The sequence below is a fragment of the Hydrobacter penzbergensis genome (assembly GCF_900106985.1).
Lineage (GTDB): Bacteria > Bacteroidota > Bacteroidia > Chitinophagales > Chitinophagaceae > Sediminibacterium > Sediminibacterium magnilacihabitans.
In genome coordinates this window covers 1-57,671 of sequence record NZ_FNNO01000005.1, presented here as the reverse complement: position 1 = coordinate 57,671, position 57,671 = coordinate 1, and the positions used below count along the sequence as shown (strand labels likewise).

General features: G+C 46.4%; 58 protein-coding genes (1 of these 58 running past the window's edge). 17 read left to right on the top strand and 41 right to left on the bottom strand.

All coding sequences use genetic code 11. The features are described from left to right. The 5 genes in view from BLU98_RS07010 to BLU98_RS06990 are tightly spaced (at most 52 nt apart) and all read right to left on the bottom strand, a layout consistent with a single transcriptional unit that may run on beyond the window. On the bottom strand, positions 1 to 42 hold the 5' portion of the coding sequence (locus BLU98_RS07010; RefSeq protein WP_092723330.1) for a GatB/YqeY domain-containing protein. 408 nt of this gene lie to the left of the window's left edge; the window shows 42 of its 450 coding nt (coding positions 1–42); its start codon is at positions 40 to 42; its stop codon lies beyond the left edge, outside the window. A gap of 10 nt (positions 43 to 52) precedes the next feature. Next, positions 53 to 397: a gliding motility protein GldC gene (gene gldC, locus BLU98_RS07005; RefSeq protein WP_026768709.1), complete on the bottom strand. Its 345-nt coding sequence runs from the start codon at positions 395 to 397 to the stop codon at positions 53 to 55. A 52-nt stretch (positions 398 to 449) separates the two neighbouring features. Further along, complete coding sequence (locus BLU98_RS07000) at positions 450 to 1,433, bottom strand: glycosyltransferase (protein ID WP_092723329.1); 984 nt, start codon at positions 1,431 to 1,433, stop codon at positions 450 to 452. 8 nt (positions 1,434 to 1,441) lie between these two features. Then, positions 1,442 to 3,217 (bottom strand): DUF885 domain-containing protein, encoded by a 1,776-nt coding sequence (locus BLU98_RS06995; RefSeq protein ID WP_092723328.1) that lies wholly within the window; start codon positions 3,215 to 3,217, stop codon positions 1,442 to 1,444. A 15-nt stretch (positions 3,218 to 3,232) separates the two neighbouring features. After that, positions 3,233 to 4,084, bottom strand: coding sequence for a 3-hydroxyacyl-CoA dehydrogenase family protein (locus BLU98_RS06990; RefSeq protein WP_092723327.1), 852 nt, complete (start codon positions 4,082 to 4,084; stop codon positions 3,233 to 3,235). Positions 4,085 to 4,181: 97 nt separating this feature from the next. Between BLU98_RS06990 and BLU98_RS06985 the strand changes: the two genes are divergently transcribed. Next, positions 4,182 to 4,811 (top strand): MerR family transcriptional regulator, encoded by a 630-nt coding sequence (locus tag BLU98_RS06985; RefSeq protein ID WP_257574778.1) that lies wholly within the window; start codon positions 4,182 to 4,184, stop codon positions 4,809 to 4,811. Between the two features lie 2 nt (positions 4,812 to 4,813). Here BLU98_RS06985 and BLU98_RS06980 read toward each other — a convergent pair whose 3' ends face one another. From BLU98_RS06980 to rsfS, 7 genes are all read right to left on the bottom strand, one after another. After that, positions 4,814 to 5,917, bottom strand: coding sequence for a mechanosensitive ion channel family protein (locus tag BLU98_RS06980; RefSeq protein ID WP_092723326.1), 1,104 nt, complete (start codon positions 5,915 to 5,917; stop codon positions 4,814 to 4,816). A 25-nt stretch (positions 5,918 to 5,942) separates the two neighbouring features. Further along, positions 5,943 to 6,698 carry a UDP-2,3-diacylglucosamine diphosphatase gene (locus BLU98_RS06975; protein ID WP_092723325.1) on the bottom strand — a complete coding sequence of 252 codons (756 nt, stop codon included), beginning with the start codon at positions 6,696 to 6,698 and terminating at the stop codon, positions 5,943 to 5,945. Next, entirely contained in the window at positions 6,699 to 7,052 is a 354-nt protein-coding gene (locus tag BLU98_RS18065) for a HepT-like ribonuclease domain-containing protein (protein ID WP_092723324.1), read from the bottom strand. It lies immediately after the preceding gene. Beyond that, the gene (locus tag BLU98_RS06965; RefSeq protein ID WP_092723323.1) at positions 7,045 to 7,326 is read right to left on the bottom strand and encodes a nucleotidyltransferase family protein; all 282 of its coding nucleotides are present in this window, start codon (positions 7,324 to 7,326) and stop codon (positions 7,045 to 7,047) included. The genes BLU98_RS18065 and BLU98_RS06965 overlap by 8 nt, the downstream gene beginning before the upstream one ends. Positions 7,327 to 7,353: 27 nt before the next feature. Next, positions 7,354 to 7,986 (bottom strand): LutC/YkgG family protein, encoded by a 633-nt coding sequence (locus BLU98_RS06960; protein ID WP_257574777.1) that lies wholly within the window; start codon positions 7,984 to 7,986, stop codon positions 7,354 to 7,356. After that, the gene (gene ftsH, locus BLU98_RS06955; protein ID WP_092723321.1) at positions 7,986 to 10,031 is read right to left on the bottom strand and encodes an ATP-dependent zinc metalloprotease FtsH; all 2,046 of its coding nucleotides are present in this window, start codon (positions 10,029 to 10,031) and stop codon (positions 7,986 to 7,988) included. The genes BLU98_RS06960 and ftsH overlap by 1 nt, the downstream gene beginning before the upstream one ends. Positions 10,032 to 10,103: 72 nt before the next feature. Beyond that, positions 10,104 to 10,508 (bottom strand): ribosome silencing factor, encoded by a 405-nt coding sequence (rsfS, locus tag BLU98_RS06950; protein ID WP_092723320.1) that lies wholly within the window; start codon positions 10,506 to 10,508, stop codon positions 10,104 to 10,106. 46 nt (positions 10,509 to 10,554) lie between these two features. Between rsfS and BLU98_RS06945 the strand changes: the two genes are divergently transcribed. Then, the gene (locus BLU98_RS06945; protein WP_092723319.1) at positions 10,555 to 11,304 is read left to right on the top strand and encodes a biotin--[acetyl-CoA-carboxylase] ligase; all 750 of its coding nucleotides are present in this window, start codon (positions 10,555 to 10,557) and stop codon (positions 11,302 to 11,304) included. Positions 11,305 to 11,312: 8 nt separating this feature from the next. Here the strand turns inward: BLU98_RS06945 and BLU98_RS06940 are convergent, their stop codons facing one another. From BLU98_RS06940 to BLU98_RS06930, 3 genes are read right to left on the bottom strand one after another with little or no spacing between them, the layout of a single operon-like run. Continuing rightward, the gene (locus BLU98_RS06940) at positions 11,313 to 11,543 is read right to left on the bottom strand and encodes a 4a-hydroxytetrahydrobiopterin dehydratase (RefSeq protein ID WP_026768699.1); all 231 of its coding nucleotides are present in this window, start codon (positions 11,541 to 11,543) and stop codon (positions 11,313 to 11,315) included. A gap of 29 nt (positions 11,544 to 11,572) precedes the next feature. After that, the gene (locus BLU98_RS06935; protein ID WP_026768698.1) at positions 11,573 to 12,007 is read right to left on the bottom strand and encodes an IPExxxVDY family protein; all 435 of its coding nucleotides are present in this window, start codon (positions 12,005 to 12,007) and stop codon (positions 11,573 to 11,575) included. Positions 12,008 to 12,017: 10 nt separating this feature from the next. Then, positions 12,018 to 13,085 carry a hypothetical protein gene (locus BLU98_RS06930; RefSeq protein ID WP_092723318.1) on the bottom strand — a complete coding sequence of 356 codons (1,068 nt, stop codon included), beginning with the start codon at positions 13,083 to 13,085 and terminating at the stop codon, positions 12,018 to 12,020. A 101-nt stretch (positions 13,086 to 13,186) separates the two neighbouring features. On the opposite strand from BLU98_RS06930, the gene feoB reads away from it, so the two are divergent. Continuing rightward, positions 13,187 to 15,298, top strand: coding sequence for a ferrous iron transport protein B (gene feoB, locus BLU98_RS06925; protein ID WP_092723317.1), 2,112 nt, complete (start codon positions 13,187 to 13,189; stop codon positions 15,296 to 15,298). Here feoB and BLU98_RS06920 read toward each other — a convergent pair. Both BLU98_RS06920 and bcp read right to left on the bottom strand, forming a co-directional pair. Beyond that, complete coding sequence (locus BLU98_RS06920; protein ID WP_257574776.1) at positions 15,295 to 16,185, bottom strand: serine hydrolase; 891 nt, start codon at positions 16,183 to 16,185, stop codon at positions 15,295 to 15,297. The two genes, feoB and BLU98_RS06920, sit on opposite strands and share 4 nt — an antisense overlap. Positions 16,186 to 16,349: 164 nt before the next feature. Continuing rightward, positions 16,350 to 16,811, bottom strand: a complete 462-nt coding sequence (gene bcp, locus BLU98_RS06915) for a thioredoxin-dependent thiol peroxidase (RefSeq protein WP_092723315.1) — start codon at positions 16,809 to 16,811, stop codon at positions 16,350 to 16,352. Between the two features lie 255 nt (positions 16,812 to 17,066). Between bcp and BLU98_RS06910 the strand changes: the two genes are divergently transcribed. Continuing rightward, complete coding sequence (locus BLU98_RS06910; RefSeq protein ID WP_092723314.1) at positions 17,067 to 17,531, top strand: GyrI-like domain-containing protein; 465 nt, start codon at positions 17,067 to 17,069, stop codon at positions 17,529 to 17,531. A 12-nt stretch (positions 17,532 to 17,543) separates the two neighbouring features. Here BLU98_RS06910 and BLU98_RS06905 read toward each other — a convergent pair whose 3' ends face one another. After that, a complete protein-coding gene (locus tag BLU98_RS06905) occupies positions 17,544 to 18,905 on the bottom strand; it encodes an ATP-binding protein (protein WP_092723313.1) in 1,362 nt (453 codons plus the stop codon). A 209-nt stretch (positions 18,906 to 19,114) separates the two neighbouring features. Here BLU98_RS06905 and carB point away from each other — a divergent pair, with 209 nt between their 5' ends. From carB to BLU98_RS06890, 3 genes are read left to right on the top strand one after another with little or no spacing between them, the layout of a single operon-like run. Next, positions 19,115 to 20,761 carry a carbamoyl-phosphate synthase large subunit gene (gene carB, locus BLU98_RS06900; RefSeq protein ID WP_037327646.1) on the top strand — a complete coding sequence of 549 codons (1,647 nt, stop codon included), beginning with the start codon at positions 19,115 to 19,117 and terminating at the stop codon, positions 20,759 to 20,761. 29 nt (positions 20,762 to 20,790) lie between these two features. Further along, positions 20,791 to 24,189 carry a trifunctional glycoside hydrolase family 18/polysaccharide deacetylase/glycosyltransferase family 2 protein gene (locus BLU98_RS06895; protein ID WP_092723312.1) on the top strand — a complete coding sequence of 1,133 codons (3,399 nt, stop codon included), beginning with the start codon at positions 20,791 to 20,793 and terminating at the stop codon, positions 24,187 to 24,189. Positions 24,190 to 24,237: 48 nt separating this feature from the next. Continuing rightward, complete coding sequence (locus BLU98_RS06890) at positions 24,238 to 25,200, top strand: transketolase family protein (protein WP_092723311.1); 963 nt, start codon at positions 24,238 to 24,240, stop codon at positions 25,198 to 25,200. Positions 25,201 to 25,207: 7 nt separating this feature from the next. Here the strand turns inward: BLU98_RS06890 and pdxH are convergent, their stop codons facing one another. The 9 genes from pdxH to BLU98_RS06845 all read right to left on the bottom strand — a co-directional run bounded on the left by pdxH (position 25,208) and on the right by BLU98_RS06845 (position 35,057). Beyond that, entirely contained in the window at positions 25,208 to 25,855 is a 648-nt protein-coding gene (pdxH, locus tag BLU98_RS06885; protein WP_092723310.1) for a pyridoxamine 5'-phosphate oxidase, read from the bottom strand. Positions 25,856 to 25,909: 54 nt separating this feature from the next. Then, positions 25,910 to 28,975, bottom strand: a complete 3,066-nt coding sequence (locus BLU98_RS06880; protein WP_092723309.1) for an efflux RND transporter permease subunit — start codon at positions 28,973 to 28,975, stop codon at positions 25,910 to 25,912. 13 nt (positions 28,976 to 28,988) lie between these two features. Beyond that, entirely contained in the window at positions 28,989 to 30,047 is a 1,059-nt protein-coding gene (locus tag BLU98_RS06875) for an efflux RND transporter periplasmic adaptor subunit (protein WP_257574775.1), read from the bottom strand. Between the two features lie 84 nt (positions 30,048 to 30,131). Further along, entirely contained in the window at positions 30,132 to 30,911 is a 780-nt protein-coding gene (locus tag BLU98_RS06870; RefSeq protein WP_139173861.1) for a peptidase associated/transthyretin-like domain-containing protein, read from the bottom strand. Positions 30,912 to 30,985: 74 nt separating this feature from the next. Next, complete coding sequence (locus BLU98_RS06865; protein ID WP_092723306.1) at positions 30,986 to 31,717, bottom strand: esterase family protein; 732 nt, start codon at positions 31,715 to 31,717, stop codon at positions 30,986 to 30,988. An 11-nt stretch (positions 31,718 to 31,728) separates the two neighbouring features. After that, positions 31,729 to 32,472: a ParA family protein gene (locus BLU98_RS06860; RefSeq protein ID WP_092723305.1), complete on the bottom strand. Its 744-nt coding sequence runs from the start codon at positions 32,470 to 32,472 to the stop codon at positions 31,729 to 31,731. 37 nt (positions 32,473 to 32,509) lie between these two features. Continuing rightward, on the bottom strand, positions 32,510 to 33,766 hold the full coding sequence (gene chrA, locus BLU98_RS06855; protein ID WP_257574774.1) for a chromate efflux transporter: 1,257 nt from the start codon (positions 33,764 to 33,766) through the stop codon (positions 32,510 to 32,512). 1 nt (position 33,767) lies between these two features. Next, positions 33,768 to 34,712 (bottom strand): isopenicillin N synthase family dioxygenase, encoded by a 945-nt coding sequence (locus BLU98_RS06850; protein ID WP_092723304.1) that lies wholly within the window; start codon positions 34,710 to 34,712, stop codon positions 33,768 to 33,770. A gap of 90 nt (positions 34,713 to 34,802) precedes the next feature. Next, a complete protein-coding gene (locus BLU98_RS06845) occupies positions 34,803 to 35,057 on the bottom strand; it encodes a T9SS type A sorting domain-containing protein (protein WP_092723303.1) in 255 nt (84 codons plus the stop codon). Between the two features lie 172 nt (positions 35,058 to 35,229). Between BLU98_RS06845 and BLU98_RS06840 the strand changes: the two genes are divergently transcribed. From BLU98_RS06840 to BLU98_RS06825, 4 genes are all read left to right on the top strand, one after another. After that, a complete protein-coding gene (locus BLU98_RS06840; protein ID WP_092723302.1) occupies positions 35,230 to 36,309 on the top strand; it encodes a 3-oxoacyl-ACP synthase III family protein in 1,080 nt (359 codons plus the stop codon). A gap of 167 nt (positions 36,310 to 36,476) precedes the next feature. Then, a complete protein-coding gene (locus BLU98_RS06835) occupies positions 36,477 to 37,850 on the top strand; it encodes an MFS transporter (RefSeq protein WP_092723301.1) in 1,374 nt (457 codons plus the stop codon). 462 nt (positions 37,851 to 38,312) lie between these two features. Beyond that, positions 38,313 to 40,151 carry a CocE/NonD family hydrolase gene (locus tag BLU98_RS06830; protein WP_092723300.1) on the top strand — a complete coding sequence of 613 codons (1,839 nt, stop codon included), beginning with the start codon at positions 38,313 to 38,315 and terminating at the stop codon, positions 40,149 to 40,151. Between the two features lie 13 nt (positions 40,152 to 40,164). Further along, positions 40,165 to 40,593, top strand: coding sequence for a cupin domain-containing protein (locus BLU98_RS06825; protein WP_257574773.1), 429 nt, complete (start codon positions 40,165 to 40,167; stop codon positions 40,591 to 40,593). A gap of 4 nt (positions 40,594 to 40,597) precedes the next feature. On the opposite strand, the gene BLU98_RS17745 is transcribed toward BLU98_RS06825, so the two are convergent. Beyond that, positions 40,598 to 40,747 (bottom strand): hypothetical protein, encoded by a 150-nt coding sequence (locus BLU98_RS17745; protein WP_257574772.1) that lies wholly within the window; start codon positions 40,745 to 40,747, stop codon positions 40,598 to 40,600. A 135-nt stretch (positions 40,748 to 40,882) separates the two neighbouring features. On the opposite strand from BLU98_RS17745, the gene BLU98_RS06820 reads away from it, so the two are divergent. After that, complete coding sequence (locus BLU98_RS06820; RefSeq protein WP_139173860.1) at positions 40,883 to 41,614, top strand: hypothetical protein; 732 nt, start codon at positions 40,883 to 40,885, stop codon at positions 41,612 to 41,614. A gap of 68 nt (positions 41,615 to 41,682) precedes the next feature. Then, on the top strand, positions 41,683 to 42,162 hold the full coding sequence (locus tag BLU98_RS06815; protein WP_092723298.1) for a DUF1203 domain-containing protein: 480 nt from the start codon (positions 41,683 to 41,685) through the stop codon (positions 42,160 to 42,162). A gap of 22 nt (positions 42,163 to 42,184) precedes the next feature. Here BLU98_RS06815 and BLU98_RS06810 read toward each other — a convergent pair whose 3' ends face one another. Then, positions 42,185 to 42,577 carry a hypothetical protein gene (locus BLU98_RS06810; RefSeq protein ID WP_092723297.1) on the bottom strand — a complete coding sequence of 131 codons (393 nt, stop codon included), beginning with the start codon at positions 42,575 to 42,577 and terminating at the stop codon, positions 42,185 to 42,187. Between the two features lie 118 nt (positions 42,578 to 42,695). Between BLU98_RS06810 and BLU98_RS06805 the strand changes: the two genes are divergently transcribed. Further along, a complete protein-coding gene (locus BLU98_RS06805; protein WP_092723296.1) occupies positions 42,696 to 43,640 on the top strand; it encodes a sugar phosphate isomerase/epimerase family protein in 945 nt (314 codons plus the stop codon). A gap of 56 nt (positions 43,641 to 43,696) precedes the next feature. Here the strand turns inward: BLU98_RS06805 and BLU98_RS06800 are convergent, their stop codons facing one another. Next, positions 43,697 to 44,131: a hypothetical protein gene (locus tag BLU98_RS06800; protein ID WP_092723295.1), complete on the bottom strand. Its 435-nt coding sequence runs from the start codon at positions 44,129 to 44,131 to the stop codon at positions 43,697 to 43,699. A gap of 176 nt (positions 44,132 to 44,307) precedes the next feature. Between BLU98_RS06800 and BLU98_RS06795 the strand changes: the two genes are divergently transcribed. Beyond that, positions 44,308 to 45,003 carry a Crp/Fnr family transcriptional regulator gene (locus BLU98_RS06795; protein WP_092723294.1) on the top strand — a complete coding sequence of 232 codons (696 nt, stop codon included), beginning with the start codon at positions 44,308 to 44,310 and terminating at the stop codon, positions 45,001 to 45,003. Here BLU98_RS06795 and BLU98_RS06790 read toward each other — a convergent pair. From BLU98_RS06790 to BLU98_RS06745, 10 genes are all read right to left on the bottom strand, one after another. Continuing rightward, positions 44,992 to 45,813: a ThuA domain-containing protein gene (locus tag BLU98_RS06790; protein WP_257574771.1), complete on the bottom strand. Its 822-nt coding sequence runs from the start codon at positions 45,811 to 45,813 to the stop codon at positions 44,992 to 44,994. The two genes, BLU98_RS06795 and BLU98_RS06790, sit on opposite strands and share 12 nt — an antisense overlap. Positions 45,814 to 45,823: 10 nt before the next feature. Further along, positions 45,824 to 46,150 carry a cupin domain-containing protein gene (locus tag BLU98_RS06785; RefSeq protein ID WP_092723292.1) on the bottom strand — a complete coding sequence of 109 codons (327 nt, stop codon included), beginning with the start codon at positions 46,148 to 46,150 and terminating at the stop codon, positions 45,824 to 45,826. 10 nt (positions 46,151 to 46,160) lie between these two features. After that, positions 46,161 to 47,294, bottom strand: coding sequence for a glycerate kinase (locus BLU98_RS06780; RefSeq protein WP_092723291.1), 1,134 nt, complete (start codon positions 47,292 to 47,294; stop codon positions 46,161 to 46,163). Between the two features lie 8 nt (positions 47,295 to 47,302). Continuing rightward, entirely contained in the window at positions 47,303 to 48,259 is a 957-nt protein-coding gene (locus tag BLU98_RS06775) for a D-2-hydroxyacid dehydrogenase (protein ID WP_092723290.1), read from the bottom strand. A 12-nt stretch (positions 48,260 to 48,271) separates the two neighbouring features. Continuing rightward, positions 48,272 to 49,888 (bottom strand): L-lactate permease, encoded by a 1,617-nt coding sequence (locus tag BLU98_RS06770; protein ID WP_092723289.1) that lies wholly within the window; start codon positions 49,886 to 49,888, stop codon positions 48,272 to 48,274. Between the two features lie 20 nt (positions 49,889 to 49,908). Next, entirely contained in the window at positions 49,909 to 50,412 is a 504-nt protein-coding gene (locus tag BLU98_RS06765; RefSeq protein WP_092723288.1) for a GNAT family N-acetyltransferase, read from the bottom strand. A 187-nt stretch (positions 50,413 to 50,599) separates the two neighbouring features. After that, complete coding sequence (locus BLU98_RS06760; protein ID WP_092723287.1) at positions 50,600 to 51,121, bottom strand: DinB family protein; 522 nt, start codon at positions 51,119 to 51,121, stop codon at positions 50,600 to 50,602. A gap of 58 nt (positions 51,122 to 51,179) precedes the next feature. Beyond that, entirely contained in the window at positions 51,180 to 52,613 is a 1,434-nt protein-coding gene (locus BLU98_RS06755) for a Gfo/Idh/MocA family oxidoreductase (protein ID WP_092723286.1), read from the bottom strand. Between the two features lie 104 nt (positions 52,614 to 52,717). Next, positions 52,718 to 53,986 carry an amidohydrolase family protein gene (locus BLU98_RS06750; protein WP_092723285.1) on the bottom strand — a complete coding sequence of 423 codons (1,269 nt, stop codon included), beginning with the start codon at positions 53,984 to 53,986 and terminating at the stop codon, positions 52,718 to 52,720. A 7-nt stretch (positions 53,987 to 53,993) separates the two neighbouring features. After that, a complete protein-coding gene (locus BLU98_RS06745; protein ID WP_092723284.1) occupies positions 53,994 to 54,992 on the bottom strand; it encodes a hypothetical protein in 999 nt (332 codons plus the stop codon). Positions 54,993 to 55,248: 256 nt separating this feature from the next. Between BLU98_RS06745 and BLU98_RS06740 the strand changes: the two genes are divergently transcribed. Together BLU98_RS06740 and BLU98_RS06735 are read left to right on the top strand one after the other, a co-directional pair. Beyond that, on the top strand, positions 55,249 to 55,686 hold the full coding sequence (locus tag BLU98_RS06740; protein ID WP_092723283.1) for a hypothetical protein: 438 nt from the start codon (positions 55,249 to 55,251) through the stop codon (positions 55,684 to 55,686). A 24-nt stretch (positions 55,687 to 55,710) separates the two neighbouring features. Then, positions 55,711 to 56,346, top strand: a complete 636-nt coding sequence (locus BLU98_RS06735; RefSeq protein ID WP_139173859.1) for a class I SAM-dependent methyltransferase — start codon at positions 55,711 to 55,713, stop codon at positions 56,344 to 56,346. Here the strand turns inward: BLU98_RS06735 and BLU98_RS06730 are convergent. Further along, positions 56,343 to 57,563, bottom strand: a complete 1,221-nt coding sequence (locus tag BLU98_RS06730; RefSeq protein ID WP_092723281.1) for a DEAD/DEAH box helicase — start codon at positions 57,561 to 57,563, stop codon at positions 56,343 to 56,345. The genes BLU98_RS06735 and BLU98_RS06730 overlap by 4 nt on opposite strands. Positions 57,564 to 57,671: the final 108 nt, after the last annotated feature.

The window sequence follows — 57,671 nt, the reverse complement described above, 5'->3', positions numbered from 1 at the left end:
AGCATCTTTCATGCCAGACATCACTTGTTCTTCTAAGCTCATAACGAATGGTTTATTGGTTTTCTTTCAATTGTGTTTCCCTGAATTTCTTATAAAAATCCTGGGCGAATTTTTTCATATCGGCCGCCAGTTCGGTCTGTTGTGTGGACCGCATATAAGAATCGGCCATGCCCATGAGGGTCTGGTAATAAAAATCGGCCATCTCATCTACCATCATGTCTTTGGTCCAGAGATCGATGCGCAATGCGCTTTTATCGGCCGCATCCCAGAAAGCCACCATCATGGCTTTAGCGTGCTGCGCCATATCGGCCGTACTATCGGTGGCCGACCAGCTGATCTCCTGCGGCACTTTGTTTTCATCTAAATGAACGTCTATTGAAATCGTTGAAGTATGCATCTGAATTGATTGAGAACCGCAAAAGTACTAGGAATCCCTGAATCGCCCATTTTCATGAAACCAACAGTTGCCAGAATGCTGCTGCAGTAGTTGCCCAGCTAAATTGTGCAGCCTTTTCTTTTCCTTTTTCGATATATTGTCCGCGCAGGTTTTCATCCTTGTACAGCGCAAGCATTTGTTTGCCGATGGTTTCCGGGTTGGCCGGATCTGCATACAGGACCGCATCGCCACCTGTTTCCGGCAGGTTATTATCTTCTGCTGCAATAACAGGGATACCCGCCTGCATGGCATCCAGCATGATCAGCTCCGATGCACAGGGTGCAGTGGTATGAACCAGCGCATACGCTGCCATTATCAACCGGGTGTTCACTGCTGCCGGAAGCAAGCCGGTCAATACCACATCTTCCCTGTATTTATAAGTAGCAAGCTTTTCTGCAAGACCGGCGTGTTGTTTGGATACCGTACCGGTAATGATCAGCTTCATATTGCTATGTTGCCATTTTTTAAACTGGGAGAAAGCTTTCAGGAGATTTAATAAAAGCGTATCGTGGTACATGCCTCCGCTGACCAGGAAATATTCCCGCCCGTCTGCATAAGCAGCTTTGATGGTTTCTTTCTGCTGCCAGTCGGCCGGCTGCAATAAAGGATCAGGCGCACCGGGCAATACCGCTATCTGTGATGCCGGGATACGGTATTCATTCTCCAGTTTATCTTTTACAAAAGCGGAGAGTGTTATTACCTGTTTTGCTTTGCGCAGTTTCAGCGGCACCAGCCATTTGCGAAAAAAGCTGCCGGGCACCACCCAATCATCGGCAATCAATATTTGTGGTATGGTGGTTCGCATACTGGCATCGGCGGGTTGTTTCACCCACAGACCGGGTTGGAGTTGTGGCGGGTTGTTGTGTTTCTCATCAATAAAAACAAATTCTTCAGCCGGCCGGTCAAGGCTCAACCGCCTGAAGAGTTGTTCAATATAATGATGGTATGTAGCGGGCTGTTGGCCAGCCTGTGAAAAACGGTTAACAGCAATGCGCATACGCAAAATTAGAGCTTCGCAGCCCAGGCATCCATTTTTTTCTCCAGCACATCCAGGGGCATATTACCATCTTTCAGGATATTATCGTGGAAGTCTGAGAGGCTGAATTGATTGCCCAGTTGTTTTTCATACTTTGTACGCAGCTCCCTGATCTTGAGTGCGCCAACCTTATAACCCAATGCCTGCGCCGGTATGGCCATATACCTTTCTATTTCGGCGGTGGCTCCTTCTTCACTGATTGGTTCATTATCCATCATATACTGGATAGCCTGCTCACGTGTCATGCCCTTGGCATGCATGCCTACATCCACCACCAGCCTGATGGCCCGGTGTATCTCATCACCCAGCGCTCCCATGTACTGGTAAGGATCGGTGTACAAGCCCAAGTCTTTTCCCAGGCTCTCGCAGTACAGCGCCCATCCTTCTGCATACGCATTGTTGCCGCCAAAACGCCTGAATTTGGGCAGGCTCTGGTTTTCCTGCTGCAAGCTGATCTGGTAGTGATGCCCCGGAATGGCTTCGTGCAGGAACAGGCTCTCCATACCGCTGGTGGTATTGAATTTGGTAGCGTCGAGAATGGGAATATAAAAGATCCCCGGACGTGTGCCATCGGCACTGCCCTGGTTGTATTCGGCGCTGGCGCTGGCTGCGCGGAAAGCTTCTGTTTGCCTGATCTCGAAAGGTGTTTTGGGCGTATGGCCGAACATCTTTTTCAGGTTCGGCTCCATGGTCTGGTGTATCTTTTCAAATGCAGCCAATATTTCCTGTGGCGTTTTATAGGGCATGAATTTTTTATCGGTCTTCATGTATTCGAAAAAAGCCTTCAGATCACCATTGAACCCAACTTCCATTTTGATCCGCTCCATTTCTGTGCGGATGCGTTTCACTTCAGAAAGTCCTGTTTGATAAATTTCATCGGGTGTTTTATTGGTAGTGGTTTGATCTTTGATACGGTACTGGTAGTATTTCAAGCCGTTGGGTATATCGCTGATACCGGTTGTTTTTCTGGCTTTGGGCAGGTATTCCTGTTTCAGAAAATCGGCCAGCCGCTTATAGGCCGGTGTGATCTGTTCGTTGATGAGCTTTACATAATCGTTGGTGAATCTTTTTTTATCGGCCTCGCTGAAACCGGCAGGCAGGTGGGTGATCGGCCCGTAAAACAGGCTGCTCTTCGCATCAGACACTACCATCGATTCCATCTGGGGAATCATTTTGATGACCAGTTTTTCCGGTAGTACCGTGTTGGCTGCAATGCCCTTCCTGAAATAAACAATGGCGCTGTCGGCATAGCCGCTGAATGCCGTTGCCCGTTTGATCCAGTCTTCATAATCTTTCACTGTTTTGAAAGGTTGAATCACACTGCCGCTGCCGAACTGGCCAAATATCAGGTGCATGCTTTCGAATTGGTCCATGGGCATCAGGTTGTCGTTGAAGCCGAGGCCTTCCAGGTTGATGTCCATTTCACGCTTGAATATATCATAGCTGAGGCGGTCGTTGTCATTGAGGCTCTCCCTGTTGAAATGCGTGATGTACACAAGGTAGTTGCTGTAAAAATCTTTTAGCTTTTTGCGATAGCTGTCGGTAAAATCGGCGTAGAGCTTGTCGTTATACCGGTTATCACCATCAACAGTGGCCTCTATGGGAAACAATTGCATGCGCTCTTCGTAATATTTATCGAGCATGGCGGCCAGTTCTTTATTGTCTGCCCCGTTCTGGTTGTTGTTGCTCAACTTGCAGGAGGCAAAAAGGGAAACGATCCCTAATAAACAGGTTATTGTTTTCATATGACGATTGTATGCTTAAATATATTCATAAAATCCTTTGCCTGTTTTCCGGCCCAGTTCTCCTGCATCTACTTTTGATTTTTGCAAGGGTGAGGGATGGAGCCTTTCGGGTTTGCCCAGCGCTTCCCAAACGATCCGGCTCACGTTGTAATTGATATCCATGCCAATCAGGTCCATCAACCTGAAAGGCCCCATTTTGAAGCCCGATGCCTCCATAATACTATCTACAGTAGCTATATCGGCCTTGCCGGTCTCCACCAGCCGCATGGCTTCGAGGTAATAATGGCGGGCCACCCGGTTCACAATGAACCCCGGTGCGTCTTTGCATACCACCGGTGTTTTATCCATCTGTTTTGATACGGTCAGTAACTGGTTGATGGTCTCTTCACTAGTCTGTTTTCCTCTCACCACTTCCACCAGTTTCATCAGTGGGGCCGGATTAAAAAAATGCATACCTGCAAATCTCGCCGGGACTGGTATGGTTGTTGCTACTTCACTTACAGGTATGGAAGAGGTATTGGTAGCCAGTATGCAATCATACTGGTTGATGGCCGCCAATTGACGGAAAAGTGTTGCTTTGGCTTCTCTTTCTTCAATGATGGCTTCAATAATCAGGTCGGCACGGCAATGGTCAATAGATGCAGTGAACAGCATACGATCCAGTATTTTGTTCACTTCATCAGGCGGCAATTTTCCTCTTTCGGATAGTTTCAGCAGATTCTTTTCAATAGAAGCTTTGCTTTTTTCAAGCATGGTTTCGTTGACATCGAAGAGGATGGTGGAAAAGCCTGCTGCGGCCGAAACCTGGGCGATACCACTGCCCATGGTGCCGGCGCCACATACGCATATCGTTTGGATGGGTGCCATACGGAAGAGATGGATCTTATTGCAAGATACTTAACATTTTTTCCACTTACACGCGGCTGAACAATATGCTGACATTTTGTTGTAGTACTTTTATACCATGCGAAAGAACCTTTTGCAATTAGACATGTTTTCGGCAATGCCGGAAAGTCCTGTGATGGAGGAAAATGTCATGGAAGAACCAGTGATGATAGTACCTATACCGGAAGAGCCAAAAGCCATTCCGAGTGAGCCGGTGATCTTTGCCGATGAGCGGATCGTAGTAAAGCTCAAGCAACAGGCAACCGTTCCCGCTTCACCGTCGCCTGCCGTTGCTGTTAACAGAACCAAAACAGCGGGTAAGAGAGGACGTAAATCTTTCAAGGAGATCGACAGTGAAGTGGATCTCATCAACGTACCGGACGAAGAAGCGCTCAAACAGAAACTCTATTATTCTATCAGCGAAGTAGCTGGCTGGTTCAATGTAAATACATCGCTTTTGCGTTATTGGGAAAACGAGTTCGATATATTGCAACCGCGCAAGACCCGCAAAGGCGATCGTTTATTCCGCGCGGAAGACATCAGGAACCTGCAACTTATTTATTACCTGCTGCGCCAGCGTAAGTTTTCGATTGCCGGTGCGCGTAATTACCTCAAGACCAATAAAAAGAAAGTAGATACCCAAACCCAGTTGGTACAATCACTGACCAAATTCAAATCTTTTTTGCTGGAACTGAAAGCAACCCTTTGATATCAGGCGTTGCTTTTGTTGTTGTGCACCACTACATCGGTTGATGAAGCAGCCAGGCCAATGCCATTCTTTTCCAGCAACCCGATCACTTCCAGGTTCACCTGTTCGCGCATGCGGAAAAAATCTTCTATGGGCTGTTCCATGGTAGAGAAATAATCCACTGCCATGATATGTGCATTCTTGCCCGTATCCATCAGGTACACCACTTTGTTTTCTATTTCGGGCTTTTGCAGGATGTTTTTGATAGCCGGCGTTAGACCTGCCAGTTGATCGGCAGTAGCGCTGAGTTCCAGCTCTAGTCTGAGTTCCACTTTTCTTTGTGTGCGAAGGGTAATATTGTCAATGATGGTGTCTACCATTTGTTTATTAGGCACCGTGATAAAAGTTTTGTCCATGGTGCGGATGCGGGTGCTGCGCAACCCTATTTTCTCAATATTACCGGTAAAGCCGCTCACTTTTACAAGGTCGCCTGTTTTAAAAGGTTTATCAAAGAAGATGATGAAAGAAGCGATCAGGTTCTCCATACTCTCTTTTGTAGCCAGGGCAACCGCGGCACCCACGAGGCTTAAGCCGGTGAGCACGCTGCTGATATTCTGATGAAATGAAGCGCGTACGATGAGTAGTACACCCATGATCACCAGTATGGCTTTCACGAAATCTTTGATAAAACCGATCAGTTGATTATCTGCCTGCCCCGTTGTTTTATGGGTCCTTTCTTTTAATATCAAAGCCAGGAAATCGATGATGCGAAGACATAGCCATATAAAAACACCGATCAGTATCCCGTCGGAAATGGAATCGATCAATTGCCTGGAAGTAACATGAAATATCCTGAAGTCAAGGGCACTTGGAAAGGTTAACTTATCCAATGCAATCATGGAAATGAGTAGTACCAGAAAAGTCTCTAAGGGCCCCACCACCAGGTCGAGGAAGGATTGTGGGCCAACAGCCTTGCCTTCTTTGGCCATTGTCCACCGGTAAATGAGCCTGGCCAGGAATTTGATGATGATCCTTTTGCAAAGCAGCACCAGCAATATCGTACCTGCTACATATAAATAAGCTTCGAGGGTATTGTTCAGGAACTCCTGCTGCAAGAATTTGTTCATACCTGCAAGTTACAAAGAACCGGTCTTAGTGCTTCCATTCGTGCAGTTGCACATCGGTTCCGTCGAAACTGGCATAAGTGAAGGTGCGTATCCAGTCGCCCAGGTTGATGTAACGGCTGGTATCACTCAGCTTAAAATCAATGGGGTAGTGGCGATGCCCGAAGATGAAATAATCAAACTGCTGTTGCCTGAGCACTTCTTTGGAATAAATGATCAGCCATTCGTTGTCTTCACCGAGGAAATGTTGGTCGGCAGAACCCGTCTTCTCACGGCTTTTACGGCTGAAATAATTGGCCAGTCCTATGCCCCAGGTAGGGTGCAGTTGTCCGAATAACCATTGGCACAGCGGACTGCGGAATATTTTTTTGATGAATTTATAGCCTTTGTCGCCCGGTCCCAGTCCGTCGCCATGGCCAATGTAGAATTGTTTGCCGTTGCGTTCGAATACTTTCGGCTCGTGGTATACCGGGATGTTCAGTTCTTTTTCAAAATATCCGCTCATCCACATATCGTGATTGCCAACGAATACATGCACTTTGATACCACTATCGGTCAATTCTGCCAGTTTACCCAACAGGCGTGTATACCCTTTGGGAACCACTGCTTTGTATTCATACCAAAAATCGAAAATATCGCCTACGATGAATATCTCCGCAGCATCCTGTTTGATGCTGTCTAAAAAACCCACTACTTTTTTTTCTCTCACCAGGCTGCTCTCAAAATCAGGTGCACCCAAATGAAAATCTGATAAAAAGTATATTTTCTTCCCATTTATATCCATCTATTCACTCTTCGGAAAGTTATTAATAAGGGATTGCACTTTCTGCTTTAACGATGGCAAATCTAATTGTATGATCTCCCATAGTAACACATAGTCAAGCCCAAAGTATTCGTGAATGATTTTATTCCTTAAATCAGCTGCCTCCCTCCATTCAACCTCCGGATAATTGGCTTTGTATGCTGACGTTACTTGTTTCGACGCTTCTCCTATGATCTCAAAATTCCGTACTACCGCATCTTTGGTCTTTCTGTCATTATAAAAATCGTCTTCCGTTAGGTCATGTACATACTCTTCGATAGTTACTATCGCTTCCAGTATGTCATTCAATAAAAGAAGATTATTGCGTTTAGACATAAATCAGATCAGGCTCAATCGCTGCAAAATACTGCGGGCGTATTCCTCTTTTTGAAACCAGGTCTACCTTTTTGTGCAGCAATTTTTCGATATCGTAATTCAAATGAAGGAAACGAAGGCCCAGTGGACCATTGAGTTCTACCATGATGTCCACATCACTGTCTCTTTGTTGATCCCCCCTGCTGTAAGAACCAAATAGGGCCATACTTTTAATGGGGTACTTATTGAAAAGCTCCCTTTTGTGTTGTTGCAGTATTTGAATCACTTCACTCATCTGTGTAAAGCTACGTATTATATTTTATCAGCGTTCTACCAGGAAGCAGAACACTTCTTTCGGACCGTGTACCCCTACCACTAGTGTTTTTTCGATATCGGCGGTACGGCTTGGGCCGCTGGCCAGCGTAATGAGTGATGGCATTTGTGTGTTGTATTTGTGCCGCATTTTTTCCATCGCGTCAGCAATATCGTATACCAACTGATCGGTATAGGCGATGCAAATATGCACCGGTGCGTACACACTTACGGTACGCCCGCTTTGCTGGCCGCTGCTCATCAACAGGCTGCCTGTTCTGGCTACCAGGCATTCACAACCCGTAATGGCCACATCACAGCTTTGCACATCGGGTGCTGTCATCGCCGCAAAACCCGCATCTGTAAGTCTTTTTTTCAAATCGGCTTCCCTGCAATAGACCGACGTCCACTTGCGCTGTATGGCCAGCATACCCAGTTGAGACGCCAGTTCTTTTTCACTCGTGCAAAATGAAAACCGCCCCTGCAGCTTGTTGAAATTCTCTGCAAAGGCAATCTCCAGCTCCTGTTGTTGTGGCTGGAATACGCTGGAACTGCCCGCACTTTCGGGAAAGGGAACAGGCACTGGTTGCCCCAGTGCCTGTTTTATTTTTTGCAGTATATTTTTCTTAGCCGTATTTGTCATTATGAGATCACTGTGGTTTCAGGAGGCGCAATGGTTTCACCGGGAATATTCTGCCCGGCATGGCCGTTGCTCTGTTCTGCCGATATTTCCAGCAGTTTCTTTTCTTCAAAAGGTCTTCTTCCGATAAGTTCCTCCACATCACTCTTGTGCAGCACTTCTTTGTCCAGCAGCTCTTTCGCCAGTATCTCTACTTCCTGTTTTTTCTCAGTCAACAATTGCAAAGTGCGCTTATATGCTTCATCAATGATGTTCCTTACTTCTTCGTCGATGATCTTGCCGGTTTCTTCGCTGTATGGTTTGGTGAAGGTATTCTCCTGCGAAGGATCGTAGAAACTTACGTTTCCTACTTTGTTATTCATACCATAAGCCGTTACCATACTATAAGCGATCTTGGTAATCTGTTGCAGGTCGTTGGCTGCACCGGTAGATATTTTACCAAAGAATATCTCTTCTGCGGCACGGCCACCCAGGGTCATACAGATCTGGTCCATCAATTGATCGGTTGTATAGAGGTATTGCTCTGTAGGCGTGTATTGGGCATATCCCAATGCTGCCGTACCACGCGGTACGATGGTTACTTTCAACAACGGGTAAGCATGTTCCAGGAACCAACCGCAGATAGCATGTCCAGCTTCATGGTACGCGATCACGGCTTTCTCGTTCGGCGCAATGATCTTGTTTTTCTTTTCCAGTCCGCCGATAACCCTGTCGATCGCATCCTGGAAATCGCTCATATCCACCGCTTCTTTATTCTTACGGGCTGCTATCAGCGCCGCTTCATTACATACGTTGGCAATATCCGCGCCTGCGAAACCAGGTGTTTGTTCGGCCAGTTTATGCAGGTCGAGCGTTTCGGAAATTTTGATCGGGGTCAGGTGTACTTTAAAGATCGCTTCCCTTCCTTTCACATCGGGCCTGTCGATCGATATCTGCCTGTCGAAACGACCGGGGCGCAGCAACGCGCTGTCCAGCACATCGGGCCTGTTAGTGGCCGCGAGGATGATGATACCCGTATCACCGCCAAAACCATCCATCTCTACCAGCAACTGGTTCAATGTATTCTCGCGTTCGTCGTTGCTCATGATGGCATTGCGTCCGCGGGCACGTCCGATGGCGTCGATCTCATCAATGAAAATGATACAGGGTGCTTTTTCGCGGGCCTGTTTGAACAGGTCGCGTACGCGGCTGGCGCCTACACCCACGAACATTTCCACGAAATCGCTACCGCTGAGGCTGAAGAAAGGAACCTGCGCTTCACCCGCCATGGCTTTGGCCAGCAGGGTTTTACCGGTTCCGGGAGGACCCACCAGTAGCGCACCTTTGGGTATCTTTCCACCCAGTGAGGTATATTTTTTAGGGTTTTTGAGGAAGTCCACGATCTCCATCACTTCCACTTTGGCTTCATCGAGACCGGCTACATCGGCAAAAGTGATGTTCACTTTGGCGCCTTTGTCGAACAGGGTGGCTTTGGATTTGCCAATGTTGAAAATGCCGCCCGGACCGCCACCGCCTGCGGGGCCGCCCATCTTACGCATCAACAGTATCCATACAACAATGATAAGACCGAGAGAGAATACGGCATTGATAACGGGACTAAACCATTCCGCTTCTTCAATCGCATTCTGGGGTACTTCTTCTATCTTGTAAGTCTTATATACATCGGCCAAGCCACTCTGGAAAGCGGTCCAATCGGTCACTTTAAACACAAACAGGGGACTCTGTTTTACTTTATCTTTTGTAAGCACCTGCTTGAATTTCTGTACATAGAAATCTTTTACCAGGCTATCCTGTTTGATATAAATCCGTACCTCGTGTTTATTGGTCACCAGGTCCAGCTTCTCTACATCGCCCTTGATCAGCATTTTTTGTTTGAACTCCTGCTCCGTGGTACGGGTGAGGTCGGGCGCAAAACGCATGAACTGCGCCGAAAGCAGGATGATGGCAATAATGGCATAAACCCAATAGGGATTGAATTTGAATCCCTTGCGAGGTCCATCGCCTTTGTCCTGCATGCCCGGCTTCGTATTCTTATTTTCCTGTAACATAACGGTTCTTCTCTCTGGTAATAATAAGGTTTATTGGTGGTAAACGTTCGGCGTTCCTTTTTATTTTAACAATTACAGCTCGTGTAACTGAGACTCTGCATCGCTCCACATCTCTTCCAGCCTGTAGAACTTCCTCGATTCAGGGTGCATAACATGTACTACAATGTTCACATAGTCTATCAGCACCCATTGTAAAGCCTGCTTACCTTCGTGTTTATAGGGAATTTCTTCGCACAGGAGTTTTACCTGTTCTTCGATATAATCGCTGATGGCCCTCACCTGTATGCCACTGGAAGCCTGGCAAACGATGAAAAAATCGGCCGAAGCTTCGGGTATTTTTCGCAGGTCCAGACTCACAATGTTCTCTCCCTTCTTATCCTGTATAGCTTTGATAATGGTCTTGAAGATCTTCGAATTGCGTGAGAGCCTTGTTACGGTGTTCTTTTTACGGCTTTTTAAAACAGAAAGTGGTTCCAATCATTATTAAATTAACTTCGTCAAAAATAGTAATTCTTTGTCACCAATGGCTGCTAAACGTCACGTCGGTTCACCATTCGTGGAATTATCCAATACAGACAGTACCAACATCCATGCCATCAGACAGTTACAGGCAAATATGGCCGCTCATGGTACCGCTTTTTTTGCTTATACGCAGTATGCCGGCAAGGGGCAAAGGGGTAAAGAGTGGGACAGTGAACCGGGAAGCAATATCATTTTATCGGTTGTGCTCGACAGTTCTTTCCTGCTGATTACCCAGCAGTTCTACCTGAGCGCGATGGTGGCCCTGGCCTGCCACGATTTTTACAGCAGCTATGCCGGAGAAGAGACTAAAATAAAATGGCCCAACGATCTTTACTGGCGTGACAGAAAGGCAGGGGGTATCCTCATCGAAACCCTTGTGAGAGGCCATAAATGGCAGTGGGCGGTTGTAGGAATGGGCATCAACATCAATCAAACAGTATTCCCGCCACAGGCCCGGCGCGCTGTTTCACTGAAACAGATCACCGGTAAACAATACGATGTTCCCGCATTGGCCCGCGAGCTTTGTGCCTGCCTCGAACGCCGCTACCAGGAGCTCCTCGGAAAACAGTTCGAATCCCTGCTCGATGAGTATAACCGGCTCCTGTTCATGCGCAATGAAACCATGAAACTGAAAAAAGAGAGCGTAAGTTTTCAGTGCACTATTAAAAGTGTGAACCCCGACGGGGCCTTACTGGTAGAAGGGGGAATACAGGACCAGTTCAGGTTCGGTGAAGTAGAATGGATATTTTAAACCTTACTTCAGAGTAAAGCATCGATCTTTTTAGCCAGTGCATGGTCCTTTTCCGTGATCACATCACCTGCATCATGGGTATTGAGCCATATCTCTACACGGTTCCATACGTTGGTCCACAACGGATGATGGTTCATTTTTTCTGCTTCGATGGCCACCCTGGTCATGAAAGCAAAGGCCTCCGAAAAATTCCTGAACTCGAATTTCCGGTACAGGCTGTTGTTTTGTTCAGTCCACATAAGAGGAGATTTCTGATTTGATCGTTTTGTCAAAACACCATGTTCCCTTTGTTCTTAATCTGCTCATTGGTGAGTTCCGCTACCAGCTGAACACCATTCAGGTTCTTCACCGACTGTTTGATCCAACTGCATTTTTCATCGTCCACCCAATCGCCTTTCATCAGCCAAAGAAAGTCCATGTGCCTGAACTCGGGCAAAAGGTATTCGCCATCGAACTGGTTATGGTACAGGTAATGCGTTAAAAAACTGTTCGGTTCTTTCGACTCATACACTGTAAAGTAATAACTACGGTCTTTTTTCTTCAGGTGTACTTCAATGCCGGGATTCACGCGAAAATCATAACCCAGCAAATGATTCAATTGCAAACAGAACTGGTAATTTTTCAGTGGGGCCGTTATACCCAGCAAACGGGTATCTTCAAAGAAGTCTTCATTGAGTTCTTCTATGTTCAGGCGCAGTTTCATTCCCGCAAAGTTAGAATTCCATTTGAGTGGAAGGAAGTTTTCCCTGCGTATCCGTTGAAAGGATCAGATCGTATACCTGCTTTACCCTGTCTTTCTCTGCTTCGTAATCGATGGGACCGCTGGAAACCGGGTTTTTTGTAAGCCTGATTATATAGTTAGGCGCAACAGGAAGATTGAGGTGCCCATACAGCGGCTCTTTCTCTCCATTTGCATGGTCCCTGTTCAGGGAATGCACCACGAGGTAATTATAATGGGGTGTCGCATTTTTTTTCAGTTGCCTGGCAATCTCCATCAGAACAGCCGCATCCGCGCCTCCATCATTTTGTTGCCCGAGAGCAGCAAAGAGCAATATGGTAGTTGTTGCATGATGATTGATAAAGCCCAGCAGGTTTTTCACATGGTAGGTCTGGGGAGTAAAACCCGTTTTCAATTCTATGGAAAGTGTTGCCGAATGGTCGGGGAAATGATTTTTCAATCCCTGTGCTGTTATATAGATCACCGGGATCTTTGCTGTTGCGGTGGTATCGCGTTTGTTGAAGCCGAGATGATCGGGGATGGATGAACTGTTGTACACGAAATAAGCACTGGCGCCTTTTTTAAAAGCGATGTCTGCCATTTTTCTGATCTCCGCCTCCAGGTTGAACTGCGTATTGTCTTTCTGGTCTTCCAGCAATTCTTTCAGGTCCCTGAACCACGGCTGCCTGTTTTCATTCAACGCCATAGCGGCTTCTCCTTTCACTTGCTTTGAAGCGCTGAATGCGAGAGGGGTGTAATCGGTTTGCAGATCCAGGAGCTGGCCATCTACTTTCAATTGCGTGGTCGGGTCGATCTGTTTGCCTTCGCTCACATCAAATTCCTGCAAATATCCGTGAACCCCTTTCGGCTCCAGGCCTATTTGCTGGTATTGCTGCACCAGGTATTGTATATTGAGGGGCCATTCCGTTAATTGCCGGGTATATCCTTTCAGGTTCGCAACCATTTCTGCATTGGCCCTTTCTTCGGCCTTTCTTTTCTTTCTTTGGCTTTGGGAATAAGTAACAGCCGGTATCAGCAGTACCATCCATAAAAATTTCTTCATATGTACAGTTAGGATGGCAAAAATAATGCCGTTGTTATTCTGTTCCCAAACTCGTAAGCACGCGCTTTATATTGCAGCTACTTTTGCAAACATTTCAGACTTTGGGAAAGAAATCGGTACATATAGCCCTGGTTGGTAATCCCAACAGTGGAAAAAGCTCTTTATTCAACGCCCTTACCGGCCTGAATCAGAAAGTGGGCAACTTCCCCGGTGTTACGGTAGATAAGAAAACAGGTTCGCTCTGGCTGGATGACCAGCAGCAGGCTGAGCTCATCGACCTGCCCGGGACTTACAGCCTCTATCCACGCCGGGCCGATGAATGGGTGGCTTATAAAGTGCTCATGGGTGCCGATCCCGATATCCAAACCGATGTGGTGTTACTGGTAGCGGATGCCAGCAACCTCAAGCGCAACCTGCTTTTCTGCAGCCAGATCATCGACCTGAAAATACCGGTGGTGATGGCGCTGACCATGAACGATATCGCTGCAAAAAAGAACATCAATATTGATATCAGCGGACTCGAAGCCGAACTGGGTATACCTGTTGTAGCCGTAAACCCGCGTAAAAACAAAGGTATCGGTAACCTGAAAAAAATATTACAGCAGGTAGCCCGCATCCATGCAGCCACGCATACCCGTGATTTCATCGATACCAAAAAGCTGGCACCCGAGGCCATTCATGGCGTGCAGCAATTGGTGCCGCAACTGAGCGATTATGCCTCGGTGCATTACCTCATCAACCACGAACAGTTTCCGCTGAACAATACTTTACAGGCGGCCATTGAACAGGTGGAGATCGATCACAAATTCAACCCCACCAAAACACAAGCTGAAGAGATCATGCAGCGATACCATCGCATCCGGCAGATCATGCAACAGAATGTGGTGGAGCCTGGCCCGCTGGAGAAAAAACTGTTCACCGACAAACTCGATAACCTGCTCCTGCACCGTACCTGGGGTTATATCATTTTATTGACCGTACTGTTCCTCTTGTTCCAGAGTATCTTCTGGCTGGCGCGTTTTCCTATGGATGGTATTGAATGGAGTTTTCAGCAAGCGAGCAGTTGGCTGGGTAATGTGCTGCCGCAAGCCTGGTGGAGCGATCTGTTCATCAACGGTATTGTAGCCGGACTAAGCGGCATATTGGTGTTCGTTCCTCAGATCATGATCCTGTTCGGACTCATTACTTTGCTGGAAGATACGGGCTATATGGCGCGCATCAGTTTTTTGAGTGATAAGCTCATGCGCAAAGTGGGACTGAACGGTAAAAGTGTGATGCCCATGATCAGTGGCTTTGCCTGTGCCGTCCCTGCCATCATGAGCACCCGCAACATAGAGAATCGCAAAGAGCGGTTGCTGACCATCCTTATCACACCGTTGATGAGTTGCAGTGCGCGTTTGCCTGTATATACCATATTGATCTCTTTGGTGATTGATGATAAATATTATTTCGGTTTTCTCAGCCTGCAAGGATTGGTGATGATGGGTCTTTACCTCCTCGGAACCACCATGGCATTGATTGTGAGTTATGTGATGAAGTGGTTCGTGAAGATCCAGGAAAAGAGTTTCTTCATACTGGAATTGCCGGTATACCGGGCTCCGCGCTGGAAAAATGCGGCCATTACCATGGTGGAAAAAGCCAGGATCTTTGTAACCGATGCTGGTAAAGTGATCATGGTAATCAGTTTACTGCTCTGGTTCCTGAGCAATTACGGACCCGATCACCGGATATCAAAATTGGAAGACAAATATGCGGCGCTGATGCAGCAGATGCCGGCACAAAAAGACTCGTTGCAAAAACACCTGTCTACCGAAAAACTGCAGAACTCTTATGCAGGTATCCTGGGCAAGACGATTGAGCCGGTGATTGCTCCATTGGGTTATGACTGGAAGATCGGCATTGCTCTTATTACTTCTTTTGCCGCCAGGGAAGTATTCGTGGGTACCATGGCCACGCTATATAGTGTGGAAGAATCTGATAATTCTTCTCTGCGTGAAAAACTGCAGTCGGCCCGGCATCCCGATGGCCGGCCTGTATATACGCTGGCTGCCGCTTTATCGTTGATGGTGTTTTATGTACTGGCCATGCAGTGCATGAGTACATTGGCAGTGGTGAAACGTGAAACCAAGTCGTGGAAATGGCCTGTATTCCAGTTCACTTACATGACCATACTGGCTTATTCCATGAGCTTCCTGGTATATCATCTCTTCTAGTTATAATATTCCCATAGCAGCTTCGATAATTTGCGCGTGAGCACCCAGGCTTCGTTGGTAGATTCATCCCAACTAATATCTTTATTATTCTTGGTGCAGATGCAAAAAACATAACTGCATTTCTTTCCGTTCACAAACAACACTTCATTCCGGGTAGCGTCTACCGCACCGCTTTTACTGGCAACAAAAACATCGGACGGTATCTGCGAAATAGCATTCTCATCCCAATAATTCCTGCCCAGTAAACGCAGCATCATCTGGCTGGTGCTGTCGCTGATCACCTGCTTCTTCACAATCATTTCCATGAGTGATGCCATTTCCCTGGGCGATGATTGTCCCCACCCGTACATATTCCTGTTGGCTTCCCTTCCCGGCGTGCGGCTGTTCACCCTGGTTACTTTCAGACCGAGGCTATCCATGAGCTCGTTGATGCGTGTGCCTTTACCTGCCAGGGTTTGTAACCAGAGGCTGGCTGTATTGTCACTCATAGTAAGCATGAGCATCATCACTTTGCTCAGTTCAATCTTTTCGTCGTTCTTGAAAGAACCCAATATGTCTACCCCTTCGTACAGGAGCGAGTCTTTATAAGTGAGTACCTGGTGGTAATCCAGTTCTTTTCTATGAATCTTATCCATGATACCTGTCAGAATAGGCACTTTGACCATGCTGGCCGTAGGAAAAACCGTATCGGCATTGATGGACACTATGCGGTTCCTTTTGAGATCGTGTACATATATGCCAATGTCGCCATTGAATCCTTTCAGCAACTGGGTCACCTGTTGTTGCAGGCGTTGATCTGCTTTCTGTGCAAAACAAGCAATCGTTAATAAAAGGTAACTGAAGAAAAGTGTGGTTTGTTTCATGGTAACAGTAGTCTGATGAAACAAGTTAAGCATTTTTAGGCATTAAGAGGACTGTTGAAAAATGAGAGATGAGTCTTGAAGAATTTCTTGAGTCGGATAAAATGCAACAATTATTAGTTGCCAAAACCAACATTTTGAGGGCACTTTTGGCAGGAAATAAATTTATTGGCTGCCAAAACCAGAGTGAATTATTGTCCATCCCAGGCTACGAGTATTTCTTCGGTATGTTTTTTTGAAACCGGTTTTGCGATGATCTTTCTGATGATGCCTTTTTCATCGATCAGGAAAGTAGTGCGTTTGGTGCCGATGATGGTACGGCCCATAAACTGCTTCTCGCCCCATACCTTGTATTGATTTACAATGGTGAGGTCTTCATCAGCAATAAGTGAAAAAGGCAAGCTGTATTTGGTTTCAAATTTCTTGTGCTTTTTCACACTGTCGGTACTCACACCGATCACTTTGAATCCTCGTTTGGTGAGTTCGCTATAATTGTCGCGCAGGTTGCAGGCCTGGTTGGTGCAGGTAGGGGTATCGTCGTGCGGGTAAAAATAGAGTACTACTTTGCTTCCTTTGAAATATTCCAGTGAAATCTCTTTCCCGTTCTGGTCAACCCCTTTGAAAACAGGGGCTTTGCTTCCTTCTTTTAGCATAGTCGTGCTTCTTTATTGAAAGGGTAAAATTAGCTTGTTTGCAGTGTCAAAAAAGCAATATATTGAAGAAAAAATAATATTTTAGGCTTATATAACGAAGGCCTCATCCAGATCGGGTTTTGAGAATCTGTTTAAATTCAAAACTTACTTTTAAAAAGCTAAATTAGTATTGCTTTTTCTCAGAATCGAATTCAATTGCAGAAATCATTCCTCCAAACTAGGCCGCACCAAATTTGTAGTTAAATCCAGGAAAGTATGATACAATTTGAAGGTTTTAAAATCATAGGTCTTACCGTAAGAACAACTAACGAAAATGATCAATCGTCAAAAGATATTGGTCAGCTTTGGGAACAATTTTATGCTAACAATGTACTTGCAAAGATTCCTAATAAAATCAATAACGAAGTTTATTCAATATACACTGACTACACGAGCGATCATACTGGCGAATACACAACTATTATCGGCGCAGCTGTAACCAGTTTGGATAACATTCCCGATAAGCTTATCGGGCGTATATTTCAACCCGACAATTTTGAAGTCTTTACAGCTAAAGGGCAAATGCCCCAAGCTATCATAAACACCTGGTTTAATATTTGGAAACAGGATAATGAATTACAAAGAAAATACAGTTACGATTTTGAAGTTTATGGTGACAATTCACAAAAAGACGACTGTTCGGAAATACAAATTTTTGTAGCGACAAATAAGATGAAATGACGCTTTAAATTCCTAATTCGCTATATGAATCTGTTTTTGGAACCAATTCATATAGGCCTCGAGTTGGGTGGCTAGAAAATATGGCAGGTTCAACAAATAATAGGTCTTTCCCGAAGGAGTAACCAGCTGCGAGATATGAATATTGCCGGCATAGAAACGAATAGCCATATTATGCGGTACCATATCCATAAAAATATGCAATGATTTAAGCTTCCCTGTTGCACCTGATTTTACTTCTATGGGAATCAACTTCCCTTCATAAGGATATAAATAATCTACTTCGGCATTCGAAGTGCTTTTTTCACGCACCCAAAAATAGAGACTGCTTAAGGATAAATATTGGTGTGCCAGTATTTCTTGCCCTACCAGGTGTTCTATCATGGTACCATTATATACGCTGTTTAAATCCTCGCTTTGTATGATATCGGTCTGAATCCCTGCCATATAATTAAGCAATCCTGTATCCAATGCCTGTAACCGCGGCTTCTTTTTTTGATCAGGCATTAGCGGTAACGTAGCATTCGTTTGAGGATAGATAAGTTGGATCAGAAAGGTCTTTTCAAGCATTATCAATGCCTCCTTTACATCACGCGAGCGATAAGAAGAATGTCCAAAACCTTCAAAAGTGATCCGCTTTCCTGCTTCCCCGAAAACAGACCGGATGGCATGCCTGATCAGTTGAACCTGTTGAGAAGTATTGGCATATTTTTCTACATCGTCGGCATACGATGTCAGCAATGAATCATAAATAGATACCAAAGCGGTGAGATCTTTATTATGTGCATAATGACTCACCACTTCGGGCATACCGCCTGTTAAAGCATAAGTATGAAATAAACGCTGAAGTGTATCCTGTGCATAATCGGGTAAGGGTATTTCCTGTAGCTTTTCCAGTGCAACCATTTCGCCATTGGCACCTAGGAATTCGAGGAATGAGGCAGGTCGTAATATTTTGTATTCCACTCGCCCTACCGGAAAATGTATGTTTTTATCGAAGGCCGTTTCCAATGTACTGCCTGCCGCTATCACCGGTAATGCAGGCTCCTGTTCGTACAAATACCTGAGTATATTCAATGCAGGGGGATGTTCCTGTATTTCATCAATGAATAATAAAGTATTTTCTTTTTCAGATAATAACTTATTCTTTAAAAGGAAAACGGTTTGCAGCAATATAGGTACATTGGTAAACTGCTCAAATGGCTTCCTGTCTTCTTCCAGTTCCAGGTTCAGGTAGATAAACTGCTTGCATTGTTTTCCCAACTCCCTGACGACCGTAGTTTTGCCCACCTGCCTGGCCCCTCTAAGAACCAGGGGCTTCCTATCTGGCTTTTCAAGCCATAACTGCAACTCTTTCAATATATTACGATCGAACATGTAATAAAATTAGGGTAATTTTTACTCAATTTTGTAATAAAATTAGGGTAATTTTTACTCAATTTTGTAATAAAATTAGGGTAACTGGACTTAATCGAGCAATTCAAGCGCCTGCATCTGTACGTTTACAGCAATAGCCATAACACGAAAATAATCCCCCATAATTCCCTTATCAGTCCTACATTTGCACAATTTATTTTTTAGCAACCATGCCCAAAGACCTTTCCATCAAATCTGTGCTCATCATCGGTTCTGGCCCCATTGTAATTGGCCAGGCCTGTGAATTCGATTATTCCGGCTCCCAGGCTGCCCGCAGCCTGCGTGAAGAAGGCATCAAAGTGATCCTGATCAACAGCAACCCCGCTACCATCATGACCGACCCCATGATGGCCGATAAGGTATACCTGTTGCCCCTCACCGTGGAGAGCATCGAACAGATACTCGACGAGAACCAGATCGATGCCGTACTGCCTACCATGGGTGGTCAAACAGCCCTCAACCTCTGTAAAGAGGCCGACGAGCTGGGTGTTTGGGAAAAATATGGTGTTCGTCTGATAGGGGTAGATGTTGCCGCCATCGATACAGCAGAAGACCGCGAGAAATTCCGCCAGCTGATGGTGAAGATTGGTATGGCTGTGGCTCCCAGCAGGGTGGCCAACAGCTTTTTGGAGGGCAAGGAGTTTGCACAGGAAATCGGATTCCCCCTCGTAATCCGTCCTTCATTTACCCTCGGCGGTACCGGCGGCGGTTTCGTACACAGCAAAGAAGACCTCGATGCAGCCCTTGATAGAGGTTTGAAAGCCTCTCCCATCCACGAGGTGCTGGTTGAAAAAGCAGTTTTGGGATGGAAAGAATATGAGCTGGAGCTCCTGCGTGACCAGAAGGATAATGTGGTGATCATCTGTACAGTGGAGAACCTCGACCCCATGGGCGTGCACACCGGCGACTCCATCACCGTAGCGCCGGCTATGACCCTCAGCGATACCGCTTTCCAGGAAATGCGCAACAAAGCCATCCTCATGATGCGCTCGCTGGGCAATTTTGCCGGCGGTTGTAACGTGCAGTTCGCGCTTAACCCGGCAACAGAAGAACTCATCGCCGTGGAAATAAACCCCCGCGTGAGCCGCTCTTCCGCCCTCGCTTCCAAAGCAACCGGTTATCCCATTGCCAAGATCGCAGCCAAACTCGCCATCGGTTATTCACTCGATGAACTGAAGAACCAGATCACCCAAACCACTTCGGCTTATTTTGAGCCTGCACTGGATTATGTGATCGTAAAAGTACCCCGCTGGAACTTCGATAAATTCAAAGGCGCTAATGATACCCTTGGTCTGCAAATGAAAAGTGTGGGTGAAGTGATGGCCATCGGCAGAAGTTTTTCAGAAGCTATTCAGAAAGCCTGCCAGAGCCTGGAGAACGATGCAGTGGGATTGGGTTATTATGGTAAAAGCCTTATGAAAAGCGCCGAGCTGGTAGAATACATCAAAACCCCGAAATGGGATCGTATCTTCCGCATCAAAGATGCACTGATGCAGGGCTCTACTGTTAAATCCATCGTGCAGGCAACCGGTATCGACCGCTGGTTCATTTACCAGATACAGCTCATCTGCAATATGGAAAAAGAAATTGCTAAATATTCTATCGCTACCATACCTGATGACCTGTTGAAAGATGCCAAAAAGAACGGCTTCTCCGATGAGCAGATCGCGCGCATCCTGCATGGCGACTGCACAGACGAGCAAGTGTATGAGAAAAGAAAAGCATTGGGTATTACCAGGGTGTACAAGATGGTAGATACCTGCAGTGCCGAGTTCGAAGCCAAAACACCTTATTTCTATAGTACCTTTGAGGGATAGCCCAGTAAACCTGACTGCTAACCCTGTACATGAATAGAGAAAACGCACAAATTTTTCAGACAAATAATGCCTCCCGTTGGCAACGAACCAAATGGGGCAGCCGGCTGGTTCTTTTTTTACTGCTTATTGGCGCTACCGCTTTTGTCATCGCTTATAATTACTCTGCTAACAAACCGCAGCAATTACCTGTTTTCCAGGATGAGATCAAGAAAAAGGTATTGCAGCCCGATAAGCCCACAGAGCCTATCACCAAAGAATACCAGGGCATCCGCAAATTCATCAATGATAAGTGGGCAAAGGGGCTTGGCTGCGGGCAGAACAATCAGGTGATTGACCTTTCCAGTTCGCCATATTTCAACGACAGCGTGGGTATCCGGGCGGCTTTTTACGTAAACTGGGACCCCCAGTCGCTCATCTCCCTTCAAAAGAATATTGACAAGATCAATCTCGTAATACCCGAATGGTTTTTCCTGGATACCAAGGGCGACAGCCTGTTGCTGGATATAGACAGGAATGCCCTCGGTATCATGAAAGCAGCGGGTATCAAGATCATGCCGTTGCTCACCAATAACTTTCAGAAGACATGGCATGGTGATGTAGTACACCGCATCATCAATGATCCCGTGAAGAAAAGTAAGCTCATCAACGACATCATACGGGTTTGTAAGATATACGATCTGTCGGGCGTGAACATCGACTTCGAAGCATTGATAGAAGCCAAAAATGAAGTGCTTACCGCTTTCCAGAAAGAGCTCTATGAAAAAATGCACGCTGCAGGATTGATGGTATCGCAGGATGTGAGTCCTTTCAATGAAGACTACGACCAGGCGGCATTGGCCAATTACAACGATTACCTGTTCCTGATGGCTTACGATGAACATTCGGCGGACAGCAGGCCGGGCCCCATCAGCAGCCAGCGTTGGGTAGAAAAAGCACTCGATCAGGTTACCAAAAAGATACCACCCGGTAAAGTTGTATTGTGTATGGCCGCGTTTGGATACGACTGGGTGAACGGTGGCGGCTCGGGTTCCACTACCACCCTCGCTTACCGCGATGCGATCACTGTAGCAAGGGAAAGTGAGGGTCAGATACGGTTCGACAACGACACGTATAACCTCAGCTATCTTTATTACGATGAAATCAACGACCTTCACGAAGTGCATTTTACCGATGCAGCCACCAATTTCAATACCCTGCGTTTTGCTACCGAATACCAACTGGCGGGTACGGCCCTGTGGCGGCTGGGGAGTGAAGACCTTCGGCTCTGGCAGTTCTACAACAAATCCATGAACAAAGATGCCCTCCGCCAGTTCGATTTTTCGATCTTCAACAAGATGGCGGGAAGCAACAACGTGGATTATATTGGCAGCGGCGATATCATGAAAGTGATTGCCATGCCCCGCAGTGGTCATATCAGTATCCAAATAGACTCGGCAGCGGGCCTCATTGCAGAAGAAACCTACGATTCATTGCCTTCCATGTTCATGGTAAAACAAATGGGCGCGCCTCAAGGCAAAAAATTAGTGCTCACTTTCGACGACGGGCCAGATCCTAAATACACCGGTAAAGTGCTGGATATTCTTTCACATTACCATGTGCCTGCCGCTTTCTTCCTGGTAGGTATCGAAGCGGAAAAGCATATCCCGTTGGTGCAACGCATCTACCGCGAAGGACATGAAATAGGCAACCACACTTTCACCCATCCTAATATTGCCAAAGTGGGTAAACAGCGGGCCGATCTGGAGATCAATGCCACAAGGCTGCTGATTGAATGCATTACCGGGCACAGCACCATTCTCTTTCGCGCGCCATACAGCGATGCGGATAATGATAACCCGGGCGAGATGGAAGCCTTACTGCCCATCAGCCTTCGCAGAACCAAAGATTACCTCACCATTGGTGAGAACATAGACCCGAAGGACTGGCAAACCGATGCCGACTATACTTTGACAGCCGATACCATTTTCAACAGGGTGGTAAGGCAGAAGGATACTGGCAATATCATCCTGTTGCACGATGCCGGTGGCGACCGCAATGCTACTATTGAAGCATTACCACGCATCATTGAATATTTTCAGAAAAACGGTTACCAGTTTGTGTCCATCGCCAACCTGCTCGGCAGGAAAAAGGATGAAATGATGCCCCCTCTCCCCAAGGGAAGTGGCTACGATCTCATGCAGGTAGACCTTTGGTTGTTCAAAGCCGGTTTTTACGGCGGCAACTTTTTCTCGGGCCTGTTTATCTTATTCCTCGTACTGGGTATTGTGCGCATGCTCATCATCCTGGTATTATCTATACTGCAAAGACGGAAAGACAAACGAACGGTACTGCCTCCGCTGGCGGGCTCTCCACTGGTATCTATTATTGTACCCGCTTATAACGAGGAAGTGAATGCCGTTGGCTCGCTGCACAATCTCCTGCGTTGCGACTATCCCAATTTCAATCTCATTTTTGTAGATGATGGCAGCGGCGACCATACGTTCGACCAGGTGAATGAAGCATTCAAAAACCATCCATTGGTGAAAGTATTCAGCAAACCTAACGGTGGAAAAGCTTCTGCATTGAATTTCGGCATCAGTCATACCGATGCCGAATATGTGGTTTGTATTGACGCCGATACCAAATTATTACCCAATGCCGTGAGCCTGATGATGCGGCATTTTGCCGATGAGGACGCCGGCGCTGTAGCAGGTAATGTGAAAGTGGGCAATGAAGTGAACATCCTCACACACTGGCAGAGCATTGAATATATTTCAAGCCAGAATATCGACCGCAATGCATTTGCGTATTTCAACGGCATCACCGTTGTTCCGGGCGCCATTGGCGCTTTCCGGAAGCAGGCCATTGAAGATGCTGGCGGGTTTACCACCGATACACTGGCCGAAGATTGTGATCTTACTATTCGTATCCTGCGCTGTGGTTATAATATCAAAAATGAAAACAAAGCCATTGCATATACTGAAGCGCCGGAAACATTGAAACAGTTCATGAAACAACGTTTCCGCTGGACCTTTGGCGTAATGCAGACTTTCTGGAAAAACAGGGATGCGCTCTTCAATTTCAAAACAGGCCGGGTGGGCTGGATTGTTTTACCCGATATGCTGTTGTTCAAATACATTGTGCCTTTTTTAACACCTATTGCCGACCTGCTGATGCTGATTGGTTTATTAACAGGGAATATCGCGCAAATAGGCGCCTATTACCTGCTTTTCCTACTGGTAGACCTGGTCATCGCCATGGTTTCCTTCCGGTACGAGCGTGAAAACATGCTGAAGCTGGTACCGCTCATACCACAACGGATCATTTACCGCTGGCTGATGCTGATTGTACTGCTCCGGGCCTTTAAGCGGGCCATCCAGGGCGAGCTGCAGCATTGGGGCGTTTTAAAAAGAACCGGAAATGTAAAGGAAGTCGTGACGGTCAATTAAGCGGTTTTCCTTTACTTTGCAGCACTTTCAAGCAAACAGCTCCCGATCATGAAGTTAAAAGACATACAGGTACTGAACGAGAAAGAAACCCGTGGCGGTTTCGGTGAAGGCATTTATGAAATTGGCAAAGAAAACGAGAACGTGGTAGTACTCACGGCCGACCTTGCCGGCTCACTCAAACTGGGCCCTTTTATCAAGGATTTCCCCCATCGTTTTGTACAGGTAGGTATTGCCGAAGCCAATATGATTGGCATTGCTGCCGGTATGACGGTAGGCGGCAAGATCCCTTATACCACCACCTTCGCCAACTTCAGCACCGGTCGCGTATACGACCAGATCAGGCAGAGCGTAGCTTACAGCGGCAAGAATGTAAAGATCTGCGCCTCACATGCCGGTTTAACACTGGGTGAAGACGGCGCTACCCACCAGATACTGGAAGATATTGGTTTGATGAAAATGTTGCCGGGCATGACGGTGATCGTTCCCTGCGACTTCAACCAGACCAAAGCAGCCACCAAAGCCATCGCTTCTTATGAAGGTCCCGTTTACCTTCGTTTCGGAAGACCCAAATGGCCCAACTTCACCAAAGAAGACGGCAGCGATTTTGTGATTGGCAAAGCACAACAACTGAGCGAAGGAACCGATGTTTCCATTTTCGCCTGCGGTCACATGGTATGGAAAGCCATTGAAGCCGGCAGGATACTGGAAGAAAAAGGTATCAGCGTAGAACTCATTAACATACACACGATCAAACCACTCGATACAGAAGCCATTATCAAGTCTATCAGCAAAACCAAATGTGCTGTTACTGTAGAAGAGCACAATGTTATTGGTGGATTGGGCGATGCTATTGCACAGGTAGCTGCCAAACACCAGCCTGTTCCTATTGAGTACATCGGCACCAACGATACTTTTGGCGAAAGCGGTAAACCCACTGAACTACTTGCCAAATACGGCCTCGATACACCTTTCATCGTTGCGGCCGCAGAAAAAGTAATGAGCCGGAAATAATTCGCTGTTACGGCGCCAGCCTTTCTCTTTTCCATTTGTGCGCACCGGAAGCTGTGTATCGTAGCCGGTCGTGCAACCGGCTGCCGCGTCCCTGCCAGAATTCAATAACACTGGGCTTTACGATATAGCCTCCCCAGTTCTCGGGCCGTGGGATGTTTTCGTAACCAAATTGTTGCTCGTATTTGCTGTAATTGGTTTCTATCTCTGTACGGTTAGCCACCACACGGCTTTGAGGGGAGGCCCAGGCGCCGATGCGGCTTCCGGCAGGCCTTGACTCGAAATAATCATCACTTTCTGCAGTACTTGTTTTAGATACCGTGCCTTCTATGCGTACCTGCCTTTCCAATTCTTTCCAGAAGAATACCAGGGCTGCATGCGGGTTCGCTTCCAGTTCCATGCCTTTGCGGCTTTTATAATTGGTGAAAAAAACAAAGCCATGCTCATCGTATCCTTTGAGCAATACAATGCGCGCGGCCGGAAGACCTTCAGGGGTTACCGTGGCAAGGGTCATTGCATTCACTTCATCAATATGACTGGCAATAGCCTCTTCCCACCAACGGGTGAACTGTGTAATGGGATCGGCGGCGATATCGTTTTCGTCGAGAGATTGTAATTTATAATCACGCCTGATGTCTGCAATAGATGATGCTGCCATAAGCCTAGGGTTTTAGTCCCATAAAGGTATCACAAGCAGGAACATAAAATTGCACTATTCGGTAATATCTACACTCCTGGCCTTGTGCTTACCTGATATGAATGTGTATACAGCCGGTATCACAAACAAGGTAAGGATCAGCGAGAAAAGGATACCTCCTACCACTACGATACCCAGCGGTATACGGCTGGTGGAAGCGGCGCCCAGGCTCAACGCAATTGGCAGGGCTCCCAATGATGTAGCCAAACTGGTCATGATGATGGGCCTCAACCTTTGTGTGGCGGCTTCCACTACCGCCTGCATCTTGGGCAGGCCATTGGCCCTTTTCTGGTTGGCAAATTCTACGATTAAAATACCATTCTTGGTTACCAGTCCTATCAGCATAATCATACCAATCTCCGAGAAAATATTGAGGGTTTGTTTGAATACAAACAAACTCAACAACGCCCCAGCCAGTGCCAGCGGCACGGTGATCATGATGGTAAGTGGGTCGAGGAAGCTTTCAAACTGTGCCGATAATACCAGGTAGATCAGTATCAACGCCAGTATGAAGGCAAACACAATATTGGAAGAACTTTCAGAATAATCACGCGAAGGGCCGCTTAGGGAAGTTTGGAAACTCTGGTCGAGCAATTTGCCGGCAATGGCATTCATTGCGTTGATACCATCTCCAATGGTCTTGCCTTCGGCCAGTGATGCTGAAATGGTTGCCGCTTTGTACCTGTTGAAGTGATAGAGCGTTGAAGGATTACTGCTTTGTTCCAGGTGTACCACCGCATCGAGCGGGATACTCTTTCCTTTGTTGTTTTTTACATAGAGGTTCCTGATATCGTTTGGATTATCGCGATTGCCGCGGTCTACCTGTCCAATTACCTGGTATTGGTAGCCATTCATAATAAAGTAGGCCATCCGCCCTCCACTGAATGCGGCCTGTATAGCCGATACCACATCGGCAGTGCTGAGTCCAAGGTCCTTTATTTTCATACGATCTACCGTCAACTGTACTTCCGGGCGATTGAATTTCAGGTTCACATCTGCATTGGAGAAGGTTTTGTCTTTCCGCACTTCATCCAGGAATTTAGGTATGATCTCCCGCAACTTGTTAATATCCTGGTTTTGCAGGATGAACTGCACGGGCAACGAACCCCGCGAGCCAAGTCCCACCGAAATGGTCTGCTCCTGTATAGCAAACACACGCATCTGGTTAAAACGGCTCAGTTTCTTCTGCAGGTCGTTGGCAATATCGTTCTGGCTCCTGGTTCTCAGTTGAGGGTCTACCAGCCCAATCCTTGGCTGCGTGGTATTTGTACCGCCGAACGACGGAGTACGGGCAAACACAAAATCCCGTTCAGGTACCGAATCATACAGGTAATCGGTGAGGTTATCGGCCAGCTTCTGCATGTAGTTATAGCTGGTGCCTTCTGCCGCTACCACGCTGAAACGTACGCTGCTCCTGTCTTCCAGTGGTGCAATTTCACTTTGCAATCCTTTCATGATCCACCAGATCATGCATCCGCACACCAGCACAATCACCCATGCTATCCATCTCACGCGCATAAAAGCTTTCAGCAAGTTTTTATAGCCGTTCTCCATGCCGGTGAAGAAAGGTTCTGTTTTTTTATAGAACCAGCCTTCGTGCGCATTTTTTGTATTCAGGTAAACGTTGAGCACCGGCGTGATGGTAAGCGAAACGAAGGCGGAGATCAGTACTGCTGCAGCGAGTGTTACACCGAATTCGCGGAACAGCCTGCCCACGAATCCCTGTAAAAAGATCACCGGCAGGAACACTACCGCCAGGGTGATCGATGTAGAGATCACCGCGAAAAAAATCTCACGGCTTCCTTCCAGCGCCGCTTTGCGGATGGGAAGTCCTTCTTCCAGTTTTCGGAATATGTTTTCCGTTACTACAATACCATCGTCTACCACAAGGCCCGTTGCCAGCACAATACCCAGCAGGGTCAATATGTTGATAGAGAACCCGGCAATATACATGATGAAGAAAGTGGCCACCAATGAAATGGGGATATCTATCAAAGGCCGCAATGCGATCAGCCAGTTGCGGAAGAAGAAGAAGATCACAAGCACTACCAGTCCGAATGAGATCATCAGCGTTTCCTTCACTTCCGAGAGCGATCTTCTGATGATGGTGGTATTATCGATGAGCACATTGAATTCAATGTCCGATCTGTTGGCCGCTTTGATCTGTGCCAGCCTTTTGTCGAACTCATCGGCGATCTCAATATTATTAGCGCCTGGTTGTGGAATGATGGCCAGGCCTACGGCGTTCACACCGTTGTATTTCCATGCCTGCTCCAGTTGTTCTGGTCCCAGTTCTACCTTGGCCACATCGTTCAGGCGAACGATGCCCGATGAATCGGATTTGATGATCAGGTCACGGAATTGTTGTTCGGTGGTGAGGCGCCCCAGTGCCCGGATGATCAGTTCAGTATTGTTGCCATAGATCTTACCGGGCGGCAATTCAATGTTTTCTGTATTGAGCGCTGTTCTGATATCGGTAAACGCCACATTGTGTGCGCTCATTTTATCGGGGTTCATCCAGATACGCATGGCGTATCGCTTCTGGCCAAAAATGTTCACGGAGCTCACATCCTTGATCGTTTGCAGTTGTTGCTGCAATACGTTCTCTGCATAATCGCTGAGCTCGAGCAGGCTCTTGGTGCGGCTCTGCACTGCTAGTATTAAAATGAAGTCGCTGTTGGCATCTGCTTTGGATACTACCGGTGGCGCGTCTATATCCTGTGGCAGGCTTCGCTGCGCCTGGCCTACCTTATCACGCACATCGCTGGCCGCCGCCTCGAGGTCTATCCCCAGGTTGAACTCCACAGTGATCTGCGAGTTGCCGAGTGCGCTGGATGAAGTGATGGTACGAATACCAGGAATACCGTTGATCTGCTTTTCCAGGGGTTCTGTGATCTGGCTCTCGATGATATCGGCATTGGCGCCTGTATAGTTGGTGCTGATGGTGATAATGGGCGGATCGATGGCAGGGTAATCACGTACTGCGAGAAAGCTATATCCCACCACCCCGAACAGGATAATCAGGAGGTTCATTACGGTAGCCAGTACCGGCCGCTTCAACGATAATTCAGAAATATTCATAGGGCTATCGCGCTTAATTCTTGAGCTGTTCCAGTGTTTTTACGCTGCGCACTTTCAGGGGCGATTGGGGTCTTGCAAACAATACGCCGGTTACTACAATCGTATCGCCTTGTTTCACCCCATTGGTGATCTCTACAAAATCTGCCTGCGTAACACCTGTCTCAACCGTTATGAAATTGGCCTTGCCGTTTTTCACCTGTATCAGTTGTTTTCTGCGGTCGTCCTGTATGATGGCGTTGGCAGGTACCATGATGGCTTTGGTATCGGTGCCCGATTGAACAACGACTTTTACAAATGCGCCGGGATTTACCTTGCCTCCATCGAGTAAGGCCCTTACTTTCAGATTGCGGGTATTCTGATCAACCTGCGGCTCGGTAGCAATGATGCGGGCCTTGGTTTTGGTCTGGCGGGTGGCATCTACTGTTACATCTACCGTATTTCCTTTTTGTATCAGCCTGCTGTATTCTTCGGGAAGGGTGAAATCGATCCTGATCTTATCGAGCTGTTGCATGGTGGCTACCGTGATGGCCGGACTCAGATAGGCGCCGAGGCTCACCTGGCGTAATCCGATCATCCCGTCGAAGGGAGCTTTGATCACTGTTTTATCTATGAGTGACTGGGTGTATACCAGGTCGGCCTTGTATCCGTTGACGGTGCTCAGCGCTGCATCATAATCCGACAGGTTTACGCCATTTACTTTCAGCAGCTTGGCCAGCCGCTCTTCATTTTTCTGCGCGAGGTCGAGCAGCACTTTGGTCTTGTTCAGCTGTGCCTGCAGATCGGCATCATTGATACGGGCAATGACCGTTCCTTTTTTTACCAGGTTTCCTTCCGGCACATAGAGGTAAACAAGCCGGCCGCTGGTTTCGGGGCGGAGTTCTACGTATTCGTTGGCTACCACGGTACCGTTCGCCTCTACCTGGCTGGAAATGGTTTGCGATTGCGCTACCATCACATCAACGATGGTTTCGGAAGGGCCTTTTTTCTGTTTATCTGCGGGGGGGTCGCCTTTGCTGTTTTTACAGGATACCATGACCAGCAAGACCAATAAGGAAACAAAATATTTGTTCAAGGGGCTTAAAAATTTAAAGCCGCTAAAGATAAAATTATTTTGATGGCTACCGCAGAACAATATATAAATGGTTGAACGGGCGAATTATTCCTCCCTACGCCACAATGCGCCCTTCCATCCTTTTCGCGGAAGGGCTTTATATTGCTCAAAACATTGCTGTATATAATAGCCCAGTTCGAGGTCGTTGAGGGCCGTCACTACTTCGTATTCGGGCCGGTACCGTTTCATGAAGCTGTCGAGCTCGGGCGATTGCAGTTGGGTAACCTTGTGTACAAACTGCTTACTGAAACGATGGTCAATGTATTTATCGCGCTCCTGTTGCAACAAACGTTCTTGCAGGGTTAATATGCTTCGGTTGTGTTTGGTACGGAACATATTGATGATGGCATCGAGGTCAAAGCCTACCGTAAGGCCACCAGGGTTATAACCGTAGTCTTTGCTCAGGCTGATGGTGGGCTTTTTGAAATCGAAGATCTTGGCGTAATCGCGCCTGTTCATCATAGAATCGTACTTATAGTAGCTATTCCGCACCCTCACTTCGGGCAGTTCGGTCACTCTTATATGGATCATAATATTGAAATTATCCATATTGCTGATGGTGTCTACCGCGTATTTCATGGTGGATTTGCCAATCAGGGAAAACCAGATAGAATCGTGTTGCAAAACAGTGATGAGGTACCTGCCGGAAGAGTCGGTGAGTGCCGACCTGCCCGAATTACTCATAACGGCCACAGCCTCGATGGGCCGCCGGGCGCTGATATCGTATACTGTTCCCTTTACCGTAACGAACTGTGCTGCCGCTCGCTGCGACAGTACAAAGCAAAGGGTCAGTAATACGAACAGAACGGGTAGCCTTTTGATCAAATCCTTCAATTGAGCTGTAATATTATAACAGCCCCGGCAGACTTCCGCAGAATTAACTACTCTTTTACAGGTAGTTAAAATTTAACGTCAATGATGTAAGGAAGCATGGCACGCCAGGTGGGCCAGTCGTGATTGATCTCTACGCCCCATACATCGAGGTCGTAGTTGATTCCTTTGTTGTACAGGATACCTGCAAAGCTGCGCGATGCATTGGGGTCTTCATAGGCACCGCTGCCTGTATAAATATGTATGTGGTGGCTGGCCCTGATCTTATCTAAATACCAGGGGTCGGCAAGATTAGGCAGGTAATGCTGGGGACTGTTATAATACACCTGGTCGTCCCAGAAACCCTTGGTGTATTCAGTGAGGTCATATACGCCGCTCATGCTGATGGCGCCATTGAGGATATCGGGTCTCTTTAAAAAAAGGTTCATGGCATGCAGTGCGCCAAAAGAGGCGCCGCAGGTATAGATCATTGTTTCATTGCTGGTATGCGTGCGGATATAGGGAATCACTTCGTTGAAAACATATTCGTTGAACTGGTTGTGCCGGATGGCTTTGTGTTCCGGCAGCATTTCATTGTTCATCCAGCTTTCACGGTTCATGCTGTCGATACTGAACACGTGTATCTTACCGCCGTTGATATAGGGTGCCAATGATTCTATCAGCTGAAACCGTTCGTATTCGAGGTAATCTGCGGCGGCGGTAGGGATCAACAGCAAAGCAAATCCATAATGCCCGTAAGATGCCAGGGGCATATCTTTTCCCAGGGCGGGACTATACCAGGCAGTGATCTCTCTTTTCATAACGCACAAAATTATTCAATACAGGTTTTCCGGATCTCTTTCCAGAGATCGCGGTAGCATTGCGCGGCATAGCTGCTGGCAGCATAGGTTTCCAGCGGGGCTTCGTGTACGCCCATCTTCTCTACATCACTGAGATAGGGTATATAACTTTTCAGGAAATATTTGTCTTTATAAAAATCATGCATCACTTCGTGGTGCAGGTTCTTGCGATGATCTACCATGCTGAAGAAGCATTTCAGTTTAGAGCGGTCGAAATCGTTCTCTTTGAAATAACCATCTACCGTTTCATAAGAACGGATAGACAAAGTAGTAGGGATATTGGGCATCAGCACCCAGTCTGCCGCCACGAAAACCGCATCGTGCAATACAGAAATGCCGGGCGGACAATCCAATATCACAACAGCGTATTCTTTCTTCAAAGCTGCCAGCATGGAAGCGAGCTTTCGTTTCGATTGTTTCATTTCATTCAACAGAATATCTGCCTGCCTTGAAGAGATATCTGCCGGAATGATGCTGAGGTTTTCATACGGCGATGGCAGGATGGCTTCCGTCAGTTCCATTTCATCCTTCAGCAATTTACGGGCTTCATTTTTTACCGGGGCTTTGGCGCCAAGGTAAAATGAAGAAGACCCCTGCGGGTCTAAATCCCATACCAATGTTTTATATCCTTCCCTGGCAGCTAAATAAGCCAGGTTAATTGAGGCGGCCGTCTTACCAACACCACCTTTCAGATTGTAGAGTGCTAATGTGACCATACTCTAATATACAAGTTTTTTGTAAACAGAAAATGATTCAGGCCAGTACACCCAATAAAAGGCAACCCATTACTATATAAGGTGCCGGTATGCGGTTGCGGGAAAGGATGAAAAAAGTAACGGCGATGATACCAATATCCCATATTGCTATTGCCTGTCCCTGCCATAATTGGGTAAGAAAGGTATCTTTCATCAGGTAACAGGTAGCGCCGGCCATGATGCCCACCACCGAAGCGTTGATGCCTTCGAGCGAACGGAAGATGACCGCATAGCGTTTAAGGTTATGCCATACCGGGAAAAAGAACAGCACCAATAAGATGCTGGGCAGAAAAATGGCAATCGTTCCAATGAAGCAACCCAATAACTGGAAGCCCGGCCCTTTGCCGCGCAGCAACATACCGCCGGTATATGCGTTGATGGAAAACACAGGACCAGGTATGGCCCTTACCATTCCCGAACCAGTGAGGAATTCTTCCTTGGTCATTTTGAGTACATCGGGTCTTTTTTCACGTATGTGTCTGGTAGTGGGACGTGTTACGTACTGCTCATACATATAAGTCATCAGCACATCACCTCCTCCGAACACGAAGCTGCCGGTACGGAAGGAGTTTTCAAAAAGGTTGAACTCTTTGCGCGTTTTCCAGTTTTGTGTGGCGGCTGTTTCGGAGAAATAACCGGCGATACCGAAGATGGCAAAGAAGATGAGCAGGTTGCCCCAGTTCACTTTCTTGGGCGGGATGCCTTTTTGCGGGATGCGTTTGTCGCTGAAATTGGTGGCGATGCCCGCTGCTATAATCAATGCGGGGAATATCCAGGGTGTTTTGAACCCTACAAACGTAGCTACCGTGGCCACTACCATGATCACGCGTGTGATGGTATTGTGTATGGCTATGCCAAAGATGCGAAAAGTGGAATAGGCAATAAAGCCGATGGCCATGGGTTGGATGAACTGGAAAATATCTTTCCGGGTGTGTTCCATTGAAAAATATTCCAGTAAAAAAGAAAGCCCGCTCATAATGGTGCAGGCGGGTAATATCCATATCATTAAAGTAAGGATGGCCAGCGGAATGCCTCCTCTTTTATAACCTATCAGTGTGAGTGTTTGGGTAGACGAAGCGCCGGGCAGCAGCTGACAGAAACCATTGTATTCCATCAACTCTTCCGCGGTAATATCGCGCCGCTGCTGTACAAATGTTTTCATCATCATGCCCAGGTGGCCTTGCGGACCGCCGAAAGCAGTGATGCTGTGCCATAATACAGCCCGTAAAAAAGATATGTGTCGAACCAGTATCAAGCTATTTTTTAAGTCCTATCTCGCGTAAACGTTCATCCAGGTATTCACCGGCGGTAGCATCAGGGTAAGCTTTGGGATGCGATACATCAATACAGCTCTCCAGGCAGGCGAGGCTCATTTCGCTGCGCGGATGCAGGAAGAACGGCATAGAGAAGCGGCTGGTATGCCACAGGTTGCGGGGCGGGTTCACCACGCGGTGTGTGGTACTGCGCAACTTGTTATTGGTTAAGCGCTGCAGCATATCACCCACATTCACCACAATTTGCTCGGGTAAGGATGTTACGTTCACCCATTCGCCTTGCTTGGTGAGTATTTGCAAACCATCGGCCGAGGCGCCTACCAGTAAAGTAATGAGGTTGATGTCTTCGTGTTGCTCGGCACGGATGGCGCTTTTGGGTTCGTTGGTAATGGGCGGATAGTGTATACAGCGCAGGATGGAATTACCATTCTTGATGTGTGCATCGAAATAATGTTCATCGAGCCCCAGGTAAAGGGCGATGGCCCGTAACAGCGCCTTGCCGCTTTTTTCAAAATTGCGGTAGGCTTCGAACAGGGTTTTATTGAAAGGGGTAATTTCTCTTACCGATACGTTATCGGGGTATTCTGCTTTGATGGGGTCGTTGTCTTCCACGGTTTGTCCGTATTGGAAAAACTCTTTCAGATCGGGCGCTTCACTGCCTTTGGCATGTTCACGGCCGAAACTGGTATAGCCCCGCTGGCCGGCCAGGCCGGGAATTTCGTAAGTCAGTTTTTTCTCGAGAGGCAGCGCAAAGAATTGTTGAACATGTTCGTATTGGTCGGCGATCAACGCATCGGGTATGCCATGATTTTTCACTGCAACGAAGCCTACTTCTTCGTAAGCTTTTCCCAGTTCCTGTACAAAGGCCGCCTTTTGTTGGGCGTTGCCACTCAGGAAATCGGCAAGGTCTACCACCGGAATAGCCATGGGATTTGGTTTTAAGAATCAGGAATGCGGTTTAGCCCGGAAAAATACAAAACTAACGCAAATTAGTACCTGATGTAGATAACTGAGGGGTTATTGTTTTTCGAAACGGATCGATTTGATGAATACATCTTCTGCAAAGGCGTTGATGATATAACAGCCGGTTCCCAGGTCGCTCATATTCAGTACCAGTTGCTGGATACCTTCGGTGATACTGGTAACCATGGTTTTGGCCATGCGCCCTTCCACATCCAGCACTTTCAGTACCAGCCGTGCGTTTTTATCCGACTGCACGGTGAGGTAGCTGCTATGCTCTACCAAAATGGGTTGTAGACTCTGGATGTACATATTAATGAATGGTTTTACCATAATAATAGTATAAACCGGGAAGGGGGGGTAATTAATATGACAGTGCTATATTCCCCTTCGCTGCACATACGTTCAATTATAATGCCACAAATGATTAAATTTGAGCACCGGGCCGGTTGAGTTTCCTGCCTCATACGCTAATCATAATGCCATGCTGCTATTCAGAACTGTTATTACGGGTATAGGAAGCTATATCCCCCCGCATATCAAGACCAACCAGGAATTCGTATCGCAGGATTTCTACACAGAAGACCACGAACGCATTGTAGCGACCCCCAACGAGATCATTGAAAAATTCCGCGACATCACGGGTATTGAAGAACGCCGTTATGTGGGTGATGAATTCAATGCTTCTGACATGGCTATTGTAGCCGCCAAGCATGCCATTGAAGATGCGGGCATAGACCCCGAAACACTGGACCAGATCATTGTTGCACACAATTTTGGTAATGTAGTCAAGCATACCATCCAGACCGATATTTTACCAGCGCTGGCCTCGCGCGTGAAACAGGCGCTGGGCATCCGCAACCCCAATTGCGTAGCTTATGACCTGTTGTTCGGTTGCCCGGGCTGGATACAGGGGGTAATACAAGCCGACGCTTTTATTAAAGCGGGCATTGCCAAAAAATGCCTGGTGATTGGAACAGAAACACTGAGCCGGGTGATAGACAAATACGACCGCGATAGTATGATCTTCAGTGATGGTGCTGGCGCCAGTGTAATTGAAGCGCTGGAGCCTTTGGAAAATGGCAGCGGCATCCTGGCTTCGAGTGTGCAAAGCCATTGCGTAGATGAAGCTTATTACCTGAACATGGGCAAGTCTTACAAGCCTGGTGCCGACCCTTGTGTGCGGTATATTAAGATGAAAGGAAGAAAAGTATATGAGTATGCCATGAAGCATGTGCCGCTGGCCATGAAAGCCTGCCTGGAAAAAGCGGGCATACATGTAACGGAAGTAAAAAAATTCTTCCTGCACCAGGCGAATGAGAAAATGGATGAGGGCTTCGTTAAAGTATTGTATAAGTTATATGGGTTGAAAGATATTCCCGAACACGTGATGCCCATGAGTATTCACAAACTGGGCAACAGCTCTGTTGCCACTATTCCTACGTTGTTCGACTTAGTGAAAAGAGGTATACTGGACAATCATGATATACACCGCGGCGATGTGATCTTGTTTGCATCGGTTGGGGCGGGGATGAATATCAATGCTGTTTGTTACAGGGTTTGATAGCACTACAATACTTGCAACAGAATGTTTGTACAGTGCACAGAAAGAATGAAAGGCGATAAAGAATATTGTACTGTTAAACGGGTCGGGAATAGGAAAAAATTCTTTTATTTTAATTACACAGGATTTCTGCGAAGAAAAGCCACCTTTACTCAAATAGTGGCCCTATGCAGAAAAAGATTATCCTTCTGATTGCCTGCTTATCTGTTTTCTTTGAAACGATAGACGTGTCGGCTGTTAATCTGGCCATACCCTCTTTGCAAAGAGAATGGCATTCGGCTGCCGATTATTTCGATTGGATACAGTCGATCTACGTACTTTTTTATGGAGGATTTCTCTTGCTGGGCGGCCGCTTATCTGACAAGCTGGGTAGGAGGCGCATTTACATAACAGGCTCTGGCATTTTCCTGCTCGCATCCCTGGCGGCTTTCTTTGCCACTTCACTTTCCTTTTTACTGGTATGTCGCGCAGCCCAGGGAGTTGGCGCGGCATTTGCCATTCCAGCGGCCATCTCTATCATCAGCAACCTCTACGATGATGCCACGGAAGTGAACAGGGGGTTGGGTATATTTGGCGCCTTTGCTGCTATTGGTTTTGCGTCGGGCCTGGTATTCGGTGCTGTCATTGTGAGCAGCCTGGGCTGGAAATGGATATTTGGTCTAAACGTATTCATCATCACTCCCATTATTCTGCTGGCATTGAAAATAATCCCTGCTGACAAAAAAACCTTGCGACAGGAAGACAGTGATTTCTGGGGTGGCGCCTTACTAACCCTGGTTTTATTGTTGCTGACTTTCACCATCCATGCAAGTGGTTCCAAAACACAGCAGGTACTATTACTGCCGGCACTGGCATTGGCTGTACTGTTTTTTGTTCTGTTCCGTTACTTCGAAAAAAGGAATGCTACTCCTTTGTTCAACACCGATCTTTTTAAGAACAATGGCATTATTAGTAGTAACCTCACGGGTGTGTTAATGGGCGCTTCTTTCATGAGTTATATTTCCCTACTTTCCATTTATGTGCAGCAGGTAGTGTCTTTGTCGTTGATAGAAACCGGTTTGTTGTTGTTTCCGTTCAGCATATTGTCTGCGGCTGTATCGAAATGGTGGCTGCCTCTATTGCAGAAAAGATGGTCACTTAAGGCTGTAGTGAACATTGGATTGGCTTTCATGACTTTGAGCGGCCTTTTGTTGGCTATTTGCAGCAGACAATATCATTGGGGATGGCTGCTGCTGTCTGTTCTTTTCAACAACGGGTTGTCCATGGCCATTGCTTATCCCAGCATCACGGCTTTATCTGTACACTATGCCAACCCGGAAGACCATGGTATGGCTGCGGGGTTACAAGCTACCAGCTATTCGGCCGGCTGCGGCATGGGTATTGCATTTGTGTGGACCGTTATCAGAATCTGGTACACGGGCGATGCGTTGTTTTCAGCCGGTGCCATGGGGTTAGGGGCAATACTGTGTGCACTGCTCAGCTTATTGTCGATCTTGGTCAATACGGTTGTGAATAATAGAAGATTACCTGTTCAGATGTAAGGAAACATCAATTTGTAAGCGATAACATCAAAATCGGTCACTATCCTTAAGAAATAGGTAGCAAATCAGTTTAACTAATTGGTTTTCAGCACCTGACTCATAATCAGGGGTCCCAGGATCATGCCCAGGTGGGCCCACGGCAAAAACCATAAATCAATGATTTATAACGATTTCTCCCAAAACGGTTCTGATATGATGTAGCATCCAGGCCAATTTTCAGCAAAACAACCCATTTCTGTTCTCTGTTCCCAAATCGCGAACAGAGAACAGAAAGGACTGTGTATCACTGGGAGCCTATTTTAATACGCTGAGGGTACTGGGCTTAAAGGATGATTTTCTTAAGCTGGCCGCAGACGACAGTTTTGGACGTAAACTGCAAGATTTGGAACTCATAAAGACAGGCACCCGCTTAAATATGTGAACTGTCAACTTTTCAATATCTTAAAGGCTCAATCTGCCCTTATGAAATCAACTTCAGTTGCCCTTTGCTTCCTGTTGTTTTCTTTTTTCATCAGCAAAGAAATTTTTTCTCAAACCAACGACGACAAGTACAACCGCAGTGAAGTAATGATACCCATGCGCGACGGCATAAAACTGCATACGATTGTTTTCACGCCAAAAAATCAAACAGAATCCTTACCGTTCTTACTTACACGAACGCCCTACGGAGTCAGTAAATACCCGAGCCCCGAAAAAATACAGTACACAAGAGACATGGCCGAAGACGGCTATATTTTTGTTTTTCAGGATATACGGGGTCGCTATTCATCGGAAGGCCAATTTGAAATGCAGCGCTTCAACAGGAATAAAAAAGATCCCAAAGCCATTGATGAAAGTACCGATACGTACGACACCTTCGAATGGCTGCTTAAAAATATTCCCCATAACAATGGCAAAGCCGGCATGTACGGCATTTCTTACCCGGGCTGGACAACCGTCATGGGCGCCATTGACCCGCATCCCGCACTGGTGGCGGTTTCTGAACAGGCAACGCCCGCCGATATGTTCTTAGGCGATGACTTTCACCACAACGGCGCTTTTCGCCTGAGCTATGGTTTTGAATATGCTTTTATGGAAGAAGCGTCTAAAACCGATTCGCTTTTTCCCTTCCATCAATACGATACCTACGACTGGTACTTAAAACTGGGTCCTCTATCGAACGTCAATAAAAAATATTTCTTCGGAAAACTTCCTTCCTGGAACGATTTTGTGCATCACCCGAATTACGATGCATTCTGGCAAAAGCAAAGCCTGCCTTATCGCCTCGACTCTCCAAGGGTATACATCATGAACGTGGCAGGCTGGTGGGACCAGGAAGATTTTTATGGCCCGCAAAAAGCCTATGAGAAATGGGAGAAAACCGATGTGCATCATAAAAATTATATCGTGCTCGGTCCCTGGAACCATGGTGGCTGGGCATTTGGTCCCGGGAATAAGTTGGGCAATATACAGTTCGATTCTGCCACAGGTGAAACATTCAGGAAAAACATCCAGGCCCGCTGGTTTGCCTATCATTTGAAAGGCAAAGGCGACGGGAATTTTGCCGAAGCCATCACTTTTCAAACAGGTAGCAACCAGTGGAAAAACTACGATAGCTGGCCGCCCAAAGATGCCGTGCAGAAAAATTTATACTTCCATGCCAATGGAAAGCTTTCTTTTGAAAAACCCACCTCCTCCTCCGAAGCTGGTTACGACAGTTATATTTCCGACCCTGCCCATCCTGTTCCCTATCGCACCAGGCCCATTGAAGAAACTTACGGACCCGGCTCCCGTTGGTACACCTGGCTTACTGAAGACCAGCGCTTTGTTCAAAACAGGCCCGATGTGCTGAGTTGGGAAACAGATACGCTTTCAGAAAACGTTACCGTTACCGGAAATATTCTCGCAAGATTATTTGCCTCCACCACCGGTAGCGATGCAGACTGGGTAGTAAAACTGATTGATGTATACCCGGAACACTATCCAAAAGAACCTAAAATGGCCGGCTATGAATGGATGGTAGCCAATGATGTGTTCAGGGGTCGGTTCAAGAAAAGTTTTGAAAAACCCGAAGCCGCTACGCCCGGCAAAGTAGAAGCATACACCATTGACCTGCACAGCCTGAACCACGTGTTTAAAAAAGGTCACAAAATAATGGTGCAGGTGCAAAGCAGCTGGTTCCCCATCATCGACCGCAATCCGCAAAAATTTGTTCCGAACATTTTTGAAGCGAAAGAAGAAGATTTTCAAAAAGCCACCCACAAAATTTACCGTCGCGCCGAAGCACCTTCGCATATTGAATTATCGGTGATGGAAAACTAAAAAATTGATCATCATGAATAAACAAACCATTCAATTAGGCCAGATTACCATCGATTTCCTGCTTGAAGCAGCAGACACCAATGGCTCAATGGCCATGTTTGAATTCACCGTTCCTGCAGGTGCCCGGGTGCCTGTACCTCATTACCATGAAAGCTATGATGAGATCATTTATGGTTTAGAAGGCATCATCACTTTTACAGTGAATGGAAAGGCCATCGATATTGGCGCTGGTGACACCTGCTTTATTCCCCGAGGTGCCGTTCATGGTTTCAACAACCTGCAACAAGCGCATGCCGAATGTTTAACTGTTATTACACCCGGACTGCTTGGCTCTGCTTTCTTCAAGGAAATGGCTGAAATTATCAACGCCGGCGGCCCGCCCGATATAGAAAAATTAAAAATGGTAATGGCAAAGCATGGGCTTATTGCGGCCAAAAACTAGTCAGTTATATGCTTATTACATCTCTTCTTTTAACCTGCTTCTGTACCATGAGCACTTCACTGAATTTGACAACGCTAACCTGCGGGTGCAGTGTTTCTGCAAGCGCATGTTCATTATACTGCTTAACCGTATCAAATCTTAGCTGCTCCTCCATAACTAAACTTTTCAGTATCAAATTTAGTGATTGCAGTAGGGTATTGCTATACAGCCGGGCAAAATCAGTAAAACTGGTAAATAAACCAGTATCTTGTATAAACCGGATGCAGCGGGCGTTAGTGAAATTTGCGATATGAAAAAAACGCTACTTCTATTTTTCTTATTGCACTTTAGTTTGCTTGGTCTTTCACAAAAAACCGACAGTACAAAAACGCTTGTTACAGGTTCTGTTTCTGTTACCAATAACGGCATATCAACAGTACCTACATTCAGTCTTGAAAAACCTGCTGCCATTTTCAACCTGTCTGTCAGAAGAAACAGGTTCAGCTTTGAACCGGAATTGGCTTTTGGATTTAAAGACGCTAAACCGTGGTATTTTGTTTTTTGGTTTCGTTACAAGCTGGTGGAAACAGCGAAATTCAACATGGGTGTAGGTTTTCATCCTGGGTTTGTATTTAGTACAACCAACATTTTAGACAATGGGGTTAATAAAGAATATTTTACCACATCCAGGTTTTTCGTAGGCGAACTCACACCCAGCTATGCGCTTTCTAAAAATACCAGTATTGGCTTTAATTACCTGCACGCCCGTGGCTATAACAGTGATTTAAGACAATTGAATTTTCTTGGATTGAGCTGTAATTTTTCGAACATCGGCCTGGGCAATCGGTTTTTTATCAAGGCCGTACCACAAGTATATTATCTTAAAACAGATGATACAGATGGAGTTTATCTGACTTCAACATTTACATTCGCCAAAAGAGGTTGCCCTTTTTCTGTTTCATCGGTTATGAATAAAACACTCCGGACAACCATACCAGGCGATGATTTTCTTTGGAATATCAGTTTGACTTATTCTTATTAAAGATTCCGCAAGTTTCGGGTTGTGCTACCACATGCTTGTTTTGACCTTTGAGATCAAAACATACCATCATGAACAAATTCAGAGTAGTACCTCTTTCGAAAGAATATGCGGCAAAATTGCGCAGCAGCCGGGTAGATGATTTTGGCCACCAAATTGTAGAAGAAGTTGTAAGCGGATTAGGCCCCTGCCGGGTTTCCTTCCAACCTTTCACGCATGGAAAAGATAAGCGCCTGTTACTCAGCCACAGTCCCTTTGCCATTGACAATGCATTCAACCAACCCGGACCTGTTTTCATTTCAGCAGCAGATGTAGAACCTTATGCCGATGTTTACCGCTTCCCTCCAGCCATCAAAGAAAATCCGAGTTTCCACCTCACACTCATTGGTTACAGCCATGAACAACGCATGGTGCATACTGAGCTGGTGCCCGACAACCTAGAAATTGAGCACCAGATCAACCAGGTTCTTGAGAACAACCCCAATATCGATTTCCTCCATGTAAGAAGTGCTATCGCCTGCTGTTATATCTGCACCATTGTTCGGGCCTGAGCCCGGATGATTGAATCAATGGTTACAGCTTGGCATCTGCTGTTTTGATGCGCTCGCCGGTGGTATCGTAGGTGTCCAGTGTGCTGCCGGCGGTATGGTCGTCGTCTTTCTTATCCAGCCTGATGTATACATCGTTTCCATTGTAAGCAAAATACACGGTCACGGATTTTTCTTTTTCTTCCACTTTAGAAAACTGAACGGTATCGGGTCTTGCCTTTGAGGTATAAAATCCAACCAGCTTGCCGTCTTTGCGCTCCAGGTGAACGATCAGGTTTTTGTCGCCCTCGGGTGTGGCTTTCACATCAACATTCCATTTGCCTACAAAATAATCGTTGGTCTGTGGCGACTGGGCCTTTGCGTGAAAAGATAAAAGCAGTAAAAACAATCCTGTGAAAAGTGTACAGATCTTTTTCATAATAGTGGTGGTGGTGTTATGAACAATTATTCATTAATAATACAAAAAAAGGACTTACCAGGTTATGAATATTATTCATTAATTTTCAAATAACCTCTAAAACCTGATTGCATCAAGTATGAAAAACTCACGTCGTTCATTCATCCGTAATGGATTTGGCAGTGCTTTGGCTACTGCCGTTTTACCCGCCGTTCGTATCAGCAACAACAACGAAGTTGCTGTACAGCCGAAACCGCGTATCAAACTCAGTATCTCTTCTTATTCGTATTGGCATTTCAAAGGAGAAAAATTCCCTGTTGAAAAAGTAATTGATGAAGCAGCAAAACTAGGAGTGGAAGGCATCGATATCCTACACAGGCAGATGAACGGTACCGACACCAAATACATCAACGAACTGAAACGGCGTGCCTATAATAACGGCATTGCATTCACCTGTCTTTCTATTCACCAGGGATTTGTAACACCCGATAAAAAAGAATGGCAAAAGAATATCGATAATACAAAAGAATGGATTGAGCTCTCTGCAAAAATGGGTGTACCCTGCATGCGGCTCAATTCGGGCAGATGGGGTACTACCGCATCATTCGATGAACTGATGAAAAACCGTGGTATAGAACCTATTCTTCCCGGTTATACAGAAGACGACGGCTACAAATGGTGCATAGAAGCCATTCAACAATGCATTCCCACAGCCGAACAGCACGGTGTTGTGCTGGCACTGGAAAACCATTGGGGCCTCTGCTCCACTCCCGAAGGTATGCTGCGCATTAAAAAAGCCATCGACTCACCCTGGCTGGGCCTCTTAATGGATACTGGTAATTTCCTGGAAAATCCTTATTCGAAACTAGAGAAGATTGCGCCTCAAGCCGTTTTTGTGCAAGCCAAGACCTATTACGGAGGAGGTGAATGGTATACACTCGACCTCGATTACGACCGCATCATTTCCATACTCAACAACGTAAACTATCACGGTTATCTTTCGCTCGAATACGAAGGAAAAGAAGATGCTGCTACCGCTGTGCCAAAAAGTATTGCAATGCTGAGAAAAGCGATGAAAGAGTAAGCCTCCTCATCGCCTTCTGCGATGAAAAAGAACAGTCCTTTCTCAATATTGCCATGTTATATAACGTGTTCGGCAAACTTCTTACTATGGTAGAGGTAGGGAACAAGAAAGGAAATGCTTGCGCCGGTAATAGCAATCACACCCATCAGCAAACCCCTGAACTGCACAGAAACCGATTCGATAGGAGAACGCTGAACACCTGCTGCTTTCCAAAGCAAAAACAAGGAAAGCGCTGTAAACAGCACAATAAATACAACGCCACCCCCTTTGATCGTTTTCCTGAATACCTGGTACAACATGCCGCAGACAACCAATATTACATTGCAAGCAAAAATGATAGAAGCCACATTGATGATGGCCGAAAGCGTAAATCCTGTATTATACCTGTAAATAAAATCATACACCAAACAACACAGCGTTGTTGCAAGCCCCGCAAACAAACCCGTGAAAACCGATTTCGAAAAAGGCGTTTGCTCATAATTGTAATCCATAAAACTTGTTTTATTATGATAAAAATTAATTTCTTTAGCGGTTTTCTTCCAGCAGGTGCAAAACTATTGCAAATAATATGTTTTTAGTTATTTTAAAAGCTAAATAATAGTAAAAAATGGTATATACAATATTTTATAAAACCCGTATTTGTATATAATCTTTGTATCATTGCTATATGCAAGTGAGTTCCTGTAATATTTCAGATTGTTTTCTCTGCAGCTCCTGCCTGCCCGAATGGAAGGCCCTGGTAGAAGTAAAAAAAACGACCCTGCGTTTCAAAAAAGGAGCGCAAATATTTGGTGAAGGCGGGAAAGTGACCGGTATCTATTTCCTGTATTCCGGGTCGGTAAAAGTGCATAAAGAATGGGGGGAGCAAAAAGAACTGATCATCCGTTTTGCAAAAAAAGGAGATATCCTGGGGCACCGGGGTATGGGAAGCGATCCGATATACCCGATCTCTGCAACAGCATTGGAAGATGTGAAACTCTGTTTTATTGATAATGCTTTCTGGGAAGCAACCATGAAAAGCAATCACGCGCTTACCCATAAGCTGGTACAGTTTTATGCGGTTGAACTACAGCAAGCCGAAAAGCGCATGCGCAACCTGGCACTGATGGAAGTAAATGCAAGGATTGCCGATGCACTGCTGGAAATGAAAGAAATATGGGGTGTTAACAGCGAAGGTTATATTTCGGTTCCTGTGGCCAGGCGCGATATAGCCGCTTATGCCGGCACCATTTACGAAACCGTGTTTAAGTTTCTCTCAGAACTTACACAAAAGAAGATCATCGCCACTTCGGGGAAAAGCATACGCATCATCGATGAAGAAAAACTGAAACAGCATATAAAAACAAAAAAGTCAATCGGCTAGGCTTCCTGTTCCCAGCCAGATCAATGCATCCCTGATCAGCTTGTTTTGTTCGGGACTACTGAACGTAGACGACAGGCTGCAGTTAGTGCCGCCATAATCCATATCGTTATGTCCCATGTTCAGGTAAATCATCCGGTATTTTTTATTCGTCCATACAACCGGGTAATAACCACTGTGCCAGATCTCATGCGGTTTGGGCCCCGTGCCCAACGGGAAGCTGGTAGGATCGATAGACAATAAGATATCGATATCGGCATTCTGCCGCAGGTCGTTTTCCCAGCGATACCATTCATTCGGTGCCGTTTTAAATATTTGCGGGAGGTGCTGTGTTGCAGGTTGTTTCTTTTCTACACGCACTATTGCTGAAGTAGGCCGCCAGGTATTACTGGCATATTGACCCGAGCCGAGGAAATGATTGTGATACCAATTCCAATTTTGCGGGTAAGCCGAAGGCGTTAATGCAAAAGCTGAAAAATGAAATCCCATCCATGCGCCGCCTTGCTCCATGTATTGTTGAAATGCTTCGCGTTGTTCCGGCGCTTCAGGGCGACTATCAAGAAATATAACTACGTTGTATCGTTTCAATGTGTCTTTGTTCAACCGGCTCCAATCGTTTGTAGCTGTATAACTGAAATGATTAGCTGCTGCCAACTGTGTAAACCAGGGATTGGCTTCCTGCACAAAACTGATATGCGCAAGGTCTTGCTTGCCGGTATAAAAACCCAGCACATTGAACAAAGGCTTGTCTTGTGCCGGTAACAGGAATGGCAACAGGCAGGCAATCAATAAAAAATGTACGTACCTGAACAAGGCTAAAATATTATGTGGCAAAGGCTTTGTAATCTTCCCGAACCGGACTGAAGACATCGAAAAGTTTACAGTCGGTAAGAGCCGTTCCGCCATGTTCCGTCATTGAAGGGGTGACCACGGCCATGCCCGGGGTGTACACTCTCGTTTCTCCATTAACCGTAAATTCAAATTCGCCTTCATGTACCTGCATTACCTGTTCATGGATGTGTTTATGCAATGGAATGGAAGACCCTTTTTTTACCTCCCAGTAGGCCAGTGTCATGGAATCGGCATGAACGAATCTTGCCCAAAAACCCGGCACCACTTCTTTTGCAACAATTGCATTTATGTTTATCATGTATCTGTTTTTAGGTGTTCAACGTTAATAAATTTCCCAGTTGACCGGCAAGTCGTACCAGGTTTTGATGCGTATGTTTCAATGCATCTGTTAAAGGCGATGGTTCATTTGTTATCGACAATAAAACATCGAAGTATCGATTGAGTTCATGGTGAGTATTCAATGGCACTTTCCCCGCCATTCCTATCACCGGAATACCTTTTGCTTTTGCCCGCACTGCAACCCCGAACGGCGCTTTGCCTTCCAGGCTCTGCTCATCGATACTGCCTTCCGCTGTGATCACAAGATCGGCTTTTGACAGGGCATCTTCAAACCCTACCCGGTCGAGATAATAATCGATCCCATTCACCAGTTGGGCATTGAGGAACGCGAACAGTCCTGCTGCCGCTCCTCCTGCCGTGCCACCGCCATTGATGTCATCCACTTTTTTACCCGTGTTGCGATGGATGATCGTTGCAAACTGTGTAAGGTATTTTTCAAGTATGATCAATCCTTCTGCTGTAGCGCCTTTTTGCGGACCGAAAACCCTGGCTGCCCCCTTATCACCCAATAACTTATTTTGAACATCGCACATGACAATAATTTCTGTACCCGGTATTCTCTTGTCGAGCTTGCTGGTATCGATTTCATTTAGCGTTGCCAGGTTCTCTGGGTTGGGGAACAGTTCCTCACCCGATGCATTTAAAAACCGAACCCCCAATGCATGTAATATCCCGGCCCCGCCATCTACTGTTGCAGAGCCGCCCATGCCGATGATGATTTTCTTTACGCCTTTGTCCAGCGCTGCTTTTACCTGTTCGCCTGTTCCGTAAGAAGAGGCTTTCAATGGGTTCAGGGCTGCCCGTTCCAATAAACGGATACCAGCGGCGTTGGCCATTTCTATCACAGCAGTATCCTGGTTATCGATTAGTCCGAATGAACTGTCTATGATACTTCCCAAAGCATTATGTACCCTGCCTGTTATATGAATGCCATTGCTTTGTTTGATGAGCAGCTCTCCTGTTCCATCGCCGCCATCGCCAACCGGTATTTTTTCACTGGTGAAATGCAACCGGCTGCTTTGCAATCCCATCTCAATAGCATCGGCAACACTGCCTGCATCAAGACTGCTTTTGAAAGCGTTCGGTGAGATCAGGATATGCATGATGAATTTTAGTTTACAACATTTACCGGTTTGCCTTGCATAAATGCGTTCAGGTTGTCAACGGTAATCTGCATCAACCTAAGCCTGGCTTCTTTACTTGCCCAACCGATATGTGGTGTGATGATGCAATTTTTGGCTTTCAACAGCGGATTATCCGGTGGGGGCGGTTCTGTAGTGAGCACATCCAGTCCGGCGCCGGCAATCACATCGTTGTTGAGTGCGTGCGCAAGATCATCGTCTTCCACTACCGGTCCTCTCGATGTATTGATCAGGAAAGCCGTTCGTTTCATCTGTGATAAAGTGGTTTTATTGATCAACCCTTTTGTTTCGGGCACGAGCGGACAATGCAGGCTAATTACATCTGCATTTGACAACAACTCCGGCGTGTCTACCCAGCGGAAATCCTGTACACCTGTATGTGTCCGCCGGGTTTTGCTGGTACACAAAATATGCATACCGAATGCAGCACCAACAGCAGCCACTTTTTGGCCTATATTGCCAAACCCAATGATACCAAGGGTTTTACCTGATAACTCTGAAAGCGGATAATTCCAGAAGCACCAGTCTTTCGACTGGCTCCATTTACCGGATGCTACGGCATCGCTGTGCCGCTGTACATGATTGGTTAATTCCAGCAGGAGCGCGAAAACCGTTTGCACCACAGATGCCGTACTGTAATCCGGAGCATTACACACGATGATGCCCTGTGTTTTAGCAGCAGCCGTATTCACCACATTGTACCCGGTGGCCAATACGCCTATGTATTGCAGCTTGTTTAACTGTTTCAGCGTTTCCTCTGTAAGCGGTGTTTTATTTGTAAAAACAATCTCAGCGCCTTCGCATCTTTTTACGATTTGATCTGCCGGGGTTCTGTCATAAACCGTTAACTCACCTGATTGTTGCAAAGCCTCCCAGGAGAGATCTCCCGGGTTCAATGCATATCCATCCAGTACAACTATTTTCATGTCTGTTCTATTTTAAGGCACTATCCACTTAAGCCAGTATGCCTGCGCCAAAGTCATCATACTGATGAACAAGAGCATGATAAAGCTATGCTTTATCGTAAACCGGAGCAGATTCGATTCTTTGCCAATCATAGAGCCGGCTGCGGCCGCTACGGCAATAGAGGATGGCGAGATCATTTTACCTACTACGCCCCCGGAAATATTGGCCGAAACCGTAATCACCGGATCAACGCCTATTGAAACCGCCGTTGTTTTTTGTGTATGGCAGAACAGGGCGTTGGATGATGTATCGGAGCCGGTTACAAAAACGCCCAGCCAGCCCAGCACCGGTGCAAAGAATGGGAACAGTACACCTGTGTTGGACAATACTTTCGATAAGGTGCCGGTAATACCTGAATTGTTCAGGATATAAGCAAAACCCAAAACAGCAGCAATCGTAACGATGGGTATTTTAAGTTGCACAAGGGTTTGTATGAATATTTTCCATCCGTCTTTAACGCTTAACCCCAATAGCCATACACCTACTATTGCCGCAAATAAAATAGCGGTACCCGCCGCGGAAAGAAAATTAAACTTGAACACTTGCGGTAACAATTTGTCTCCTTCCGGCAGCATAATGGCATTGTGCAAACCGGGTATTGGAAACGATAAAAGACTGATACTATCCAGGAAACTTTTTACCGGCTTTAATCCCCATACAATCACAAAAACCGTGAGCACCATAAACGGCGCCCAAGCCTTGGTAATGGTTTTAGCGGAATGAGAGGTTTCATTCGCTGCCACCACAGCTGATTCATGAGGAAATCTCCATATCGTTTTTGGTTTCCAGTAACGCAGTAACACCAGCAAAGAAACAATTGAGCACACACCTGCAATGATATCCGGCAGTGTGGGTCCCAGGAAGTTTGATGTGAACCACTGAAAAAAAGCGAAAGACAAACCCGATACCAAAATCGCTGGCAACACTTCCATGGCCTTCCTGAATCCGGCCATCAATACCACCAGGTAAAAAGGAAGCAGCATGGATAAAAATGGCAGTGTTCTTCCCACCATTTGAGATATGGCCATTTCAGGTATACCGGTTACCTGCGATGCAACTGTTACCGGGATGCCGATAGAACCAAAGGCCACAGGAGCTGTATTGGCAATCAGGCATAAGCCTGCCGCATACAACGGATCAAAACCCAAACCTACCAGCATCGCTGCAGTGATGGCCACTGGTGATCCAAAACCTGCAGTCCCTTCCAAAAAAGAACCAAAAGAAAATGCAATGAGCAAGGCCTGTAAACGCCTGTCGGGCGTGATGGAAGCCATGAACTGTTTGATGATCTCGAACCGGCCGCTCTTCACCGTTACATTGAAAAGGAATACTGCCGTGATCATGATCCAGCATATCGGGAAAATTCCATACAGCATACCATGTGCGGTAGATAACAGAGCAAGCCCGGCAGGCATCTGGTAAATGAAAATAGCAATGGGTATGGCCAGGGCGGTTGCCAGCAGGCTGGCTTTGTAGCCTTTCATTTTTTTTACCAGGAGGGCCCAGAATACAAACAGTATGGGCAAAACAGCCACCGCCGCCGATAAGGTTATATTATGAAACGGATCAACTAATTGCTTCCAGTACATGCTGTTGTATTATTCCTTTATCAGGCAATCCGTTTGCCTAAAATTTTCAAGCCCCTTTCTTCTCCGTCCAGTATCGCAATATTGGGCAATGTAGCCCAATCTTCAAATCCAAAATGCCTGAACAGTTTCAGGCTGGGTTCATTGTGCGAGAAGATAAATCCGAGTAAGGTCTTGATACCGAATTGCGACGACTCATCGATACAAAACTGCAGGACTTGTTTGCCCAGTCCCTTCCCTCGCTGGTTCTCCGCCAAATAAATACTTATTTCAACCGTACTATCATAAGCCGGCCTTCCGTAAAAAGATTGAAAGCTAACCCAGCCAACTATTTCATCATGGTTATTTTCAATAACCCAAAGCGGTCTCCTGGAAGCGCTGTGTTCGTTGAACCATCCTTGCCTGCTTTCAACCGAAACCGGTTCGGTATCGGCTGTAACCATTCTCGATGCAACCGTTGAATTGTATATCTCAACAATTTTTGCCAAATCTGCCTGGGTTGCATCCCTGTATCTTAGTTCTTCCATTTGATCACCTATACCTCTAAGATACTCATTCATTAAAACAATCGGTCAACACTTCTTCTATAATTTCCCTTGTCAGGGGTTTGTGTTTGAATCCGGCAAGCGCAGCAATTTGTCCGGCCTTTGAACGGTCGTCGGGGTTAATGGAAGTAGAGAGCATTACAATGACCGCCTTTCTTTTTTCAGCAGGTTATTGCAATATCCGCAGGTATTCGATCCATGGCCCCACTGCCTCTTTGTATTGTTTGGCCATCACACGCGACACCTGTGCAATATGGTTCAGGTCGTGGGCAACCCAGGTGGCCAACAATTGCTCCAATGTTACTTCTCCGAAAGAAGGGTGGATACCTGTTTTGCCGAGATCGTTATGGGTGAGTTTTTTTGAACGAAGCAGGTCTATATTCTCCATACGCACTTTGGTGAATTCATCCAACAATTGCGACAAGGTTTTTCCTTTGCTTTCTTCAAACTGGGCAAACCGGTTGAAACGTGCAAATGTTTTATTGGGCCCATCTGAAAGGATAATCTCCATGCGGGCGACCCAGTCGGTTCGCTCTCCATGAATCAGGTGTCCCATAACATCATAAGCGCTCCAGGTTTCACCGCCTTCATTGTTCAGTACCCAATCATCGGCAATACCCCGTAACAGGGTATTCAGCACATCGGGTGTGCGCCCAAGGATCTCTATTGATTTTTCAAGATCGAACTGCATGGCATTATGTTTAAGTGTGTAAATCGCCACTGCAATTTACACACTTAAACCGCCAGTCTTATACTTTGTAATACTGCTCCCATCCTTTGCGGGGAGGTAGCCCCGTCAGCATTTCATTGGCCATTTTGTTATTGGTGATGGTCTTCGTTTTCCGGTCGAACTGCAGTTTCGTGTTCAGTTTTTGCGCCAGCACACCCAGGCAGAATACCTGGCTCAGCGGACCGGCAATCGCGAATGGTGAACGCGTTTCTTCTTCTCCCTTGCAAGCCTTCAAAAAGTTGGCATAATGGTTTGAAGTGCTGTTGGGTACTTCCGGCAGTTTAGAAGCCATTTCTTTTGCTTTCTCCTCCGGTATGATGGAAAGTGTGCTTCCATGCGAGCCGCCTTTGAAAGTAAGCTCTTTGCTGTAGATGATCTTACCGGGATTCAGTTTGGGCGCCTGCAGGGATCCGCTGCTGGGCGGCGGGATATTGGGGTCGAGTCCCATCACGCCATACCCTTTAGGGATCGGCGGCAGGTTGTTCACCCCATCGTACCAGGTGATATCACAGGCCGGCATATTACCACGCTCGGGGAAACGGAAGAGGATGGTGGATGATTGCGGGTAGAAGAATGCATTGTGCCCTTCTGCTTTCAGCATGCCCACTTCATATGGCAATCCTAATGACAGGAACTGGTGAGCGGTATCGATGAGGTGTGCACCCCAATCGCCCAGCGCGCCCATACCGAAATCGTACCAGCAACGCCACTGGCCGTTGATATAATCGTGGTTATAGTCGTGCAGTTGTGTTACACCATGCCAGGTATCCCAATCGAGCGTAGAAGGAATGGGCTCTTTGGGAGGGAGTTGTTTGATATGTGCATCCCAGCCATGCCAGCGGCGGGCGCTGTTCATGTGTGCTGTGATAGCGGTAACATCTTTGATGATGCCTGCTTCTTTCCATGCTTTGAACTGGAAATAATTAGCTTCTGAATGTCCCTGGTTACCCATTTGTGTAACCACTTTGGGATGCTTCGCAGCCGCCTTCATCATCAGCTCCACCTCATTAAAGGTGCGTGCCATGGGCTTCTCCACATATACGTGTTTGCCCAGTGCCAATGCCATCATGGTAATAGCGAAATGCGAATGGTCAGGTACGCCGATGCAAACTGCATCTATCTGGCTGCCCATCTTATCGAACATCATCCGGAAATCCTGGAAGCGGGGCACGTTGGGAAATTTTTGCAATACCGCCAATGTCTGTGGCGCTCCCATATCTACATCGCAAAACGCAACAAAATTGGCCAGTCCTGTTTTATCGAAAGACATTACATCCGATCCGCCCTGGTTACCGATGCCAATACAGGCGAGGTTCACTTTTTCGCCGGGCTTGATGGTTTTCGGTGCAGGCCCACCCCATGCTTTGGTGATGATAGAAGGGAATGCGGATGCTGCTGATAACAATGCTGCATTTTTTAAAAAGGAGCGGCGCGATTTTTCGGAAGGCTTCATGGCAAACAAAAGATTGGTGAATGCTCTAAAGTAAGCGGAAAAAATAAAAAGCCATCCTCCGTTGGATGGCTTTGCATAAATAGCATATGATTATGCTCATTTTTTTATACTACCCGCCCGGGATAATATTTGCTATGCAAGAACTGCTCTACATTGTGACCCGCCATCTGGTCCCAGGCAGTGCCACTACCACAAGGTTGCGCCAGGGCATCGCTTTTGAATTTATTATAATCATCCTTTTCCGGTATCTCCTGCTCTGTCATGAAAAAATCGGTACCAAAAAGAAGGCGGTTAGTGAACATGTTATTTTTCAGGTCATCAAAAACCGGTGCATGCACTTTGGTATTGTGTACTGCATAAGAGATATCTGTGTACAGGTTAGAGAATTCCTGCATCAGTTCCTGTATCTGGCTGCACCAGTTCTTTTTCTCAACACCATATAATGCACGTTCATTGATGGGATAACCATGTGCCGCCAGGATGTGTTGGTCTCCACCATAATGGGCCAGGCATAGTTTCAGTTCTTTCTTGAACGCGTATTTAAAATAATGCAGCATTGATTTGTAACTGGCCGGTTCGAGGAAATACGAACAACTGATCTTGTTATTGTTTGCCGTATTGGTGCCGAATATTTTCTTCCAAAAATGAGACTCCTTCTGATAAACAGGCTGGTCGTACATTTTCCTGGCATACGGATCATAAAAGTTCAGGGTCGATTGCAGGTGGCGGGTATCATTGTTGTAAATGCCTCCAAGGTAATTACAGTGACTAAGAACGGGCACTTCATTTTCTGCGGCCCATTCCAGTGTTTCTTTCAGCCTTTCATCGAAAATATAAAAGCCCGTGCTGGGATACAATTTCAGGCCCACAAAGGGGTACACCGAACGGGAAGCATTGATGCGGAGCTTAGTATCAAAATATCCGGCCACCATATCTTTCAGTTTCTTTCCTTTGGCGTCCCATCGCGGGTCAAGTCCTAAAAATACCAGGAGCCTGTCGGGATATTGTTGTTTCACTTGCAACAATTCCTCTATCTGCCCTGCAAAACCCGAGGTGGAATAGCCGGCGCCACACTCTTCCATGAACATAGACAACGCCACGAATTTGATATCCGGATCATTGTATTGCTTCAACAAGTCTTCAAAAACATCGAGCTGTCCGCAGCTTTTGCCGATCTTCAAAAAACTGGCGTAGCGTTTCCCTGCTGTTCCGGGTAATTTAGACAACAGCCACGCAAGCGCCAGGGCTCCGGGCCGGGTATTCGTCATGGTATCAATAGCGTTTGCAACGGCATCGGGCAAATACATGTGCAGGAAACGCCTGGGGGCATTGTCCATCGTAAAAACATGACTGTGTACATTATAGTATTGCATGGCAGGGTTATTTAGCGCGTTTTGGAATGTTGTTATTGGTTCGCTTCAGCAGGTTGAACCAGAAGGGAGCGCCGAAGCTGGCAGCAAAACCGCTGATCAGGATGCCCAATAGCTTCGTCCATATTTCATTCCAGCTCATCGCGTGCCGCACCGATCGTTTGATAATGCTGTAACCCATGCCTACCGGTAGTTTCAGCGATTGGGATAATGAATCTATTTTTTTTTCATAAGCCTGTGTTTGCTGCATCATGCTTTGCATATCGGCTTGCGCGGTATCGCTCTTTGCCTGTTTTTCCAGCCATTCTTCATTCTGTTGATAAAAATGGAGGATCGCCCCTCTGCTGTTATCGTCTTTGCTGAACAGGTTAAACAACTGTATACTATCTACATTGATGAGCAATGCGATCAATACACCCAGCATGAACAATCGCATGCGTGTTTTTTTCTGATACCATTCTGTTATGCGGCCTGTTAATTCTGTAAACCACTGTGCTATGTTTGCCAGCAGCAACTCATATACTTTCGATTCATCTACGGTTCCGTTGACTGTCGACCGCAGTTCTGCATTATCCATGAATTGTTTCAATGAAACCATCACATCGCTGGGCTGCAGCACGAGCGTGGCTGCTTTGAAATCGTGCAGCAGCGGATTCTGGTAACGGATCGCTTCTGCGGCAGCGTCTTTTTTTCTTTGTACCAATTGCGACTGGCCTACAATATCTATCATAACTGACGCGAATAATTCAGGCGCTATATTACTGGTAGGTTTATTGACCGCCCTGCTCAACAGATCTATCGAGCCATGCGCATAGAGGAGTTTGGCCCAGTTGATGTCGTTTGGATAGTCGTGCAACTGCTGAAGCAGGTATTGCTTCATGAACCGGCCACGCTCGGCTTTTACCCTTGTAACGGACTCGTGGATCATGCTGCACAACATGGCAAACAGCGCCCAGCAAATAACAATGGAAATGGCTATGGACAGGATGGGGGTAGATAGTAGGTTCATAAGAGATCTTTTTGGCGTACGAATTGTTAAATTACTCGTTGCGGCCAGCTTTTGCAATGGGAAAAACACCCTATTTCAGGCGTAAAACACTGAATCCGGAAAAATGTTGCCAGGACCTGCTCCTGCCTGGTTGCAGAAGTAAATAAATTTAACCAATTTTGTAGTGTAAAGGCTCTTCTACAAGGCATTGGACCAGAATGGCATTTTCCGGTTGTATGGTTTATGATTTCAGTAATGAACTTAAAACCAGAAATATATGGAATCCGCTTCACCGTATAAGTACACCCTCCCCGTAAGAGGAATCCTCGGAGGTTTGTTTGTAGGCATCGCCGGAACAGTTATCAACCTTGCCTTTGACATCATTTACCGTAAGATCACCGGTTATGAATTCGCCGAATACATCGGCATCAATTCTATCATTTTCTTTACCATTCCTACCTTGATCGCCGCGGGAATCGTGTATGCCGTTATTCGCGAATACATCAAAAAAGGCCTCATCGTGTATATTGTTCTCGCGGTAATACTGACCGTGATCGTAGCATTCATTCCCCTTGGACCTAACATGTTACCCTCGGGTGCTGCCATGCCTCCTGCTGCGCGCGGTCTTACTATGGGCATTGAGATCATTACCGGCGCCATGGGTGCATTTGCGCTGCCTTATTTTGCAGAACACCCGAATATCTGGGGCAGTTGATGTTGATTGTTGCACCTTTGCCGCATGATTTTTGAACTGGAACTGCGGCATTTTGAATGGGATGGTCACCAGCAATCATTGTATGTTCCCAATCAGGAGCAGGTACGCCATTTGTACCAGCAAAATACTACGGCTCCTTTCCCTTACTGGGCCCGTTTATGGCCTGCTGCCATAGCAATGGGCAGGTGGTTGGTTGAAAACAGATCTTTACTCCGGAACAAAAAAGTGCTGGAACTGGCCGCCGGCCTGGCACTCCCTTCTTTGATCGCTGCGCATTATGCGGGTGAAGTATGTTGCAGCGATTATCTCCCCGAACCGTTAGCAGTAGTGGCGCGATCTATTGCGCATCATCAATTAACATCGATCCAATGTCAATTGCTCAACTGGCATCATTTGCCGGCAGATATAGAAACTGATATCCTGCTTTTGAGTGATGTGAATTATCACTCTTCGGAATTTGATGCATTGATGCGTGTGATCATGCATTTCCTGCACAAAGGAACCCGTATCGTGCTCACCACGCCGCAACGGTTGGCAGCGAAACCATTCATAGAAAAATTATTGCCTTTCTGCACAACGCAAAAAGAAATGGCGATCGATCACGACGGCAGCATTACCATCATTAGTCTATTGCAATTGGGTGAAGAAAAAACCGTTTAGTTTTTTTTATGCCTGGGAGGTCCGTGGAACCTTCTTTTTTTATGATGAGGGGGGCGTCCCTGCCTGGGCTGATAAGCAGGCACTGGTCCGAATACTTCCGGAACAACCGCCTTTTCTACCTGTCTTTCTATCAGGCTTTCTATCTGTGCAAACTTATTTTGTTCTCTTTCGCTGATGAGGGTATACGCTGTTCCTTCGCTGGCCGCCCTTGCCGTACGGCCAATGCGGTGTACATAATCTTCTCCATCGTTGGGTACATCGAAGTTGATCACCAGGTCGATGTCTTCGATATCGATACCCCTGCTGAGGATATCTGTTGCTACGAGTATCTTGAGTTTCTTATTCCTGAAATCCTGCAACACTTGTTCGCGTTGTTGTTGCTCAAGGTCGGAATGGATTTCTTCTACAGAAAGCCGTGCCCGCTTCAGTTCCCGCGTAAGCTGTTTCACGTTTTGCTTCTTCGAACAAAATACAATGACACTTTGGAAATCTTTATGCGTCAGTATGTCTTTGATCAATGGTATCTTCTGCGCTTCATATACCACATAAGCCTGTTGCAGAATTTTTTCGGGCGGCTTGGAGATCGCGATATTGATCTCTTCGGGTTGATGTAATATTTTCCTGGCCATCTCCCGCATCTTCATGGGCATGGTAGCGGAGAACAACAGGTTTTGCCGCTCTTTGGGAAGAAAAGAAATGATCTTCATGATGTCATCATGAAAACCCATATCCAGCATGCGGTCGGCTTCATCAAGCACCAGGTATTTCAATCCTTTCAGTTTCACATAGCCCATGTTCAGGTGGGCGATCATACGGCCGGGTGTACACACCACCACATCTACTCCATGCGCCAGCGCTTTTTTCTCGGTGGCAAATGAATTGCCATCGCCGCCTCCATATACTGCTATAGAACTTACATCGGTGAAGTAGGAAAGCCCCTCCATGGTTTCAGCGATCTGTATCGCCAGCTCGCGCGTAGGTACAATGATCATGGCATTGATATCGTGCTGCGCGTGAGGGTGGGTGAGTAACTGGTGTATGAGGGGTAACAGGAAGGCCGCTGTTTTACCGGTACCGGTTTGTGCAGAAGCGATGACGTCTTTCCCTGCCAGGATAGGACTGATCACCTGCTGTTGAACGGGCGTTGCCGTTTCGTAACCCATTGCATCTATGCCTTCCAGTAATCGTTCGTCCAGGCCAATGTCTCTGAATTTCAAAATTGAATCGTTTTCAGTGTTGTTTCGATGTTGAATAAATAAGTTCTTTGAAATTATTGTCTGTATTGGGTTCTAGCAGATTTTGCAATGGAAACGATTTGAAAATTG

Coding starts and splice junctions, on each gene's coding strand:
- BLU98_RS06865 (WP_092723306.1), bottom strand. CDS start 31,717: ATGAAAAGAGAGATCACTGCCTGGTATAGTCCCGCCCTGGGAAAAGAT.
- BLU98_RS06780 (WP_092723291.1), bottom strand. CDS start 47,294: ATGCATATCCTGATCTCACCGAACGCTTTCAAAAGCAGTCTTGATGCA.
- BLU98_RS06850 (WP_092723304.1), bottom strand. CDS start 34,712: ATGGCTATTCCGGTGGTAGACCTTGCCGATTTCCTGAGTGGCAACGCC.
- BLU98_RS06845 (WP_092723303.1), bottom strand. CDS start 35,057: ATGTACATCCAGAGTCTACAACCCATTTTGGTAGAGCATAGCAGCTAC.
- BLU98_RS06945 (WP_092723319.1), top strand. CDS start 10,555: ATGGCTGCTAAACGTCACGTCGGTTCACCATTCGTGGAATTATCCAAT.
- BLU98_RS06910 (WP_092723314.1), top strand. CDS start 17,067: ATGATACAATTTGAAGGTTTTAAAATCATAGGTCTTACCGTAAGAACA.
- gldC (WP_026768709.1), bottom strand. CDS start 397: ATGCATACTTCAACGATTTCAATAGACGTTCATTTAGATGAAAACAAA.
- BLU98_RS06960 (WP_257574777.1), bottom strand. CDS start 7,986: ATGACAAATACGGCTAAGAAAAATATACTGCAAAAAATAAAACAGGCA.
- BLU98_RS06840 (WP_092723302.1), top strand. CDS start 35,230: ATGCTGCTATTCAGAACTGTTATTACGGGTATAGGAAGCTATATCCCC.
- pdxH (WP_092723310.1), bottom strand. CDS start 25,855: ATGGCAGCATCATCTATTGCAGACATCAGGCGTGATTATAAATTACAA.
- BLU98_RS06785 (WP_092723292.1), bottom strand. CDS start 46,150: ATGATAAACATAAATGCAATTGTTGCAAAAGAAGTGGTGCCGGGTTTT.
- BLU98_RS06795 (WP_092723294.1), top strand. CDS start 44,308: ATGCAAGTGAGTTCCTGTAATATTTCAGATTGTTTTCTCTGCAGCTCC.
- BLU98_RS06800 (WP_092723295.1), bottom strand. CDS start 44,131: ATGGATTACAATTATGAGCAAACGCCTTTTTCGAAATCGGTTTTCACG.
- BLU98_RS06820 (WP_139173860.1), top strand. CDS start 40,883: ATGAAAAAAACGCTACTTCTATTTTTCTTATTGCACTTTAGTTTGCTT.
- BLU98_RS06835 (WP_092723301.1), top strand. CDS start 36,477: ATGCAGAAAAAGATTATCCTTCTGATTGCCTGCTTATCTGTTTTCTTT.
- ftsH (WP_092723321.1), bottom strand. CDS start 10,031: ATGTTACAGGAAAATAAGAATACGAAGCCGGGCATGCAGGACAAAGGC.
- BLU98_RS06980 (WP_092723326.1), bottom strand. CDS start 5,917: ATGAACAAATTCTTGCAGCAGGAGTTCCTGAACAATACCCTCGAAGCT.
- BLU98_RS06880 (WP_092723309.1), bottom strand. CDS start 28,975: ATGAATATTTCTGAATTATCGTTGAAGCGGCCGGTACTGGCTACCGTA.
- BLU98_RS06985 (WP_257574778.1), top strand. CDS start 4,182: ATGCGAAAGAACCTTTTGCAATTAGACATGTTTTCGGCAATGCCGGAA.
- BLU98_RS06760 (WP_092723287.1), bottom strand. CDS start 51,121: ATGCAGTTCGATCTTGAAAAATCAATAGAGATCCTTGGGCGCACACCC.
- BLU98_RS18065 (WP_092723324.1), bottom strand. CDS start 7,052: ATGTCTAAACGCAATAATCTTCTTTTATTGAATGACATACTGGAAGCG.
- BLU98_RS06830 (WP_092723300.1), top strand. CDS start 38,313: ATGAAATCAACTTCAGTTGCCCTTTGCTTCCTGTTGTTTTCTTTTTTC.
- BLU98_RS06755 (WP_092723286.1), bottom strand. CDS start 52,613: ATGAAGCCTTCCGAAAAATCGCGCCGCTCCTTTTTAAAAAATGCAGCA.
- BLU98_RS06965 (WP_092723323.1), bottom strand. CDS start 7,326: ATGAGTGAAGTGATTCAAATACTGCAACAACACAAAAGGGAGCTTTTC.
- BLU98_RS06940 (WP_026768699.1), bottom strand. CDS start 11,543: ATGTGGACTGAACAAAACAACAGCCTGTACCGGAAATTCGAGTTCAGG.
- BLU98_RS06905 (WP_092723313.1), bottom strand. CDS start 18,905: ATGTTCGATCGTAATATATTGAAAGAGTTGCAGTTATGGCTTGAAAAG.
- BLU98_RS06860 (WP_092723305.1), bottom strand. CDS start 32,472: ATGGTCACATTAGCACTCTACAATCTGAAAGGTGGTGTTGGTAAGACG.
- BLU98_RS06930 (WP_092723318.1), bottom strand. CDS start 13,085: ATGAAGAAATTTTTATGGATGGTACTGCTGATACCGGCTGTTACTTAT.
- BLU98_RS06995 (WP_092723328.1), bottom strand. CDS start 3,217: ATGAAAACAATAACCTGTTTATTAGGGATCGTTTCCCTTTTTGCCTCC.
- BLU98_RS06890 (WP_092723311.1), top strand. CDS start 24,238: ATGAAGTTAAAAGACATACAGGTACTGAACGAGAAAGAAACCCGTGGC.
- BLU98_RS06815 (WP_092723298.1), top strand. CDS start 41,683: ATGAACAAATTCAGAGTAGTACCTCTTTCGAAAGAATATGCGGCAAAA.
- BLU98_RS06765 (WP_092723288.1), bottom strand. CDS start 50,412: ATGGAAGAACTAAGATACAGGGATGCAACCCAGGCAGATTTGGCAAAA.
- BLU98_RS06975 (WP_092723325.1), bottom strand. CDS start 6,698: ATGGATATAAATGGGAAGAAAATATACTTTTTATCAGATTTTCATTTG.
- BLU98_RS06935 (WP_026768698.1), bottom strand. CDS start 12,007: ATGAAACTGCGCCTGAACATAGAAGAACTCAATGAAGACTTCTTTGAA.
- BLU98_RS06775 (WP_092723290.1), bottom strand. CDS start 48,259: ATGAAAATAGTTGTACTGGATGGATATGCATTGAACCCGGGAGATCTC.
- BLU98_RS06895 (WP_092723312.1), top strand. CDS start 20,791: ATGAATAGAGAAAACGCACAAATTTTTCAGACAAATAATGCCTCCCGT.
- BLU98_RS06990 (WP_092723327.1), bottom strand. CDS start 4,084: ATGGCACCCATCCAAACGATATGCGTATGTGGCGCCGGCACCATGGGC.
- BLU98_RS06805 (WP_092723296.1), top strand. CDS start 42,696: ATGAAAAACTCACGTCGTTCATTCATCCGTAATGGATTTGGCAGTGCT.
- carB (WP_037327646.1), top strand. CDS start 19,115: ATGCCCAAAGACCTTTCCATCAAATCTGTGCTCATCATCGGTTCTGGC.
- bcp (WP_092723315.1), bottom strand. CDS start 16,811: ATGCTAAAAGAAGGAAGCAAAGCCCCTGTTTTCAAAGGGGTTGACCAG.
- BLU98_RS06745 (WP_092723284.1), bottom strand. CDS start 54,992: ATGAACCTACTATCTACCCCCATCCTGTCCATAGCCATTTCCATTGTT.
- BLU98_RS06810 (WP_092723297.1), bottom strand. CDS start 42,577: ATGAAAAAGATCTGTACACTTTTCACAGGATTGTTTTTACTGCTTTTA.
- BLU98_RS06825 (WP_257574773.1), top strand. CDS start 40,165: ATGAATAAACAAACCATTCAATTAGGCCAGATTACCATCGATTTCCTG.
- BLU98_RS06770 (WP_092723289.1), bottom strand. CDS start 49,888: ATGTACTGGAAGCAATTAGTTGATCCGTTTCATAATATAACCTTATCG.
- BLU98_RS06735 (WP_139173859.1), top strand. CDS start 55,711: ATGATTTTTGAACTGGAACTGCGGCATTTTGAATGGGATGGTCACCAG.
- BLU98_RS06740 (WP_092723283.1), top strand. CDS start 55,249: ATGGAATCCGCTTCACCGTATAAGTACACCCTCCCCGTAAGAGGAATC.
- BLU98_RS07000 (WP_092723329.1), bottom strand. CDS start 1,433: ATGCGCATTGCTGTTAACCGTTTTTCACAGGCTGGCCAACAGCCCGCT.
- BLU98_RS17745 (WP_257574772.1), bottom strand. CDS start 40,747: ATGGAGGAGCAGCTAAGATTTGATACGGTTAAGCAGTATAATGAACAT.
- BLU98_RS06750 (WP_092723285.1), bottom strand. CDS start 53,986: ATGCAATACTATAATGTACACAGTCATGTTTTTACGATGGACAATGCC.